This window comes from Aliikangiella maris (genome assembly GCF_040719265.1).
In the GTDB taxonomy this organism is placed as follows: domain Bacteria; phylum Pseudomonadota; class Gammaproteobacteria; order Enterobacterales; family Kangiellaceae; genus Aliikangiella; species Aliikangiella maris.
The window spans coordinates 1-57,671 of the sequence record NZ_JBFDAH010000026.1; the positions used below are offsets into that span (position 1 = coordinate 1).

Consider the following 57,671-nt stretch of genomic DNA (forward strand, 5'->3'; position numbering starts at 1 on the left):
ATCTGCTGCCATGTTCTACGGATTCTTGTTAAAACAAGACCCAACACTGCTGGCTTATAATGGCTCTATTGATGCGCAAACTGCGGCAACATTAAAGCAGGTCGCTAAGGAGGTCTTGATGGAATATAACCAAATCGTTTTTTAAAGTAACAATTGTAATAACGAAGTGATTCTTTGGCTCAAGGATGAGCTTCCCTCTCTAAACCACCGCACCTTCGGTTTCAGGTAGGAATAGCTTAAGGACAAGCTACCCACAATACCTTTCTGTTCTAATTTTATCGCTTTGGCTCTTAACTTTTTGCATTAACTCCAGTTCGATTAAAGTTTTGCCTGAAGGCCATATTGCTGCCACTGTTGGATAAAACCTGACGGATAATTAAGGATAAAAACTTGCTCAAAACCCCGCTCTAATTTTATTTGACTTAGCCAATTGCAAACCTCTGGAAAACGGTCAATGATCGAGTTAAATGACAGATGTTCTAATCTTATTAAATAAGGAATTACACAAAAGTCAGCCAGAGAAATTTGATCGCCAGCCAACCACGGCGTTATTGACAGTTGATCACGCATTGAGCAAACAAAGTGTTGATAAGTGGCAATTGCCTGGTGCAATTCAGGTAATTCAAGCCCTAGTTCAAAGGCTCGTTGTTGACGTTTTCGACGTTCAGCATCTGGAATGTTGGCAAAGTGTTGCTTTAGTGCTTCAAGTGTTTTATTTAGCATCGCCGGACGTATCGCTAAACTCCAGGAAATTACTGAACAGGCGGGATGTATTGCCGTATGAACTTGATCAAGCCACTGGTTTAGTAATACTGGATCGCACTGAGAATAATGCTCATCAAGTAAGTATGTATCGAGATAACGACAGATCTCATTTGATTCGAGCACAATTTTGTCATCATCAAGTAATACAGGGACTTGCGCGGCAGGATTGAGTTTTAAAAATACCGATTGATGTTGTTCGCCATTGCGCAGGTTGACGTCAATTTTGTTGTAGTCAAGCGCTGAGTGATTAAGCAGAAACTCAATTTTTTGTCCACAAACGGCATTAAAATTTGTATAAAGTGTAATCATCGCATAAATAAATATTTTAGGTTGATATTATCGATTAAAATGATCGATAGAAATATTGCTGTTGTATTTTATTAAATCATACCTGTTTACTGATCCAGAAACATCCTATCGCCGTATAAATTGTTATCGAAGTTTTCCACTAATTAACTGGAGTTCTGATGAAACGTTACGAAATTGAATCTATTGAAGGTGTTGGATATTTGGTTTTTGAAAAAATCAATGCCAAACAAACAAAAAGAGTGGATGGGGTTTTCTTAAATATTAAACAGGCGAGTGACTATTTAGGTATTTCATCTGAACAGTTTAGCGTTGTTCATTCTTCTCCGGCTTACAATGAGATGATAGGTATATCGGGTCATTAGTTTATAGACTTTATCCATTTTGTATGTGGCGTCAACATTGATGTGCCTTTAACTTTTAGGTACATCCCTTTCGCGGGTGAATCTATCACCCGCTTTTTTGTTTAATCAATAATTAATAACGCTTATTTTAGATGAGTATTGACAGTCAATTTAAGGGTAAATTTATTGGGGCTTCGCATAATTACAGTGAATCTAATAAATTTTGTGCTGCGGTTTCAACTGCTTTGGCTAATTCTGGGTTAGTTATTTGTTTTGTCTGTGTATCAAAATTATCATTAAATTGTGGTATAGAAATATCTGCAATCACATTTCCATCAAAATAGGATGCTGAATTTTTTGCTGCTGCAAGCACATTTTTAGCGCCACCTGCACCGGGAGATGTTGCCATTAATAGCATAGATTTATTTTGAAAGACTTTTTGATTAATACGCGATGTCCAGTCAAACAGGTTTTTATAAGCAGCGGTATAAGTGCCATTGTGTTCAGCAAATGAAATAATTAAAGCGTCGGCAGCGCCTATTTTATTAAAGAACGATTTTGCTTGTTCAGGTTGGCCCAACTCCGCTTCGCGGTCAACGCTAAATAGTGGCATTTCGTAATCATTCAAGTCAATCACTTCAATGTTAATATCAGAGTTGAGTGACGTAATTATTTGTCCGGTATAGCTAACTAACTGTTGATTGATAGATTGGCGGCTATTGCTGGCAGCAAATGCTAAAATTTTCATCTTGATATCCTGATTTTCTTATTGGTTAAAGTTATTATAATTGTTTAGATATTATTGTGTAGAGTGTAAATAAAGAAAATACTGTTTCTCAAGTAGAAACAAAATTTAAATATTGTTGATATCGATTTAACACTTAGCATTTATTATTTAGCACAAAGCACGGTGATTTATTGATATAAACTTAGGAGTTGTCGCTTGTTATATTTACCCGAAAGGCACCATCATTTTGAAAATGAGTTACAGTATAGTGTTGCATGGGATAATGCTGCTGCTCGTCACTTTATTGAAACATTACAGGCGTTTACCGAGCAGCGATTTACTCAACCAAATGGATGGGTGATCTCTGATGATCCTTGTCTTGAAAATTCGTTTTACGATGGTACTGCAGGAATAATTTGGTCACAATATTATCTTGCACATTGGGGATATGGTGAGCTGAAACACAATTATCAAGCTTACCTGGCTCAAGCTAGAGTGGTGCATCGAGAGCGATTGTCTCGGTTAATGACATCGCCTGACTATCAACATGGATTATTAATTGGAGAGCTAGGATTGATAGTTGCAGAATGTCGATTAGGTTTAACTGATAATCTGCGCGGCGAAATGAGTCAGATTATTGAAAAACTAATTCATAATCCGGTTTGTGAATTAATGTGGGGAGCACCAGGCGCTTTGTGTGTTGCCAATTTTTATCGACACCAGTTTCCGGAATTTTTAGATTTGACCAGAGCGCTTGCACTACAACTTGAAGAGGATATTACAACGGTTGAAAGATTTCAATTGAAAGTGTGGTATCAACAGTTATATGGTCATTATGTTGCACACTTGGGAGCTGTTCATGGTTTTGCGGGTAATGCTTTCAGTATTTTAAAAGCGCTCCCCGCCCTGCAAACTGTAACCGCAAACAATTGGAAAGCCGCTATTATTGATACGGTTTCAAGAACGGCATTAGTGCAAGACTCGTTTGCCAATTGGCCACAAAGTATTGCTGGCGAAAGACCCGGTCGAACGGCGTTGTTACTACAGTTTTGTCATGGCGCTCCGGGGCTGATTGCGTGCTTGTCAAATTTGTTTGGTGAAGATCAATTTTTCGATCAACTAATGATTGCTGGGGGAGAGCTAGTGTGGCAAGCAGGCCCGCTCAAAAAAGGTCAAGGACTGTGCCATGGCAATACTGGAAACGGCTTTAGCTTATTAAAACTTTTTCAAGCAACTGGCGATGAATTGTGGTTATACCGAGCTCGTCAATTCGCAGCCTTTGCTATGCAGCAAATTTTTCCCAAACTGAACGCAGGCAAAAAACTTGATCTATCGCTTTGGAATGGTGCAGCAGGGCTTGCTCATTTTGTTCACCACTGTTTGCAGCATTCCGCAGACATTCCGACAATGGATTATTTTTAATCGTTTGATTTTTATTAAGTGGTGAGTCAACATGTAAAACAAAAACGTTAGTTAGTGACATTGTTTGACTCACCAAAAAATAAAGTAAGATTCGATAACCAATAAAATATGAGGTGGAAAATTTTTATTAATTAAGACATCTTTAATGCTCGTTTATACATACCATTCCAAAAGGTTGCTCTCAAGTCGAGTGCTTTGAGCATTCCTTTACGAAGTATGGCTAAATTTTCAGGATTATTGCGTATTAAATCTTCTGCTATTTGCAGCATAATTCGACCATGTTCGTCGTCAATTTCTGCATGAATTTCAAAAAAGACATAGTCTTGTTTGGTTAAATCAGTAAACTTTTCTAAACTTTGGATCAAGTATTTATAAATGTATTTAACAATGCATTCAGTGCCTAGGCCCATAGCACCGATTGCTTGAGCAATTGAACCACTTTCAATTAAACTTTGAAATTGTTCACGCCAAATAGCCGCTTCCATGTCAACTTCACAATCTGGTTCAATTTGCATTGCTTTTTGAAAACGTTGAAACAAAATATTATGTGGAATGCCCTGTACCCACTCTTCTTTAATGCCAATACTTTCTAGTAACTGTACTTCGTGTTGATCCAGGTTGCCACTTTCTTCATTGACATTATCCAGCAGCGCTTTACGATGTTCATACTTTTCACACTTAGCAATTGTGGCCGTAAGATATCGCATAAACCAAGCGGTATAGCCTTGATATTGAGCGGCAAAATCTTTTAAAGCAAGTTGAGGATTAGGCAAGTCGCCATTGGCTAAAGCAGACAAGTACGGATGATTGATGGCATCATGTTGAATGGCTTCTTCAACTAAAGAATCAACTGAAAAATTAAATTGTTGATCTTTTTCTTTTAAAACAGCGGTAGACATATTATGCTCCTTAATAAGTATTACCTAAATTATTTTTTGTTAAACTATGGTGTAGTTACTGCAGTTTGTTTTATTAGTATTTTAAGAATTAAAAGAAAATAAAAACGAGAAAGAAATGTAAACTAACTCGGCAAAGATTAATACCATAATGAATTTATGGTTAAACTGTTCTAAGTATATCTTTTAGGATTTTTGATTGATTTTGACGGTTGGTTTTTTATTTTTTTTGCTGTTTTTAGTGTCTTAAGCCAAGAAGTAAAAATGCTTTATTAACAATTACTTTGAAAAGATAATATTAATTTTTTGTATTAAGCATAGTTAACTAAACGGTAAATTTGGTTGGCTAAAAAACGTATAAATTGGGTGTTGCTAGTCGTTTTTTTATAAAAAAATATCAGGCTTATTTTTGATCTGGATCAGTCTTGCTAAGTGCGGCAGAATAACAAATAAATAATTTGCGCTTTAATTATCTCAAAAAATAATTTTTATTTTTTGGCGTTCGCTAATTCTTTTAACTTTCTTGATAAAGTATTTCTTCCCCAACCGAGTATTTTTGATGCTTCAACTTTTTTTCCCTGGGTTATGATTAAAGCAGATTCGATTAATATTTTTTCAATTTTTTGCTGTATTTTTAGTAATATTTGAGTTTCACCTTTTTGATAGCCATTAATGATTTGGTTTGATAGCATCTGTGACCACTGTTCTGGTTCTACCTGTTGGTGCTGACTGATTAATTCTGGCGGCAAGTCTTGAGGAAAAATTTGCTGGCTATTGGCCATCACACTTAGCCAGCGACAGACATTTTCTAACTGTCTGACATTGCCTGGCCATTGATAGCGTTGCATAATCGCAATCGACTCTGGGTTGAGCTGCTTTTGAGGTTCGTTGATTTCTTTAGCAATTTGCTGCAAAAAATATTTGGCTAATAATGGAATATCATCAGGGCGCTTTCTCAGAGGAGGTAATCTTAGAGGTATTACATTAAGTCGATGATAGAGATCTTCACGAAATTCACCTAGCTCAACTTTTTTTAATAAATCTTGATGTGTTGCTGCAACAATTCTGACATTAACGCTGGTCGGTTGGGTGGAGCCAATTCGGTAAAAAGCACCTTCGGATAATACTCGGAGTAAGCGTGTTTGTGTTTCTAAAGGCATATCCCCGATTTCATCTAAAAATAATGTGCCATTATCGGCTTGTTCAAAACGTCCAAAGTAGCGATTGCTAGCGCCAGTAAAAGATCCTTTTTCATGCCCAAATAATTCAGACTCGATTAAATCTTTTGGAATAGCAGCCATGTTTAAAGCGATGAAAGGTGCATTTTTTCGCGGACTATGCTGATGCAGTGCTTTAGCGACGAGTTCTTTTCCTGTACCTGATTCGCCATGAATTAAAACCGTCACATGAGAGTTTGACAGGCGGCCAATCGCTCGGTATAAATCCTGCATAGCTGGAGATTCACCGATAATTAAAAAAGGATTGTTTTCATCAACTTGCGTCGGCGGGGAATCATTGGTCTGAGTAGATTGCAAGGCTTTTTCTATGATGGTGACGACTTCATCTAGATCGAAAGGTTTAGGTAAATATTCATAAGCTCCTTTTTGATAAGCACTGACTGCACTATCTAAATCGGAATGAGCCGTCATGATTATTAAAGGCAAATCGGGAAAGTTTTGCTGGCAGAATTCTAAAAGTTCAATGCCGCTTTTTCCTGACATGCGGACATCGGAAATCACTAAATCTATTGTGAGTTGATTGAGCTTTTCAATAGCCTCTTCGGCACAGCTAACCTGAGTTACCTGATGACCTAAATCAAGGATTAACTCATTTAAAACAAAGCGAATGCTGTTATCATCGTCGACTAATAAAATATGAAATTGCTTTTTCATGGTCATTGAATATTTAATTTAAAGTAAATGATCAGATTGTTTAATGAATGCCAGATTCCAAGGGTAAATAAATACTAAAACAAGTGTGTTCTGGCCAGGTTTCCAGTTCAATAATTCCGCCATGTCGTTGCACTAAAGATTGCGCGATACTTAATCCTAAACCACTACTGTTTTTTCCACTAATGGTTGGAAAAAAGATATCATTGATCAATTCGTCAGGAATGCCTGTACCGTTGTCAATAATATCGATTCTAATCACTTGACGATATTGAATTTTTCCAATGGTGTGTTGATGTAAAATCCTGGTTCGAATTTCGATTTTTCCTTGATCTGCTAACGCTTCTGCGGCATTTTTTAGTAAATTTAACAAGGCTTGTTGAATTTGCCCGGGCGAGAGAGTTAAGTCTGGCAAGCTCGGATCATAGTTTTTTATAACATTAATTGATTTATCGGTTTGTAGCAGTATTAACTCAAGTGCTTGTTCAATTAGTTGATGTGTATTAATACTGACTTTTTCTTCGGGTGTTGAAGGAAGTAAAAGTCGATCAACTAACTTACCTAGTCGATTGGCTTCTTGAATAATGATTTCACAATAACGAGCGGGGAAGTCTGCTGGTAATTTTCTTGCCATCAACTGCGCACTACCTTTTATACCGCCAAGTGGATTTTTAATTTCATGAGCCAGGTTTCTGATTAAATGGTTGCTCACCCGGCTTTGGTGCTGTAGTTCGATGTCTTTTCTAATTCTTGAATGATATTCGTTGGATTGCAGTTCTAGTAATAAATAATTTTGTTGATTTTCGTAATAACCCGATACCATTATATTAGTAATTAAAATACCGGTAGCTGTTTTTATTTCGATTTCTTCTAGTAGTGTAACTTGATTGACGGGCAAGTTATTAGGTGAAGACTGTGAACCAGTTAAGTAACGCTGGAGCAATGTTGGATTAATGGTGCTTTTGATTAAATCAAAAAATGTTTCTTCGCGAAGTTGTTTATTACTAAATCCCAATAGTTGTTCGGCTGAAGGATTCAAAAACTCAATATTATACGCCTGGTCCAGCAAGATAATAGCGGTACTGAGTGAATCGATTGAAAGCTTAATTGACATAATTTAAATAAGCACAACTTTTAATTTGGTGAAATAGGGTGAGCTTGTAAATATGGTTAGACTACATGAGACAACGCTTCACATGGCTGTTACTGTGATTTTAAGTACACTAGCGCATAAGTGTTATCAATGACTGACTAACCAATTCGTTTGCATGAATCATGCACTAAAGTTTAACCAATCTGTTTCATTATTGCACCATTTTGGTGCAAATAGTCAGTGTTGTACTTTTTTGTACGCTTTGGAAGTGATGATTGATGTGATAACGAGTACATTGATTCACTCGACTGAGAGTTTGATAAAGAGATTTGCCCTGAGTATTGGTTGACGATACTACAGGGCAGTAACCTTAATGGAGCATAATTCAAATTTTGCCGTTTTTCAGCAAGTGATTTTTAATAAAGTATGCGGGCCCGGATGGTTTTAGGAATTTTTTGTAACGCTTCAAATACCTGTTCACTTGATGTCTGATCAATATCGGTAACTACATAACCAACGCCACCATCTGTCTGTAAATACTGAGCTGAAATATTCACTCGATTGGCAGAGAAAATATCATTAATTTTTGCCAGTATGCCGGGCTCATTTTGGTGAATGTGACAAATCCGATGTTTACCTTCATGCGAGGGAAGGCCAACTTCAGGAAAGTTAACCGCAGAGATAGTCGAGCCATTTTGACTGTATTTTAATAGTTTTTCAGCAACTTCAATACCAATATTGGCCTGTGCTTCTTTTGTTGAGCCGCCAATGTGTGGCGTTAAAATAACATTGTCAAATTCACGCAGCGGTGAGATGAAAGTCTCTTGATTCGACTTGGGTTCAACAGGGTAAACGTCAATTGCAGCCCCGAGTATTTGTCGATTAGTCAGTGCATTGACTAAAGATTCAATATCGACAACCGTACCACGAGAAGCATTGAGCAAAATAGCGCCTTGCTTCAATTGAGAAAATGCTTCGCTATCCATCATATTTTGAGTCTGAGGTGTTTCTGGCACATGAAAGGTTACAACATCGGAAGTTTGCAGCAGAGCATGATAGCTATCGGCAGGTTTGGCATTACCAAGAGCCAGTTTGTTTTCAATATCGTAGTATTGAACATTCATACCTAGATTCTCAGCTAATATCCCAATTTGGGTTCCAATATGGCCGTAGCCGACAATGCCAAGTGTTTTGCCGCGAGTTTCATAAGAATCAGTTGCTGATTTTTGCCATTCGCCTCGATGAGCCGCGGCATTTTTAGCAGGGATACCACGTAAAAGTAATATCATCTCACCCAACACCAGTTCCGCAACACTGCGAGTATTCGCAAAAGGTGCGTTAAATACTGGAATTCCCCTTTGTTGAGTTGCCAGTAAATTGACTTGATTAGTACCAATACAAAAACAACCAATTGCTTCGAGATTGTCACAATATTCGAGTAGTTCTGGGGTAACTTGTGTTCTAGAGCGAATACCTAGGTAGTGAGCATCTTTTAATATTTGCCGCAACTCTTCTTCAGGTAAAGACTTATTGGCGGTGATAACATTAAGAAATCCATTGTCACGAAATAATTTTTCGGCACTGGCATGAATTCCTTCGAGTAAGACAATTTTTAGTTTATCTTGAGTAACTGATTCGATAGACATAAATAATTAGAGTTTTTTTAGTCGGTTCACAATGAGCGCTATAGGATAAGAGAAATAAACGCTAAATACCACTTAGTTATAACGGATTTTCTCAACTAATATTAACGTTAGAAAAATTGAACAGTGCAAATGCATAAAGTTATTGATAGAATCGCGCCAAATTGTAAGAAAGTAGTCGTTATGAATAGGTTAGATGTTTCCAATAAAATCAAACAATTATTGATCGAGACTTTATCTCTGGATCTAAGTATAGAACAGCTAGATGATGATACGCTGTTACTTGGTAATATTCCTGAGTTTGATTCGATGGCAATTGTGTCAATTCTTACCGCTCTGGAAGAGCACTTCGAGTTTACCGTTGAAGATGATGATTTATCTGCAGATGTTTTTGAGTCGATTGAAACTTTGATTAATTTTGTTGAAAAAAGAGTTTGATAGACTGTTTCTTATTGAAATATAAGAAAATTAAGATGTTATTATTATGACAAGAAGTTACAATTCTTGACTCATGTTAATGCGCGCTGTACCATCTTTCCCCCTATAAAATTTAGGGAATATGATGGTTTTACTGCATAACAGGCCAATTTTAGTTATTACTTGTTGTTTATAATAAAATTTCTTTTAACTAATTGAAATGAATTGGGTTTAATTGCCTTATATTTCATTTTCATACCCTTTTAGAATCTTTGGTTATGAATTAATTGAATATCAATTAACAAGATTACTTTAAGGAAAAACTTACAATAAAATAGGAATGCTGGTTTATGGCTACGGTCAAGTTATTCAATCATCATTTTCGAACTCCATTTTTATTTTTATTAGTTCTGGAATTCTTAATATTTTTTACCTCTGTATATGTTGGTGAATATCTCAGGTTTGGTGAATTTCTCTGGCAACCACAAATAGAGAACCTGTCAAATTTTCCGCTTAGGGCGCTTATATTCTCTATTGCATTGTTGGCTGGCATGATTGCTATGGGGCAATATCAAACCCCTGGTCCATTAGGACGTTTTTATTTGCCAGCAATTACTGTGCGGGTGTTTATCAGTTTTGCGCTGGGACTGCTAGCTCTGGTTATCTTTTATTACTTAATGCCCGATTTACTGCTTGGCCGCGGAATTTTTGCTTACTCAATATCTGTTAGTTTTGCCACAATTATTGTTGTTCGGTTGATATTTTTACATACCGTTGATGGGCGTTCATTACGGCGTAAAATTCTGGTTTATGGTGCCAGTGAGCTGGCCAGTCATTTAACGGATAAAAAAGATGCTAATCGCGCATTATCACCCAAAAATGCCAGTTACATGATTCACGGTTTTGTCCCAGTTGAAGGTGAAGAGATTTGTGTGCCGGATCAATATATTGTCAAGCCTGGCAATGATTTATCCGAATATTGTTCCGCTTATAATGTTGATGAAATTGTATTAGCTATTGCTGATAGACGTAAAAAAATGCCGGTTGATGCTTTACTTGACTGTAAGCTAGCTAATATCAACATTATTGATTTTGTCGGGTTTTGGGAAAGAGAGAAAAGCATGATTCGCTTGGATATGATGAATCCAAGCTGGTTGATTTTTGGTGATGGCACCCGTCAAGGTTCGATTTCGGCATTTTTAGCACGAACCTTTGACATTTTAATCAGTGCGTTGCTTTTAACCATGATGTTTCCTTTTTTGGTTATTACTGCAATTCTCATCTTTATAGAAAGTGGTTTTAAAGGCCCTATTTTTTATCGTCAAACCCGAGTGGGTTTAAACGGCAAGACATTTGAGTTACTCAAATTCAGAAGTATGATTGTAAATGCCGAAAAAGATGGTAGTCCACAATGGGCACAACAAAATGATATGCGCGTCACTCGCGTTGGTAAGTTTATTCGAAAAGTCAGAATTGACGAGTTACCGCAGATTTTAAATATTTTTAATGGTGATATGAGTTTGGTTGGACCTCGACCGGAGCGACCGGAGTTTGTTGCAGAACTAGAGAAAAAAATACCATTTTATAGTGCCAGACATAGTGTTAAACCAGGGTTAGCCGGTTGGGCACAACTGAAATATCCATATGGTGCAAGTGAAGAAGATACGTATAATAAGCTACAATATGACTTATATTATGTTAAGAACCACTCACTCATTATGGATGTACTGGTTTTGTTGCAAACGGTAGAAGTGATAGTATTAGGTAAAGGTGCTCGTTAGGGGGGTAATAATGCGTATATTGATTCAATTATTGTTAGTCGTGGCTCTCATAGGCTGTAATTCTGCCCCCAAAAAGCAGGAAGTAAGTGTTTTTCAGCCCAATCAGGATAAAAAACTGCTGGTTAGCCAATATTATATCGGGGTTGACGATCAGGTTCAGGTGAATGTTTGGAAAAGTCCTGATTTGTCTATCTCTGTTCCAGTGCGTCCCGATGGAATTATTTCTGTTCCGCTGATAGGTGAAGTTGTTGCTGGTGGCCGAACACCTGTCGAAGTTGCCGATGAAATTACTGAAAAACTGTCTCATTTTATTCGTGACCCTCAAGTTTCTGTGATTTTAGTCGAACTAAGAAGTCATGAGTTCTTATCTCGTGTCAGAGTGACCGGTGCAGTTAGAAATCCAATTTCCATTAACTTTCGTCAAGGCATGACCGTTCTCGATGCAGTTTTAGAAGCTGGAGGCCTGAATGAGTTTGCGTCAGCCAATAGCAGTAAGCTGTTTAGAAAAGTTGATGGTAAAGTAGAAAAATACGATGTAGACCTGTTTGATATTTTGAATGATGGGAAAATGAAAACCAATTTTGAAATGCAACCAGGTGATATCCTTTCTGTTCCAGAAAGGGTTTTTTAGTAGAGTTTAGTTATGAATATGTCAATCGGCGATGCGCTAAATCGAATCATTCGAGAAGTTTGGGAGAGAAAAGTACTGGTAACAGTACTTTTCATCGTTATAGCAATGTCCTTTTTACTGATCGCTTGGTTTATGCCCAAAGTTTACACATCATCTAGTATTATTTTGGTGGATGAGCAAAGTATTTTAAGTCCGTTAATGGAGGGCACGGCGGTTACTCAAGAAGTTGTCGACCGGGCAAAACGAGCAAAACAAATTATTTTCAGCAGTCGCTCTGTCGAGCGAATTTTAAATGCTTTTGACTGGTTTGATGGCGATGAACCAACACTTATCGAACGAGACTTAATGGTTGAAAAAATACGTAAAAAAACCAATGTGACATCTGCTGGTAAAAACCTGATAGAAATCAGTTTTAAAAACAATAATCCGGCCATTGCACAAGGTGTCACCAAATTAATGACTGTTATATTTGTTGATGACAGTTTACTTGAAAAGCAAAACGAAAGTCGTGAAGCTTACGAGTTTATTCATAAAAGAGTTGAGTCATACCAAAAGAAACTGCAAGACGCAGAAAATGCGATTAAAGAATTCCGCTCTCGAAATATTGATTCTCGTCCGGGATCGCAGTCGGCAGTTAATGAGCGAATTACCCAGCTTACTCGTCAAGTTGAAAATCTTAACTTGGAAATTCGTGGTCAGGAATCGAAGGTTTCAGAGTTGACCAAACAGCTCACGGGTGATGCTGTTGCCAGTACTGATTTAAAGAAAGAAAACATACTACGTGAGCGAGTGGCTAAGCTAAAAGCTAAACTCGACGAGTTACGCTTGAATTACCTTGATACCTATCCTGATATTGTTCAGGTAAAAAGCCAGATTGCGAGTCTGAATGAGGAAATTGAAAAGGAAATTGAGGAAAGAGAATCAGAAAAGAATAACACCAAGCGGTATAAATCGGATAGCCCTATTTTTCAGGAAATACAACGTCAGATTACAAAAGCAAGGGCTAATATATCAACATTGAAGTCTGACAAAGTTGAAACCGAAAAACTACTCAAAATCGAGCAGGATCGAATGGCGCGCATCAATGCGGTAGAAGCTGAATTAGCCGAGTTGACTCGTGACTATAAAGTGAACCAGGATATTTATCAAAAGCTGTTACGTCAGCGTGAAAATGCAAATATTTCGATGACTATCGATGCAGAAAATCAGGGGTTGACCATTAAAGTGCAGGAAGAAGCTACCTTGCCTGTTATTCCCAGCGGTCTTCGCTATATTCACTTAGTGGCAATTGGTTTGGTTCTCAGTATTTTAATACCAGCGGGCGCGGCGTTTGGTTTGTCATTTATTGACAATAAAGTTCGGGACGAAGCAATTATTACCGAAAAACTGATGTTGCCGGTATTAGCTTCGGTTTATTACATTAATACACCGGAAGAAAAGAGAAGTAACTTAAAGAAGGGAGCTCTTATGTCATTAGCCGTATTGCTGGTGTTTGCCTGCTACGTCTATGTCAGTTGGCTTCGTTTGAAAGGGTGATCGTGTGAATATAATTGAGTCGGCCTATCTTAAAGCCAAAAAAAATAGTGGTGATGAAGCGTTTACTGATGAAGATGTAAATTCTAATCGAGGCTTTGCTGCACCAGAATCACGAGAAGCTCATGAACTGGTTTCCTCACGTAAGCAAATCTCCAAAATGAAACAGGAGCCGCCATACACTAATGCCGAGCTGGCCGATAGACGTTTGATATACGCTAAAATGTCAGACACCATTTTATTAAACAGTTATCGAAACTTAAGAACCAAGCTGCTGGCGACATCTGATAGTAATAACTTTTTGACGCTGGTCACATCGGTAACGCCTACTGGAGGAAGTAGTTTGGTAGCTGCAAATCTGGCGGCTACTTTTGCATTTGATGAAGGTAAAACTTCTCTTTTGATTGACGCGAATATCCATCATCCGGTTCTAAATAAACTCTTATCGGTTAATGTTGACAAAGGTTTGATTGATTTTTTGGAGGCCGAAGACTGGGATGGCGGAGAAATTATTTATGATACCCGTATACCTCGATTACGCTTGATTCCAAGTGGTCTGGTTCGAGAAAACTCGGCAGAGTATTTTACTTCTAAAAAAATGAAAGTGTTTATTGAGCACTTGATCTCGCGTTACCCAGATCGTTATCCAATAATAGACGCACCAAGTATTGCAATTTCGGCAGATACCCGCATTCTGGTGGATCTATGTGATCGGGTATTACTCGTCGTTCCTTATGGTCAATGCACTGAAGAAGAAGTTAAACGGGCGGCAAAAGCTATAGGCCGAGAAAAGCTCGCAGGAATTGTTTTAAACCAGTTTTAAACTTTATGAAAAAATCAATAACAAAAACAATACCGGTTTTGCTGGGCCTTGGATTATTTATATCGCCAATTGTCGGGGCTATCGATTTTGGATATGGCTTTTTTTCAAGCTTAAGACAAAGTGATAACTTGAATCAATCTGATAATGGCAACTCGGGCACTGCCTATGATTTAGGTATGCGTTTTGGGATTGGTAATAATGCCAGTAATGTTATCAACTACGAAATAGATGGGGTTTTAGCTACTGCAGATTACACCAGCGATGACCTAGACCGAGAATACTACCGTTCACTTGATGGGCGCTTTCAATATCAAGCGGTTGATTCCAATTTTGGCTTTATTGCACTGGAGCAATTAACTCAAGTACCCGCAAACCGTTTTGCAACGCAAGAAACCAACAATTTACGTGATATTAATGTGTATGCTGCAAGACCGACTTATTATATTCGCTTATCCGGTGAAGATAAGATTAATTTGTATGCAACTTATATCGACTTTTCTGCGGGAGAAAATACGCTGGATGCAACCAATAATTCTAAAAATGAAACGATGTTTTCTATGGATTATGCTCATCGACTAAATCCCATCACGACGATTACTTTGGTTGCAGAAAAGTCAGAAACTGACTTTGATGAAGCGTTTAATGAGTTAACTCGCACCGCTGACGATTTTTCGCAAAATGATATTTTTATGCGTTGGGAAACGCGTGGTAAAACTACTAGTTTACGTGCAAATCTTGGGCAATCAGAAGTAACAACTGATTCGGGTGAAAAATTTGATGCGGATTTACTCGATATTAATTTGTCGAGAGTCATCAATCGCACACAGTCGATTAATCTGGGGTTTCGTAAAGGATTTGATAGCTTGTTGGGATTTAATTTGGATGCTAATCAAATTAACATTAATAGTCAGTCAGTGAATTTTAATACGGCACTGGAAACCAAGCAGCATTCATTAACCTATGAATATCGAGATATCAGTTTTTCTTCATCATTAAGAATTTTTTCTGCTGAGCTAAGCTCAGTACAAGTCCAAAATAATGAAACCCGTAAAGGTGCAGAGTTTAATATTTCTTATTCATTATCTCATTTACTGAAAAATCCACTGGAATCAAATATTCAGTTTCAATATTCACGTACCGATAGCGAGTTTAGTACGCAAGATGTGGTTTCGTTGAATAATCTGGTTGAAAATTTTGAGATTCGATTTAATTATTCGATTAATCGAAAATTGGATTTATACGCTCGCGTAGAAAAGCGGGTATCTGAAAGCCAAAATGTTGGTGAAGCTATGGTTGATTCCAGTGCCAACAATTTTGTTTTAGGGGTGACCTATACGCCTGTTAAAAGGCGTAAAGCGTTGTGATGTGATCTAAGCAGATTTTTTACAGTTAAAGCAGGCCAATGGCCTGCTTTAATTCTAGTAAGCGATCTGTTTTATAAGTCATGGATTAAAATATCAATGTTGGAAGTTGTTCAGCCATCAGATTTTTATCTTGATAGCGAAAACTTAACTTGGGTAGATAATGCATTTTATAGTCAGTCGCCATACTGGATTCGCAGTGTGGGAACTGCTGAACAGCAGTGCTATGTAACAAAAGAAGCCGGCGAGATAATCGCTTATTCATTTGTGGGATTTAAGCATTTTCCTTTGGGGATTGGTAAAGTTGCAGTAATCGAAAGAGGCCCTGTTGCGCGTGATTTAAGATCGCTGGAAAAACATATTCAGGCCCTTGCTCAGCAAAAGCGTTGGATTCAGGTGGAAATTAGTCCTTATAACACTCACTTGGATAGGCAAGCGGTTCAGTCTGTTTTACATAAAAATGGCTGGTTAGCGAGAGACTTTCAGCGAGTAATCTATTTGCATACGGTAATTGTCGATTTATTGCCAGAAATTGATGAAATTAAGCGAAACTTAAGGCGCTCATTAAAAACACAAATTAATAAAGCGACAAAGTCTGACATTGAAATACGTGTAAACCTGCATGCTGATGAGGCAATTGAATTTCATAATGAATTTGCGCTACATCAGGGTATTGCGCCAATTAGTGAGCAAGAACATCGGCTAATTAATACTGCTATCGAACAAAAAAAGAAATACTGTCAGGTCTTGACTGCTTGGCAGGATGAGAAGTTGATTGGCGCTATTATCTTACTGGGTATGGGAGAGACCATTTTATACCAGTGGGGGGTTAGCCACCGAGATGAAGCCTATCGAAAATTGCCAATAACCCATTTGTTGCATTGGGAAGCTATTTGTTTGGCAAAAAAACTGGGATTTCGACGCTATGACTTTGGTGGTTACTGGATGGAAAAAGGTGATGATAATCCTATCAATCGTTTTAAAACTGGATTTAGTAAACAAATAGATGCTTTGATTGGCGAATACTTTTATCGAACCAGCCCTCTGAGAAGCAAGTTATATGAATTAATTATCAAGAGAAATGCTTAAGATGGATACACCTGTTTTTATGTATCACGCTATTTATCACTCTGTCGAGTCCTTAAAAGGGGCTGACCCAGTATATGCTGTCAGTTTTGCTACTTTCGATGAGCATATACGCTTGTGTGAAATGCAACAGCGAAAAATTTGTTCGGTAACTGAGTTTGTTAAAGCCAACCCCGTTAATCAGGGGCAGTATTGTTTATTTACTTTTGATGATGGACATATCTCCAATTATGAGGCAAGTTTGCGCCTAATCGAAAAAGGTTATTCTGCTGATTTATTTGTCAATAGTGCTTTTATTAATACCGAAAATTACATGACTGAACAACAGCTTAAAGAGGTCTCTGACGCGGGTATTGCGATTCAGTCACATGGGCATGAGCATCCCTATTTTAGTGATTTGCCCGCTGAAGAAGTACGTCATCAGCTGGTACAATCTAAACAGATAATCGAAAATATAACGGGTAAAACGGTAAATGTATTTGCACCTCCTGGTGGTCGTATCAATGCGCAGGTTGTGCAAATTGCCAAAGAGGTTGGATATACTTGCATCGCAAATTCTAAACCTGGTGTCATAAAGTCTCGGTATGATCACTTTGATATTCCCCGTCTGCCGATTCAACAACATACGAGTTCGCAAACGGTACAAGATTGGTTGATGCCATCTGCCAAAGGCGTTTTTAATTTACAGCTTAAATATGGCGTTACTAAAGTGGCTAAAACATTGTTAGGTAATAAGCGCTATGAAGCGCTGCGAGGTAAGGTTTTAAATTAAAATGATAGTCTTGTTCTGGCTTTGCTTATTCTTGATTCTATACACCTATGTTGGTTATCCACTGCTGTTATTGGTTGCAACTAAGTTGTTTCCTAACAAAGTAAATAAGCAGTCTTTTCAACCGGAAATTACCGTTTTGATTTCTGCTTTTAATGAGCAAGGCCGAATTCAACAAAAAATTGAAAATTGTCTGTCTGCCGATTATCCACCAGAGAAAATGAAGATATTAGTGGTTTCTGATGGCTCGACGGATGCAACCAATCAAATTGTTGAACAGTTCGGCGGCAATGTCTCTTTATTATCATTTGATTCACAGCGAGGTAAAGCGGCTTGTTTAAATGATGCGATGCAAGTCATTACCACCGATTATGTTGTGCTGACTGACAGTCGTCAAGATTTTGAGAAAAATGCCATTGCCGAGCTGATTAATAACTTCCATGATGAAACAGTCGGTGCTGTTAGTGGAGAGCTGTTGTTTTATAGTGAAAATGAAAATACCTTTTCACAGGGCGTTGATACTTATTGGCGATATGAAAAATTTATTCGTTCCAGTGAGAGTAAAATTGGTTCAGTCGTCGGGGTAACCGGTGCTATCTATGCGCTTAAACGCGAATATTTTCAGCCAATTCCGGTAAATACCGTGCTTGATGATGTACTTATCCCGATGCAGGTTGTATTGCAGGGGGGAAGGGTATTATTTGAACCTAATGCCATCGCTTATGATATTCCCTCTAGTGATAAAGTTCGTGAAAAGAAACGTAAAACGCGAACCATCGCAGGTAATTATCAATTAATTGAATTAAAACCAGAATTACTCAATCCCACTAAAAACCGTTTATTGTTACAGCTGGTTTCACATAAGTTGTTAAGATTGGTCATGCCAATTTGCCTGCTGTTATTATTGCTCAGCAATTGCTTTTTACTCGACTATGGCTGGTTTTACGGCTTGAGTCTGCTTGGACAGATTGGTGTATATACTGCTGTTATTTTGTCTTCGTATTTTGAGCGGTTAAATCAAATTAAATTAATTAAAATTGCTAATGCCTTTATTACGCTGAACCTTTATGCCGTGTATGGACTAAAAGAGTTTCTATTTAACAAAAATATACATATTTGGAAGTAATCCCATGAAGATCGCTTATATCGTTTCTTTATTTCCCTGCTGGTCTGAAACATTTATTGTTAGAGAAATTACTAATTTGAAGAAAAACGGCCATGAGGTTGATATTGTTTCTTTAAAGCATCCAAGTGAAGATTTAGTACAATCAGATGCCAAAGCGTTGATCGATAGTGTGATTTATCCTGCCAAAGGATTGTCACTGTTGTTTAATATCTTAGCGCAATTGATATTACATCCTTTTAAAAGTTTGCATATGTTTTGGCTGCTATTCAGTCGATTTATTGGTAAGCCCGAAGCATTATTAAAGTCGCTAGCGACTTTTTTTGTTACGCTGAGTGTTCTCAACAAGATTAAAAAGCTCGAGTTAGAACACATTCATGCCCATTGGGCGACTTATCCGTCTACGGCGGCATTTATTATTCATAAATATTTAGGTATTCCTTACACCTTTACTTTCCACGCGCATGATATTTTTCTCGAAGACCATATGTTGGTTGATAAATTTGAGTCCTGCGCCTTTGGGGTAACAATCTCAGATTTTAATATCAACTTTATCCGTGATTTACTTAATCGAGATTATCGTTCCAAAATAAAAATTGTGCATTGTGGTGTCGACTTAACAGCACAAAAATATAATGTTGAAAATCGTGCTGAAAATACCGTATTTACTATTGGGCGCTTGGATGAAATAAAAGGGTTTAAATACCTGGTTGAAGCTTGCAGCCTGCTAAAACAAAAGTCTGTTGACTTTAAATGTGTCATTGTTGGAGATGGGCCCTTAAAGCCAGCGCTTTTAGCACAAAGAAAATCTTTAGGGCTGGATGAGGATATTGAGTTTTTAGGTGCTATGCCGCAGGAAAAAATCCGTGAATTTTTGGGCAATGTAACATTATTTGTTTTGCCTTCTGTAAAAACTAAAGAAGGTAATATGGATGGTGTACCGGTTGCGCTGATGGAAGCAATGGCATCCGGAACTCCGGTCATTTCGACCTATATTTCAGGCATTCCTGAGCTGATTAAAAATGAGCACAACGGACTATTGGTTAATCCCAATAATCCAGAGGAACTGGCCAATGCCATCGCCACCTTATTGGCTGATAATGCGGTAAGATTAAAATATGCTCAACAAGCTAATCAGACCATTCAAGAGTCATTTTGTGCTGAGAAAGAGGCAATAAAACTAGGCAGTTATATAGCGCAGTATCATGCGGAAAGAACAAAATGAAGAAAAAGGTGTTAATTATTACCGACGAAATGGAAGTCGGCGGCAGTCAACGTCAAATTGTTCGATTAATCAAGAACTTAAATCATGATGAGTTTTCTGTTGAATTAGGCTATTTTACTAACCCGTCATTTTTATTAGATGAGATTAAACCTTATTGCGATAAAATATGGTACTTGGACAAGCGCAAAACACTCGATTTTGCCTTTATTGCTCAATTAATTAAATTGTGTCGCAGAAATGAGGTTGATATCATTCACTGCTTTGCATTTAGTGCCGAAATTTGGGTGACTTTTGCAAAAATAATCGGATTTAGTCGAAACAAGCTGATCACTTCAATTAGAGGTCGGTATGAGTGGTATGGTAAAATCCATTGGGTTTTAAAATCAATTGCGAGCTTCTTTTCAACCCGAATTATTTCAAACTCACTATCTGGTGCTGAGTATGCGTTAGAAAAAATGTGGGGGGGCAGTGATAAGAAAGTCAGCATTATATATAACGGTATCGAGCAAAATGAATCGAGCGAACCACTAGAATTAGAATCTTCGTGGCTTGCTCAAAATACCATTTTGTTTGTTGGACGATTAGTTGAAGATAAAAATATACCCTGTTTGTTAAAAGCGGTGAGTTTGTTGAAAGATTGTCCTTACCAGTTAAAGTTGGTAGGTGATGGTCCATTGAGAGATTCACTCGAAGAGTTAGCTAATAACCTCAATATTAATGTTGAGTTTTTAGGTGAAAGGTTCGATGTTGATCGTTTGATGTGCTCTGCCAAAGTTGTAGTATTGCCATCGTTTCGAGAAGGCGTATCAAATACCATTATTGAAGCGATGCTTAATAAAACTGCAGTTGTTGCATCAAGCGTTGGTGGTACACCTGAAATTATTACTCACGAAAAAGACGGGATGTTATTTGAGTCAGATAACTCGGCACAATTAGCCAATGAATTGATACGTGTATTGAGTGATGATGGATTGCGCCAATCATTGGCTGATAAAGCTTTTGAAACCGTTACTGATAAATTTGCAATCGAACGTATGATTCGAGAATTTGAGAATGTTTATTCTCAAGAAATTAATAACAAAGGATAATTTACAGCCATGAGTTTAGGTGATTTTATTATTGTATTTGACAAAGCTAGTCAATCAAATACGACATATGCTTTTGAACAGCTCAGTTGGCCAGAAATAGGCAACCAGCAACCCGTGGTATCAGTCAATAAAGTTGATGATAATGTGGTTGTCGCGAGCACCGAAGAAGTTGCAACTGTCGAGCGTGAAGATGGGTTTCTGGTTTGTTTGGCGCAATCGCCCGCGAGCTTTGCTTCTCAGGACTGTGATTTAGACGCCTTATTTCGTGGTTTGCTCAATCAAGCGCACACAATACAGGAATTAACCCATTTTAGCGGAAAATTTGTTGCTGCGTTTTGGAATCCACAAACAAAACAGCTTTCAATTGTTACTGATCCGGTACGTACATATCCGCTATATTTATTTGAGTCGGAGCAACAGGTTATTGCTGCCACTGATTTGCGCTTAATCAAAGGCCTTGTTCCTGGATTGCAGGTCAATCGAAAGTCGATTTACCATCATCTAAACTTTTCGTATATTCCAACACCTTTTACGATTTATCAGGATGTTTCTAAAATTCCACCAGGCACCAGAGTTGATCTGTCAGCTGACCAAAATCAGGCAATGCGCTATTGGAAACCGGAATACCCAGAAGATTTAGAGGGTGATGAAGATAAACTGGCTCAATCATTGGAAGAACAAATTATTACCGCAGTACTCAAAACGCGACCAGATGATAATCAATGGGGAGCATTTTTAAGTGGTGGTACTGATAGTTCTTCAATAAGTGGAGTATTGGCTAAAAATGCCAAGGCGGGAGAAAAAGTTAAAACTTTTTCCATTGGTTTTAATGAAAAGGGTTACGATGAATTAGAGTTTTCCGATATTGCTTCAAATGCGTTTGGTACGTTATCTCATAAACAAAGTGTCGGCGCGGAAGATACGCTTGATGCAATTCCGCATCTGATCAAAGCGTTTGATGAACCATTTGGTAACGCATCAGCAGTACCAACTTTTTATTGCGCTAAACTGGCAAAAGATAACGGACTAAAAACCTTATTAGGCGGCGATGGCGGCGATGAAATTTATGGTGGAAATGAGCGTTATGCCAAAGATAAAATTTTTCAACGATATTACACACTGCCGGGAGTTGTTAAGTTTTTTGGTCGTGTCGTAGCCAAAATACTTGGGCCTATTGATATTCGGTTTTTTAACCGGGTTAAGAATTTTATTAACCGTGCATCTTTACCTAACCCCGATCGTTTTTATTTAGATGATTCTTTCGCATCAGAATTTTATGATGAACTATTAAGTGATTCGTTTAAATCGAGCGTTGGAGTTGATGATTCTTTGGATGTTATTCGTGATGTTTATCGCGATGCAAGTGCTCAGGCTGAACTTCATAAACTAATGTATGTCGATATGCAAATGGCCATATCCGATAATGATTTGAGTAAAGTTAATCGAAGCGCCAAACAAGCCGGCATCTCTGTTATGTATCCGTATCTAAATCCTACGCTCATTCAATATACTGGTCGAATATCAGCTGAACTTAAAGTGAAGGATTTGAATAAACGTTATTTGTTTAAAAAAGCGGTAAAAAATATTTTACCAAAAGAAATTTTAACAAAAAAGAAGCAAGGATTCGGTTTACCTATTAGCGTATGGTTTCGATCAAACCCTAAGTTTATCGCCTTGATCGACGATGTATTACTATCTGACCGAGCTTTAGATCGAGGTTATTTTAATCCTGAATTTATTAAGCGAATGGTATCTCGGCATCAAAAAGGTGTATGGGACTATAGTGCAGAAATATGGATGTTATTGATGTTGGAGTTATGGCATAGAGAATATGTTGATGTCTAATACAAGTGAATCCTCTTATACAGGAGTCAATAGCATTCTTCATGTATTGGAGAGTGGCTTTCCTGCCGTGGGAGGTGCAGAAAAACAGGTAGCAACGTTATCCCATTATTTAAATACAAAAGGGATTGCATGTACTGTTGTCGGCCCAATGGTTGATATGGATTTTTCCTCCGATAAGGAGTTTGACTCTCTTGGTGAAATTAAAATTCGTCGAATCAAATATCCCAAGATACCCCTGCTTGGCAGTGTTTTTTTATTACTTAAGCTAATTTTTTATATTGTTCTAAACCGCAAAAAGTATGATGCCATTCATATTCACATTGCTAACAATATGGCGGCAATAACCTGTCTGGTTGCTGCATTTTTAAATAAGACCACAGTCGTAAAATTTACTGGTTGGCAGGAAATCGAAAATGGCGTGTTAAATCGTAATATTCAAAGTGTGAGGATCCGTTTTTTGCGCTGGTGTTTGTATAAAGCGAACTTTTATCATGCGATTAGTAGCACGATTGAAGAAAAGTTGAACGATAACCATTTTGCTAAAGACAAGATAGTTCGCTTACCTAACGCGGTTGATACTGAGCGCTTTGTTCATGTTTCTGCAAGCGTAGAACAATTAAAAGATCAATATAATCTGCATAACAAACTCATTGGCGTCTATGTTGGTCGGTTCGAAAAAGTTAAAGCGGTCGATAGCTTAATTGATGCTTGGAAACAGCACTTTGGTAACCGTGAAGATGTTTGCTTGCTCTTGTTAGGCAATGGTGTTTTAGAAAACGAACTAAGAGCGTTAGTTAAAAAGTACGGACTAGAAAAGTCGATTTTATTTATCGGTTTTAAAAAAGATGTTGAAAACTATTTGGCACTGGCCGACTTTGGTGTATTGCCATCTGAACATGAAGGTCTCTCTAATACCTTGCTCGAATATTTTTCTGCGTCATTGCCGGTAATTGGTTCTCGAGTTAGCGGTACTGAAGATATTGTCACTCATCAAAAAACTGGCTGGCTATTTGAACCGCGTAATATTCCAGAGTTGGTGGATCGACTAAAGCAGGTAGATGAACTAGAACGAGAAAAACTGCATCAGATGGGTGATGATGCACTGGCCTGGATAAACCAATATGCCGGATTGGACTCTGTGTGTTCGCGTTTGGTTAAACTTTATAAAAATAAAGCTGGAGAAACCGTTTAATGTGTGGGATTGCTGGTGCTGTAACTTTTAATGGCGATGGTTTTCCGTCGCCAGAAGTTGCTGATCAAATGTGTAAAGTAATTGAACATCGAGGCCCCGACCATCAGGGAAAGTATTACTCGCAACCTGCATTTCTAGGAATGCGTCGCCTTAGTATTATTGATTTATCAACTGGTGAGCAACCGATTCATAATGAAGATGGTTCTATCCAGCTAGTTTTTAACGGTGAAATTTATAACTATAAAGCTTTGCGCGAAGAGCTTTCAGCAAAAGGTTATCAGTTCTACACTAGTGGTGATACTGAGACAATTTTGCGATGCTATCAAGAGTATGGCGAAGACTGTTTTAAGCACTTGCGTGGAATGTTTGGAATTGCTATTTGGGATAGCAATTTGCAAAAGTTAATTTTAGGTAGGGACCCGCTTGGTAAAAAGCCTCTATTTTATTCGCATACAGATGGTACGGTTTATTTTGGTTCAGAGCTTAAATCACTATTAGTTAATAAAAATATTAGCCGTAATATTGAGCATTTATCTGTTTATGAATATTTGCTTTATGGCTATGTGCCGACACCACGCTCAATATTTTCAGATGTCAATAAGTTACCGCCTGGTCATTACCTCACTTTTCAAAATGGAAAGGTGGATGTTAAGCAATATTGGAAACTCGATTATTCTCAAAAATTGAATTTGTCTGACGCAGCGCTGAAAGAAAAGGTCTTTGAAACATTGGATGAATCAGTTGCTCTGCGGTTAAGCAGTGATGTGCCGTTTGGTGCTTTTTTAAGTGGTGGTTTGGATTCCAGTGTTGTTGTTGCTTTAATGGCAAAACATTTAGAGCAGCCGGTAAAAACCTTTTCAATTGGTTTTAAAGAAAACCAGTTCAATGAATTGGGGGATGCGCGTTTAATTGCTGAACATGTCGGCTCGGAGCATCATGAGTTTATTGTTGAAGCCAATGCGGTAGATATGCTTGAACGACTAATTTGGCATTTCGATGAACCCTTTGCCGATTCTTCCGCGATTCCTACTTATTTAGTTTCAGAAATGGCAGCAAAGCATGTCAAGATGGTATTGTCTGGTGATGGTGGTGATGAAGCATTTGGCGGCTATGAGCGCTATTTTAAATATCTTTCACTGCATGATATGAATCGATATTCTTTAGGTTTAGCTTCGCCGGCAGCTAAAGTTGCTGGTCATCTATTAGGTGATAAAGGAAAAAGGTTGCAGTGGGTATCAAAGCGCTTGGCACAAAAATACCCTGAAAATTATTTATCTGGTGTAGGTTTGGCAACACCAGAATTTGCCAATCAAATGTTAACTCAGTCAATTGATAGCAATGTAGGGTATGGCAGAGTGGCTCAACTTTTTAACCAGTACCAATACCCAGAAATGCTCGATCGTATTAAAGCAGGTGATATTGGGAGCTATTTATTAGATGATGTTTTAGTTAAAGTTGATCGTATGTCAATGGCATGTTCACTTGAAGTTCGCTCTCCATTACTGGATGTACGTTTGATTGAACTTTCTGCGCAATTGCCTTTATCGATGAATGTCAAACAAAATAAAGGTAAACAAGTACTGCGGCAAATAGCTGAGGACTTGTTACCTTTAGAAAGTCTGAATAAGAAGAAACAAGGATTTGCCATTCCTTTGGCAGAATGGTTTAGGACTTCACTGAAAGATATGATGCTTGATTTGTGCCGTAGTTCGAGCTTTATTAATCGCGGAATTTTTGATGCGCAATTTATTGAAGATTTAACAATAAGGCACGTTAAAGGTGAGCATGATTATAGTGAAAACTTGTGGCAGGTTCTGTGCTATGAACTTTGGGCTAGAAAGTTTTTGGATAGTTAAATGTGTTCGACGCCTGTTGTGGTAAAGTAAATGATTAAGCCGGCAATCAAAGAATTGATAAGTAAAACCTTGGATTACACTGGAATTTCATCCAGAAAAATTCATGGAATGCTTAATCGATATCCAAATTGGCTGGTATTAATGTATCATCGAATTGTCACCGACCGTAAACAATATGATCCGTTTTCGCTAGGAATGTGTGTCGAGGCAAATGTGTTTGATATGCAACTGCGTTATTTAAAGAAACACTTTACCGTTTTGCCTGTTTCTGAAGTTATGCGAAAAATAACTCAACATGAACCACTCCCGCCGAATGTTGTTAGTATTACTTTTGATGATGGGTATAAAGACAATTTGTTAAATGCTGCTCCAATTTTGCAGCAACACCAAGTTAACGCGTCGGTTTATATTGCGACAAACATACTTTATGGTGAAGTTTTCTGGTGGGATCGAGTTATTCAAATCTTTGCAGAAAGCCAGTGTGCTGATTTTGAAATTGAAATTGAGTCTACTACTTATCATGTTAGACGAGATAGAAGTGGAGTCGAGTGGCTATTGGCTTATTTATGGCAGCTTAATAGTGAAATCAAAGAACAAATTATCAATCAGTTACTTGCCGGAAAAAACATTGTAAAGGATCTGAGTCTGCTTTATTTAAATGAGCAAGAGTTGCAGCAAATCACACAATATAATTTTGAAGTTGGCGCTCATACTTGTTCGCATCCTAATTTGTCACTTATGAAGCAGAGTGATATTGAAAGTGAATTAATCGGCTCTAAGCAAACATTAGAACGAATACTTCAAACGGAAATTAATGGATTTGCTTATCCTGGTGGTTACATTGGTGATCAAACTATTGATGTAATTAAAAAGCTGAACTTTGAATATGCACTGACCACTATAACCGGGGTGAATAGCTTTGAGCAAAATCCTTATTTAATTAAGCGAATGGGGATGCCTGATTCATCATTAAGTGATTTTAAACGTTGTTTGAGTAATGTATTAGGCTCAAGAGAACACTGAATTGTTATTTAACTGATTGAATATCTTATAATCTATTATTATCTTTAGCCAAAACTGGTTTCACAGTACAATAGATAGCCAATAGTAACGTCATTCAGACAATACCAGCAGATAATCTTTAGATTCGACCAAGAGATATGAACGCGTGAGTTTTTTTGTAAAAGTATTAGCCGTAATTTTGGTATATATACCAAACCAGTTGCATTTTCCGGCAAGTCTTGGATTGCCAGGTTTAAATGTACTGAATGTATTGGTTATTTATGCTTACTTTCTATATCGTTCGCAAAAGCTTGAACCCTCTGAGCCTGATCAAATCAAAGGTTTTTTATTTTTCTATTTCTTCATGCTGACCTCTTCGTTCGTCGTTGCACAGATGCGAATTTCGCTCGATTTGGTTACAGATGTGACTAATCTTAAAACATTGATTTTTTATCCTTGTATTTATTTTTTATATTACCACGCAGTTAGAACCTATGATGATGCTTCAAAGCTTTATCTGGTTATCCTGTTTGTTGCTTTTGTCGCTGGGCTTGAAGCGATCCGAGAAGCAATTGATTATGGGATTGGAAATTATCATGAGAGTAAACGGGCATCTGGACCGTTTGGCGTAAACTTTTATTCAGCCAACCGGGCTGGTGTGTTTTATTCAATGTTTCTACCTTATTTTCTAGCAATAGTTTTTTTCTGGAAAGGTAATGTTTTATTAAAATATGCCGGAATTATTGGTTCTGTTACGCTGGTTGCTGCGATATTTTTTACTTATTCCCGACAATCTTATTTTATCGCTGTTTTGGCTATTGCTTATATGATTTTTAAACGGCGTGGTTTTGTTTCTATTTTAATGATTATTGTACTTGCACTTGGCCCTCTTTGGGTGCCTGAGTCCGCCATGCAACGTATCGAAGGAACCGAGCAGGTTTCTGATACAGGTGAAGAAAAGTATGATGAAAGTACGGAAAGTCGATTTATATTATGGGCTGCTGCAATGGATATGGTGGCAGAATACCCGCAAGGAATTGGTTTGAACCGATTTAAACAAGAGATTGGAAATTTTTCGATTTACTCAGGAAAAGATGCCCATAACTTTTATGTTTTGACAATCGCCGAAAGTAATATAATTGGGTTATTGGCCTTGTTATTATTAATATTCAGCTTGTGGCGATTAGGGAGACGGGTTATCAAGCTCGATAAAAGCTTTACGACCAAAGTGGTTGGTCATGGATATACCTGCTCGGTTATTTGTATGGCGTTAGGTAATATTTATGGGAGTCCTTTTGCCAGCGGTGAAGTAATGGGGTGTTTCTGGGCGATGACTGCTTTAACAGCACGTTATTATTGGTTGCAAAGCAAGCAGCTGATAAAAGATGAACGTGCAATGCCTGAACACGAAGAAATAATAAAAAAGAAGCATCCGGTATTTGATTGATGTCGCATCTTGTCGTTTTAGTTATCAGCTTTTTAGGTAAAATTGTTGGCGTTGGTAAAAGTTTGTTTATTGCAGCACTATTTGGTACTGCAATGGAGCTAGATGCTTTTTATATTGCTTATATGCTACCGTTTTTATTACCTGACGTACTAAAAGGCATTGTCTCAAACGCGTTTATTCCGCAGTTTATGCGCTCTGTTCAAGGACAACCTGATAAAGCTGATTGGACTGGCATCAATACATTGTTTACTACAATGATCATCTTTTTAGTTTTATTAAGTAGTGTTTTATACATTTCTGCATCGCAAGTTGTCTTTTTCCTAGCGCCGGGCGCTGATAGTGAAACACAAAAGTTAGCGGGTGAATTGCTACAGGTTATGGCTTTTATCATGCCTGTGTTAGGGATTAATGCCATTTTGACGACACTGGCAAATTGCTTTAATCGATTTACCGTAGCTTCTACTGAGAGCTTGGTAACTAATATAATTATTATTAGTGGTATTGTCTTTTTACATCTATCACTAGGTATTTATGCGCTAGTTTATAGTTTAATGGCAGGCTTTGTCGTTTATTCTCTGGTGTTGATTTATTCGAATTTTTATTTAATTAAAAGTTATCTGAAGACTAGTTTTGCTTTTTCTCATGCAGATTTTATTGCGCCTGCCAAACAAATGTTACCTTTAACTGTTGGTTATATTGGGGCAATTACAATGGGCATTGTCGATACTCAATTTGTTTCGTTATTGAGTAGTGGGGCTATCTCTGCGTTAAATTATGCTTTGATGATTGCTTCATTACCGCTTGAAACCTTTACCCAATCCGTTATTGTCACACACTACCCAAGAATTAGTCAGTATATTGCCTCGGGTAACCGAGAACAACTTGAAGCGATTCAAATTTCTGGACTTAAAGCGATTTTATTTTTTGTTGTGCCATCGAGTGCCGTGTTGTTCTTTTATAGCGAGCAAATCATTTCGCTACTCTTGCAACGCGGCAATTTTGATGAAAGCTCAGTGGTATTAACTTCAAGTGCACTGACCTTTTTCTCATTATCTGTGCTGGCTCGATCGATTTGTTATTTTAATTATCGCTTTTTGCACGCGGCTAATTTGTCATGGCATCAGGTTTCTGTAGGGTTACTTGGTGTCGTAACCAATATAGTTTTTAACTTTTTACTTTATAAGCCAATGGGGCTCGCGGGAATAGCTTTAGCGACCGCAATAGCGATTACTCAAAACCTTATCTTATCGGGTATTATCATACAAAAAAAACTACAATTATTTTTCTTAAAAAATGTATTACAACAAATTGGCTTGTTTATACCAGCAACAGCCGCTATGTTATTAACCATAACTTTAGTTTTTAATTCAATGCAGCATTTATTATCTCATCTAAATTTATCGGTTTTGATGATTCAGCATCTATCAATTGCAATGGGCTTTATATTGGGAGGGAGTATTTTTCTCATCATAACCACTTACCAAAAAGTGCCTGAAGCCGTAGCAATCAGTAATAAACTAAAGCAACTATTTAATAAGTTTTTATTTTGGAAAATTCCGGGGTAACTGGAGGAACAGGTGAAAATCATTAAAGCAATATCAATTTTGGGATGTCTGCTAGCCAGTCAATTAATAGTTGATAATTTGCTGGCAGCTAATCAAACCTGTTCTGAAGACCATAATCATCAAGTCATTTTGCAAGAAGGGAAACTCGATTATCTAACGCCGAATACTTTGACCTTGGAAAAAGGAAAGTTTCATTTAGATGTACAAACTGGATTGTGTATTAAACGGTTTTCTGATCATCAAAACGAGCCACCGCAAACCTTTGCCCGAGTTGATTATTCTCGTCGGCAGGCTTATAACGCAGATAACTCTATCATTCTGGTCTATTCAATGACTGGTTTTTGGCATATTTATGATGCGAAATCGGGACGCTATATCAAACAGCTTAAAGGCCCAGCATCAGATGCAGAATTAATCTGGGATCCTGTCGATCCTAGTGTAATTTATTATTCTCCAGTAAATGGTGGTTTAGCAATTTACTCGCTGAACGTTAAGTCCGAAGAGCGCAAAATAGCCGGCAACTTTAAAAATCGTTTGCCTTGGATGGAAGCGGCGCGAATCTGGACAAAATCTGAAGGAACGCCTTCGGCAGATGGTCGATATTGGGGGTTTCAAGTTGAAACTAAAGATTTTAAACCTTTAGGCTTGATTATTTGGGATAAACTTGAAGATAAAGTCATCGCATCTTGGGAGTTTGCAAAATATGGTGTGGGGCGTCCTGATCACACCACAATGAGTCCTTCGGGAGAATACATTGTTGCTTCATGGGATGGTAATGAATATGGTACAACCGCATTTTCCAGAGACTTTAGGAAGAAAATAAAATTACACCATAAGTCTGAACATTCTGATCTTGCACTGTTACCTAATGAACATGATGCATATATTTCAGTCGATTATCAGGCTCCTCAGGGGCCCGTATATATGGTTGAACTTCAGACAGGTGAAAGAACTCATTTATTTAACTCTTATATCAAAGGGACGGTTTCATCATTTCACTTTTCTGGCAAAGCTTATAAACAGCCGGGTTGGGTACTTGTCTCTACATATGGCGCTTATCAAGATAAACCTAAGTATTGGTTACATGATAAAATTTTCGCAATAGAGCTTAAAGCATCACCAAGAATCTTTACATTGGCCTATCATCATTCAATTGATCAAGGGTATTGGACTGAGCCTCATGCAACGGTAAATACCGATTTTTCAAAAGTATTATTTAATTCAAATTGGGGGAAAGAATCTAAATCAAATGTTGATATTTATCAAATTGATTTGCCTGATTTTACTTCTTTAAAGCGAACTGCTGCGAATGTGACAAAAGCCAGCAATGAAAATACTCAAATAGTTACACCACAAAATACAATAGAAAATTCAGCAAAAAAAGTCGTCAACAGTACAAAAAACGATATGGTTGAACCGACTTTTATAAATGCCAAGTTTCCGAAGTTAAATCAGGCAAAGCCGCTGAATAAAATTCTATTTGTTGGTAATAGTTTAACGCAGTATCACAATATACCAGAAATGTTAAAGGTAATGGCGCATGAAAAGGGGGCTAAGGTAGAAGTCGATTTAATTGCTAAAGGAGGTGCTGTATTTGCTGATCATATTAAACAAGAAAAGCTAAAGAATAAGCTTAAAACAACGCAATATGACGTGGTCGTCCTTCAAGCTGGCAGTTATGAATCAATTTATAACGTAGAAAATTTTATTAAAAATGGTTCCATTTTGGCTGAATTAGTCCGTGAACATAAGGCAACTCCAATATTTTATATGACCTGGCATCATCGTGATGCATTTAAAGTTGAAGCTAAAAAAATCTATCAAAGTTTTATGCAGTTGTCGGCTAACACGAGTGTACCAATTGTTCCTGTTGGTATTGGTTTTGCACAAGTTGCTCAAAAATATCCAGATATCGAATTGTTTTCTGATGGTACACATCAGAGTAAGTTGGGTGCATACTTTTCAGCATTAACTTTTTATAGTTTTCTTTTTAATAGTGCAGCTCAACCTGTTAACTATAATCCTGAGTTGAACAGCAATATGCTTAATACTTTAAAGTCAATTGTTGATGGTTTATATATTAATAATTAACTACTTACCATTATAAAGAAATCTTAATAATTTAAACTTTAGTATGAGTTTTTGATGGATTTGGTAAGATAGGAAAAAAGTTAAACAAATTAATAAAGGAAACGCTAATACTGCAGGCATCGTGGAGTTTATTAATAGTATACCAATTGAAATAACTAGAATATGGTGAAATAAATAGATGCTGTAAGATGCTTGAGAGAAATTTTCCCAGATTTTAGAATAGCTATTCACAAAATTATAAAAGATCGCAAAACAGATTAAAATTAATACCCAGCTAATCAATGAGTCGAGGTAGCTGATAGTTAGCTGTTTAATCATAGGAGAGCTTATGCTTGTAAGTTGAGTTGAGGCTAACCAGAGAAAAATTACTACAGCACTTAAAACTAGGATGTTTTGAGATGAAAATCGATTTAAATAGTTCTTATTAAGTCCCAGCAAAATACCAAATATAAAAAATGGAATAAACTTTAAAATAACATATAGGGAAGTGATACCATAAAACTCTTCGTATAGTGGAACGCCTGCTTTATTTATTGCTAAAACACTAATTGAAAATATTGGTAGGAATAAGATGATTATAAATAATGGCATGGAGAAAATTTTATTGATTAACCACTTCAAGCTAGTTTTGAGTTTTTCTGGAAGTACAACCAAAGTTACTGCTAACACAATAAAGTAAATTAATAAATTGATTAAAAACCATAGATGTGAAACCCACTCACCCTCATTAATCAAAATAGATAAGTCGATATTGCTCCACCCAGCGGTATTAAGAATATAGACTTGCAATAAGTTTAGGGTCAATGCGGTTGCTATCAAAGGAATTAACACGCGGTTGACCCTGACCTTTAGAAAACGCTTGAAATCATATTTTCTAAATGTGATTATAAAAAACACACCTGATATTACAAAAAAAGCCGGCATCCTGAAAGCATGAATAAACTCGACTAGATATTGAGCTAAGCTTAAGGATTCATTATGGTATAGCCTCCAACCTCTTTCAGGGTTAAATAGTTGTGAAGAATGAAGTACGATACCCAAAGCCATCAAAACTGACCTCATTGAGTCCATGTAATAAAGTCGATTATTATTCATCTTTAATTTATTTTTGTAGGTTAATCAGTATTTGCGTGGGTAAAAGTAAAAACTATTTTTGAATAATGGCCAGATTGAGAAAATGATAAAACGATTATTTAAGTTCCATTTATTAATATCATATTTATTAATATTACACCTAGTAATAATTTATGGCGCTATTCACTTAATCAATCAAAGCGAGTTTCAACGTCATTATTTTCGGATGCTAGAGTATCATAAAAGTCTTGAACTGAACACACCCTCTGAAAGCATATTATATTTTGGTGATAGTCATATTCAAGGATTGTTAGTTCAAGCAATAAATCCCGCAAGTGTCAATTTTGGTATTGGGACCGATACAACCGAAGGTTTGCTTCGTCGTTTGCCAACATATAAATCTATAAAAAATGCAAAAGCTATTGTCATTTTGATAGGCGCTAATGATTTGGACTATCGTGATGCTCAACAAGTGATAGCGAATTATCAAAAAATTGTTTATTTACTGAAACAGCAAATTGGTGAGGAAACACCATTAATTTTCAACGGAATTTTTCCCGTTGATGAGAGTATTTCAAATGAGACAGGAAGAAATGAAAGGGCATTATTTATTAATCGGTGGCTAGAAAATTATGCTCGAACTAACGCAGGTGTTTATTTTGTTGATATTTATGACAAATTAATTGATGAGCGTAACTCTCTGAATTTTAACTATCATGTTGGAGATGGTGTACATTTAAATAGTCGAGCAAATGCTATTTGGATTGAAGTGCTAAAGCAAAAACTAATATTGCTCGGTAATTAATGTTGATTGAAAATAGTTTGTTTTAAAAAAGAAAAGTTATTAATAGATGTATCAGCTAGCAGAAGTTTGTTTATTTGTCTGCTAGCTGAGTGTGGTTCGAGAAAGGCAATAATTCGAGATTAAAATTGAATACCGTTGAATTCAATGAGTGTTTCTTTGGCAACTGATTTTAATACATCTGCCGTAGCGCTATCTAACTCTCCGGTGAATGCCAAAAGAGTTGGGTCTTCTTGAAGAAGGAAGCTATAGAACATAACTGCTGATAAATAAGCTCCTGCATAACTTTGGTGAGTATTATCAGAATACAAACTAATATTGCTATGATTTCTCGCAACTTTTTCAAATGCATATCCTACGGGGTTTACTGTTTGTCCCTTGGTGTTTGCTAATTGAAGATAATTTGCTTTAATCAATTTAGCTTCTGTTTCTAAATCTTCTTGATGATGCCAAGTCATATAATAAACTGGGGTTTTTCCTGATTCGACAACTAAGTCGCTCAATAGTCCACCAAAACTAAAGAACTTATCAAGATGGTAAATTGGACCATATGAAGAACCCTGTAAGACAACCGTATCAAAGCTACCGTTTTGAATTTTCTCTCTGGTTTGCGCTCTGAAGTAGTGATCTTCGAAGGAGTTTCCGCCGTAGATTTCTGTATCAACGACCAGATTATAACCTTTTTCTTCAGTCATCTTTTTAAATAGCGTTGGAATTTCAAAGTGACCCGTCAAGCTGTTACCAACAAAGAGAATGTTGGTGGGCTGATTTTCCAGTGTCTTATTAATTAGCTCTGTCGTTGGCACTGGTTTAGGATCTTCGCTACTTCCTTCTCCGTCCAGGGCATCAGCTGGAATTCTAACTTGATAGATATCAATATCATTAGCTGAGTCAACCTCCCAGTTTGAGTTAAAGGCAACACGAGTAAAGTCACGATTAACGGTGGCATGAGGTTCTGTCCAATAACCGTTAGCTACTGAATGATGATGAGCTAAATGAAAGAATTTTGGATTGGCTTTCAGCTCAACTGCAAACACTTTATCGTGCATCCAAACCTTAGAACCATCAGAAGTGCTTGTACCGCCATAGGTTGAAACTAATGCCCAGCCCGGTTTATCAAAGGCTTTTCCTGAAAAGTGGAAAGCAGTTGCTGAACCTTTAACATAAGAATCAAATAGCTTGGTTCGAATACCGGTTTGAATTTCAACCATAAATACTTCACCAGAATTTGACTGATAGTCCACTGCGACATAAGCATCGTTACCATTTGGCAGTAGTGCCAAATCTGAGTGCTCTGATTTAGTATGTAGTTTCACCTGCTTGCTGAAATCTCTTGAAAATGCGGTTGTACCGTAACTGTTGCCGTCCCAAGAGGCAACAATATATTCCCCAGATGGACTCATTGATGTATGGTCAGGACGTCCCACACCGTGCTTTTCAAAATCCCATGTGCCAACAATAGTGTCTGTTTGTGAATCCCAAACCATTAGGCCTAGTGGGTTGAACTTGGCATCTTCAACTTGTAGTCCTAGGTATCGGCCATCTGCTGAGCTAGTACCCTCGGCTTTAGTCCAAGCACTGACTGCATTGCTCCAAGGAAGACGATTATTAAAGTCTCCAACCACTCGACTCTCATTGGTTTTTACATTCAGTTCGTTGACTTTTAAACCAATTCCATAAATACCTGTGTAGTATATCAGGTCAGGGTTAGTGGCATGCCATCTGACTTCGGAATCAGACGCAGGACCTTCCAGTTTAATTTGATACTCTCCTGTGTTGGCATCATAAGTATGCCAATGCCCGTCATAGGCCAGCGCCAAAATGCGAGTGTTGTTGGCATTGAAAGCCTGTTTGCGCGAATATTCTGCACGTGCAAATCCAGAAGAAGGCTCATTTTTATGATCCGTCATTCGAACAATACAAGTATTAAATGTTGGGTCTTTAATTTCAACACCTTTAGCTGGTTTGCTGCTGTAGGTTTTTTCTGTTGCATTTAGCCCACTAACCAGCTGAAAGTTTTCTTCATAAAAGTTGGCACAAATACCTGCTTCCGAAACCGTAACAAACTTCCAAGAAAATTCATTGACTGCTTTTTGAGAGCCTGAAGCATCATCAACCCGTACGCTAACTTCTGTTCCAAAAGCGAGGTTATTCGTTGGTTTGAAAATCAGTTTGTTATCAGTAATTTGGGTTTGCCCACTAACGCGGTTGCTCCCTTGATTAACGATGATTTGTAAATTGATACCAGATGAACTGTCTACAACGGTATCAAACTCCACGGTAATTGAAGTGTCAATTGCAATACTGCTTGAAGAGGGCGCTGGGACCGTTTTTGTTACCGAAACGGTTGTATTTTCAATCGTAGTGAAGTGAATGTTGGCCGTTTGCAGTGGCTTGTCAAGAATTGAGCCGGTAACTTCGATATCATATGCTGTGCCCGCATTTAAAGCATTATGTGGGTAAAAACGCAGAGTATCACTTTCAACCTGGTAAGTTCCTTCAACAGTTTGATCACCAGCTTTCATGATAAATGTAATGTCGAGATCGTTACTGTTGATCGCTTTATCATACTTGATACTTATCGGAGTATTAATTTTAACATCTAAAGCATTGTTTGATGGAATTGACTCGAGGACTTTTATCGAAGTGATTACGTCTTTGGTCACTTCATCTGTGACTTCTTCAGCGATGTTATTCGACTCAACATCTTCATCGTCTTTATAACAGCCTGAAACCATAATTAACATCGATAAGCCTACCGCAGTGCAAGCATGCTTAAGATTTGAGCGTATGAGTTTATGCATGATTTGGTTTTCTCGTTAATACTGGTTTATTGTGATAATAAGTTAATAGTACTTGCTAAGAGCATTTATATCGGTTACAAAGCCAAAAATTAAATCATTAAATCAGAAATTTGAGAATTGCATCTCACTTTCTTTTCACTCCGCCCAGATTAAAAATTGTATTTAGTGTTTTTGAGATACCGTTGGTATTTTAGATACAGTATTTAATGAAGTAGACAGGGAGTCGTTGATCCTGATCACGCTTTATCTTTTATGGCTTATTTCTCTCTAACTTATTAATATTTAATCATTATTGAGAAAGATGTTACCCGATATTGATTAAGGAGTCGATACCTAAAATGCTGACAAATTCACTTTTTGAATAATCTAATTTACCTTTTTCTTATCAAAAGGTGAATTTATTCGCTTTTATTCAACAGGTATTAATTCGACACCTAATTAATTGCATTTTGCTATAAATAAATTGCTTTTTAATATCTGCCTGTTTCTAGAATGAGTAGCTTTAAATCAAATTTTGTTATTTTTTACGGCTAGACTGAATAGTTTTAACACAATAAATCTTATCAGCTAGATGAGGTATATTATTATTTGATGAATCGAATATTTTAAGTGATTTTAACCTCGCTATAAGGTCATGATATCTGGTATTTGGGGCAATCAGTATAAATCGGCGGCTGATTCTATTAGAATTGGCCACTGGATAAATTTAGCAAGTTGAAATATCAAGTTTAAGCGAGACACCAAAATTAAGTTCAAGTGATGACTATCAGTTATCCCGTATCTGAAACTGTTGTTTAATCAGTGATTAATTCAGTTAGTTGATTGTTTGTATCTGATCGATGGAGCAAATTAACCGTATTAAAAGGGGTTGTACTGCTGAGTACAGAAAAGTTGAAAATATGCAAAATATAAAAATTACAACAATAAAAAAGGTCAGCTCGGTTGACTTTGTAAAACAGGTATTTGAATGCTATCGACGAAAGGAAGTCTTTGCAATTACAAATGAATCAAGTGAAAGGCTTGCAGAATTATTAGGACCAATCCATAAACAGATCACGCCTGAAAGTGGCGGAGGTTGGGGAAGTTTTGAATTGACAGATTGTCATGATAATACGCCGGCTCAGATTATTTTTTCTTCCGGTACAGAAGGTCTTCCAAAAGCTATCGTAATTTCTCATCGCGCACTTTCCGATGTGACTGCTCGTTTAAACAATATGATGAAACCTGACTCAACCATTCGAGAATACATTGGCGTGCCAGTGACTTACTCCTTTGGTTTAGGACGATGCCGTGCAGTTGCCCAAGCTGGAGGCCAGTTTTATATTCCCGAAAATGGCTTCAATTTAAGCGAAATTACCCGCATGTTAGCTACAGATGAAATAAATGCGATATCTGCAGTGCCGAGTTTATGGCGAATTTTATTGTCTCAAGATGAGCAGATTAAACCTTTCGCACACAAAGTACGCTGGATTGAAATTGGTAGCCAATGGATGAGTGCTGAAGAAAAGTTGCGAATGAAACAACTTTTTACTAATGCCTGTATTGTCCAGCATTATGGTTTAACCGAAGCATCTCGTTCAACTTTATTGAATATTTCCGAAGTCGCTGACGAAAAATTGGGCTCTGTTGGCAAAGCTGTCGGTAATGTTGAAGTCAAGATTAATCAAGATGCGAATATTTGCCTTCGCGGTGATCATTTGGCATTAGGACAAATGCAAGATGGTCATTTAGTTCCGTTGGTTGATAATAATGGCTGGTTGGCCACTAATGATACAGGACATTTTGAAGAGGACTTTCTATATTTTGATGGTCGTTCTGATGATTTGATCAACTGTAGTGGAGTTAAGGTTTCTCCGGAACTGATAGAACAAGCGGTAAATAAAGTCATTGATGGCAGACCCGTGACGATTGTCGGAATTAAGGATGAGCAACGCGGTGAAGGCTTTCTTGTTGTGAAATCTCAGCAAGAGCAGTCTGATGAATCGTTGATTGCAGCAGTTCATGACACTTTATTGTCGCAGGGGATCAACGCGCGCGCTTCAATTAAGGTGCAATTTTTAGCCGAATTACCAAAAACTGAAACTGGCAAAATCAAGCGTAAGGTTATCGCCCAGTCGTACACTCCAAAGCGGGTCAAGCGCAAATCTTCGTTGACGAGTGTGATGAATATTTATCAAGATCTCTTTTCTGGTCAGTCGGTCACTCACGACAGTACGTTCAAATCGTTGGGCGGAGATTCGCTGAATTTTGTTCAGGCTTCGGTATTGCTGGAGAAGTATTTGGGGGTTTTGCCGCAACATTGGGAATTATTAACTGTCGCAGAATTGGAAAAAGCCAAAACTCAAAAGAGTGGATTTTGGACTTCACTAGAAATGAGTATCTTTTTGCGAGCATTGGCCATTATCAGTGTTGTACTAGTTCATGCAGGAGTTGAAATATTAAGTGGGCCTACTTTCTTACTCATTTTCTTAGTCGGCTTTAATATGGCTCGTTTTCGATTGGAAGATTTTAAAGAACAGGGAGCATGGTTATCTTTTGCCAGATATGCATCAAGTTTGCTGGTCCCTTATTATTTATTGACGCTGGTATATTTTGCTTGGAATCGTGCTGTCGAGCTGGATGTGCTCTTGCTGTATGCGAATTTAATCAGTGCAAAAATTACTGTCATATTCCCTTTTTGGTTTGTTCAAATATTGGCACAGTGCTTCATCATTATTGGTATTTTATTTAGTTTTAAAAGTATCAGGCAGTTAATGCGAGAAAATGCCTGGTTCTATTCTTATTTATTGCTAGTGGGCTTTATTGGAATTCGAACGGTTTATCCGTTTGTCTGGGAAACTGCGCATTTAAACGATTTAGTGCCTATTCGGTTTATTGCCCATATTTGGCTGGGTTGGTGTATTTATCTGGCTGATTCCACTGCTAAGCGCATATTAATGGCGGTAACCGGAACCGTTTTTGCTTTTATTGATACCTACGTTTTAACTTTGGCAATGGGTAATGATTTAGAGTTTAAAGCAAAAGCGCTTTGGATTGTTTTGGGGTCAGTGACTTTACCTTTTGTCCGCTCAATTATGATTCCTCGTGTCTTTAAAGCCTTATTAAATATGATTGCTGAAGCAACGTTTTATATTTTTATCTTTAACGGCATTTTGATCTATATGTTTATTCATATCTTTAAAGTTGATTCAATTGTGCTGGCATTCTTCGCTGGGATGGTTGGCTCGATGGTCAGTTGGTGGATATTGGAAAAACTACGCTTACCGGTTTTAATCTGGCGAAGTATTTTTGGACGTAAACAGGCTAAAAATCATTAGATGTTGTGTTCAAATAGTTGGTAGAGAGCTGTGTGAAGGGCGTGATGTGTCCTTTTCAGTATGAGTATGTAGAGCCAAAAAAACGCTAGTTTTTGGCTTAGTTTAACTGACTCTAACCAGTTTTTAAAAGCAAGATGCTACTTGGTTTGACTTTATCTGCGAGTGTTATTTGAGTCTTAATTTGCGACTTTAAATTGCTGGTGGCTGAAAATTGTTTTGTTGAAGTTTTTTAATGAGGTGCTGCTGGTGTAGTAGGTGATTTAATTTTGTGATACCAGTTAATGGCACTTCTAAAAAATTTGGCCCCGTTAAAATACAACTTGCTCATTGGATTTAACGCAAAAGTATAAGTCTCAACCACTTTAGTACTAGGTTTCCAAGGGGCTAACCACCCTGGTCCAGTGACAAAGCTGATTTTAGTTACTTTTCCTTCGAGTTGTGCATTTTCCATGGCTTTGTAAATGAGTACATGACCAGGAGAAAGGTTTGAAAATTCTTGACGATAGCAAACTTTCGCCAAAGAAATTGTTCCCCCATTAATAAAGCAAAAATGTGCGGCCAGTAGTTGGCCGTCCAGATGATAACAATTGAGTTGAATATTCTTCTTACTATTGTTAAATAGTGAATGATAAAAACCGATTAAATCTTTATTTAGACTAATTGCTGAACACGAACCTTGTTTACCTTTCCAGCCTGACGCTTCTAAATCGAGGAATTCTTTTATTTGTTCAGGCGTAATATCTTCACCTTTGATAAAGGAGTATTTTACATCACCAATATTTTCAGCTTTGCGAATGAGTCGATTAACATTTTTTAAATGTCTTTTAGGTAATATTTCGATTAAAGGTGTTTGTTGAAATTCAATAAACTTTGACTCAGATGTTTGCCAGTGAAAAGTGTCAATCGCATTTTGGTTAATCAAAAGCTGACTTAAGCTGCTATCTTGGCGAAGTTTTGGCAGACTAAATAGACAAATTGCAGGAGTCTGTGACTTCAGCATTGTTATTGCTTGCAATATTAAGGTACTTTTATTATCAACAAACAAAGCGTCATTAAGATCGACATGAGGATGTGACAAGGTGCCTATTTGATAGACCCCCAATCCTACCGAGCGCTTTTCCCAAGGGAGTATGCCTATCAGGTTCTCACCCTCATAGATTAAAACTAAAAAAGGGGTTATGTCTGGGTGCTTTAGATGTTTAAAATAAGCCCGATAAAAATAAAAATCATTATAAAATTTAATTTGTGTTTCTTGCTTGAAATTTAACCAAAATGCTTTGACTTCTGCAAATTTTTTACGGTCCGTGATGATTTTCAACTGTAGACTTTTTGAATAATCCATAATGATCTTATTTTTACCGCTTAAATTTTCCAACTTTTGTTATATTAATTAGCATAGATCGGTCAGAATCGTTGAAGTAATTTAATTTATTTGCCTAAGTTACTGTAGTATATAGTAATATCTATATTAAAAGAAGACGATAAATTGAAATGCCTACATTATTTTTAAGGCCATTTCTATAAAGCAGTTCTCATCTTCAATATAATATTCAGTGATCCCCTAATAATACACGGGTCAACACCCGAATCAAATATTAGTTAAAGCTAATTAAAATAAAATGAATTTTGTAAAGATTATGAGAATAATTGGCCTTGATGTGTCACAAACTGTGTCATAAATAGACTATTTTCGCTTGTCATATAGTTATTTCAAGGTTCGTCAAATATGACATTTTTTTAACAACCCACTGTATTTAATATGAATTGTCATAATTTTGTCATGATTAGCAGGAAAAATAGCGCCTAGTGATTTAAACGTGACCGTATTGTTAAATTTACATGCCAAGCCTGCTTGATGACAGAATTTAATAATTGGTTTAACTCTTATTACAGACTCATTACTAACGAGTGGATAAATAAATGCCAAAGCAAATCTTATTAGTCGAAGATGAACAACCCATCAGAGAGATGTTGCGCTATGCACTAGAACGTGACGGTTATGTCATTCAAGAGGCTGATAATGCCGCGGCTGCTCGAGAAATTCTGGCTAGAAATCGTCCAGATTTATTAATTGTAGATTGGATGATGCCTGGCGAAAGCGGTATCGATTTCATTAAACGGCTACGCAAAGATGAAATATTAGCCGATTTGCCAGTTATCATGTTGACCGCTAGAGTAGAAGAAATGGATAAAGTCAAAGGGCTTGATTGTGGTGCTGATGACTACTTGACTAAGCCTGTTGGTATCAAAGAATTAATGGCAAGAATCAAAGCTCTGTTGCGCCGTACTTCACAAGCCAATGAAGATGACATGATTATTTCAGAGGGGCTGGAGTTGAATCTGGCTACCAATCAGCTCTCAATTGATAATGTGGATGTACATATTGGTCATACCGAATTTTCTTTATTACAGTTTTTTATCGAACACAAGAATCGAGTATACTCTCGCGCCCAGCTATTGGATTTTGTCTGGGGGCAAGCGGTTTATATCGAAGAGAGAACAGTGGATGTTCATGTGCTACGATTAAGAAAAATTCTTAAGCCGTTTGGTAAAGATTCGCTCATCAAAACGGTGCGCGGTATGGGATATATGTTTACTCAAAAGAAACCAGCTTAAGCAGTGGGAATTAGCTCAATGAGCAACGCGTGGACTATCGAAATTTCTCGTATATTCGTCTTGGCGGTTATAGCGATATTATTCGGTCTGATTTCCGGTTATTGGGGATTGGCAATTTTTTTAAGCAGTCTGGTTTATGTAACCTGGATGCTAGTACAGATACGAGCGCTAGAACGGTGGATAAGGCTGGGCGCAAAAAATCAGTTTGCACTGGATACCAGTGGTATATGGCAGCTTATCGTACAGCACATTGTCTATGCACAGCGTAAAAACAAAGAGCGCAAGCGGCGTTTAAGTTATATGGCAAGACGCTTTGAAGCAACTATTGCAGCATTGCCTGAAGCCACGGTTGTAATAAACTCTCACCGCGAAATCGAACTGACTAATCAGGCTTCGGAAGAAATATTAGGTATCGAAAAACGGCGTGATTTAGGGCAGCGTATCGACAACTTGATTCGCGATCCAAAATTACAGGAATTAATTGAGTCTGAAGAGTCGCCAGCCAGACTGGAAATGGAGTCCCCCATTGATCAACGTAAAACCTTATCGGTGACTTGTGTTGACTTTGGCGAAGAGCAAAAGTTGATTACCGCCAGAGACATTAGCCAGCGAATCGCTGTGCATAAATTGCGTAAAGCCTTTATTGCGAATGCCTCACATGAACTTCGCACACCATTAACGGTGATTACTGGTTATCTTGAGTTGCTTGAAAGTGAGCCAGATATGTCAGATATGGTGCGTAAGCAAATCGGCAATGCCAGCCGTCAGGCGTCTCGAATGCAGAAAATTCTTGATGATTTGCTGACTTTATCTAAGCTCGAAGAGAAGGGCTACGATCGTGAGTCTGGGGTGATGATTGATATGCCCGGATTAATTCAGAAATTGGTCACCGATTTTAAAAAGACCAAGGCAAAAGGTACCCATCAAATTGAAGTAGACATCGATCCGACGCTGCAAATTAAAGCGGTAGAAAGTGAACTGTATAGTTTATGCCAAAACCTGTTGAGTAATGCTGTTAAGTATTCTCCCGAAGGCTCAACTATTACTGTTCGCTGGCAACGCAAAGAAGATGGCTATACCTATTTTAGTGTTACGGATAACGGCGAAGGCGTGGCGCCTGAACATATTTCTCGATTAACTGAGCGTTTTTATCGAGTCAATGTCAATCGTTCGCGCCAGATAGGTGGTACGGGCTTAGGGCTATCAATTGTAAAGCACATTTTGGAAAACTATGGTGGATTTTTAGATATCCAAAGTGAATTAGGTAAAGGTTCGACATTCACCGCTTATTTTCCAAAATATCGAACTATCGAATATGAAAAACTCGCCAGTTAATCAACTGGCGATGTTGTATTAGTCGTTTGAATCTATTGCCGTGCTTTTTCTTCCGTTAACTCTTTTATTTAGACAGTCATAATAGTTTGTATTGGTAAGGATATTTGGCAAAACAATGATGAGACTAATGTTGCTGCGTACCCTGGATTACCTGTTTTGCATATCCCAAAAAATTTAGTTCATTTTACTATTTGAAATCAGACCCACTAATGGTAGGCTCACCAAGTCAAAGATTCATGCATTTGCCCTCATTCCGCCGACTTCCGAGTGATTGTATTTTCAAAGTCACTTGTGAAGTGTAGCCTTGGTAATCGGGATTTAATGCGGTTTTATAGTATAAATCGATGCTTTAAAACTTTAAATTGATGAGTCTGTTGTATCGAAAGTTTAATTAAAAGTGCTCTAATAACAATAAATTAGTGCTATTGTGGAGAATAAAATGCAGTCAAATCTAGCTCAACTCAATAATAAAGACCATAAAAATACCAAGTTGAAGGTCAATCAAAACTTCAATCATTTGGCTAATCACCATATTGCGCCAGTGATTATGCATGAAATTCCAAATGCGGCTTCTGATTTACCGGTTGTTTTTGTTAAAAACTCAGAAAATGACGATTTTTTATGTGTAGCATTACTGGGATTGAAAGAAGGTGAAAACCTTTTAGTTAAAGAGGGCGTTTGGCAAGGACCATTTATTCCTGCCGGCTATACGCATTATCCTTTAGCACTAGTGCCTCATCCAGAAGATCAAAATAAGTATTCGATTACGATTGTTACAGATAGCGAAGCTGTGAGTGAATCGGAAGGTGAAGCGCTGTATGATGAGGAAGGTAAAGAAACCGAATATTTATCCAAGCGCCGTCGTACGCTGGAAAATTATTATCAGTGTGCAGTGTTGACTCGCAATTTCATTAAGATGTTACAAGATCTGGAGTTGCTTGAAGAGCAAGGTTTCTCGTTTGAAGTTGGTGAAGATAAGCGAAATATTACTGGCGTTTATGTGGTCAACGAGAAAAAACTTAACGAGCTGTCTGATGAACAATTTCTGGATCTACGTCAAAAAGGTTTATTAGCCCCCATTTATGCCCACCTGATTTCACTTAAACAAACTCAGCGTTTAGTTGGTCGAATCGCCACCAAATAAATTACAAATTGTCATAAAGATGCCAAATTTACCCGTTAAATTTGGCATTAAAAGTGACAATAATGTTGTATCTGGTTATTAGATAGTCGGTATAGATGTAATTTTTTAATTACATCATGTTCATTTGTAATATAACCGTCACATTTCATTCATATAATCGTCACAATATCTCAATAACATGATTGCGCTTATTAAATATGTCCATACTATGGGGAAACTAATGAAACTATTACCAATGGCTTTAATCTTAGCGGCAGCTTCAAGTAGTCTGCTTGCTGCTGGACGCGATACAATCAGTGTTGTTGGATCATCAACGGTATATCCTTTTTCAACCGTTGTTGCCGAGCGTTTCGGTAAAAGTACCGAATTCAAAACGCCTAAAATCGAATCAACAGGAACTGGTGGCGGAATGAAATTGTTCTGCTCAGGAACTGGTATCGATACGCCTGACATGTCAAACGCTTCTCGTCGCATGAAAAAGAGCGAATTTGAAATGTGCCAAAAGAATGGTGTTACCAGTATTACCGAAGTATTGGTTGGTTATGATGGAATCGTCATTGCTAATTCAAAAGAAGCCAATCAACTACAAATTACTCGTAAAGAATTATTTTTGGCTTTAGCTAAGAGAGTACCTGCACAAGATGGCAGCGAAAAATTAGTTGAAAACCCCTATAAAACTTGGAATGAAATCAATCCAAAATTACCTGCACATAAAATTGAAGTTTTAGGTCCTCCGCCGACTTCTGGTACTCGTGATGCATTCGCTGAGCTGGTTTTAGAAGGTGGTTGTAAATCTTACAGCTGGATTAAAGCTATCAAAAAGAAAAATAAGAAAGAATACAAAGAAATTTGTCATTCAGTTCGTGAAGATCATGTTTATATTGAAGCGGGTGAGAACGACAACCTGATTGTTCAAAAATTAAGTGCTAATCCTAAAGCTTTAGGTATTTTTGGATTTAGTTTCTTGGATCAAAATTCAGACAAGTTACAAGGATCAATTGTTGACGGTAAAGCACCTTCATTTGAAGCTATCGCAGACGGTTCTTATCCAGTATCTCGTCCACTTTACTTCTACGTTAAAAATGCACACGTTGGTAAAGTTCCAGGTATTAAAGAGTTTTTAACCGAGTACACTAGCGAAGCGGCAATGGGTGATGAAGGATACCTGTCAGATAAAGGATTAATTCCGCTGGGTGGTGATACTTTAAAAGAAATTAGAAAGAACGTTTTATCTTTAAAAGAGCTTTCACTTTAATATTAGCTCTAAAAAATAAAAATAAATTTGGGATGGCTTCATGAGATGCTGTCTCAAATTTTTTTGGGATTGATTTATGACATCATCGACTTTGATATTTGCTGTATTGTTCCTTGCTCTGTTAAGTTATTGGTACGGGATGCACCGCGCAATTCAGGTTGCCGGAGGAATAACCAAAGTAAAAAAACTGGTGTCATTACCACGTCAATTTGGTTTGCTCACTGCATTATGGTGTGGTGTTCCAGCATTAATCACATTGGTGATTTGGAGTTCTTTCGAAAGCAACGTTATTAACTGGCTATTGGTTAATCAGCTACCACAAAGTATTCAAGAGCTCTCCCGTGCAGAACTCAGTCTGTATTTAAATGATATAAAAATTCTCTCACAAGATTCTCAACTGGCAGAAACTTTTGCAGGTAACGTAACTGATCCTAAATTCATTGCCGCGCAGCACATGCAGCAACTGGTTACCAATGCAAGCTGGATGAAAAGTGCGATGATTTTTCTCATATGTATTACTGCGGTGTTGTATATTGTCAGTCGCTACAATACTGAATTTCAAGCCCGGGTTGCCATTGAAAAAATCGTTTTACGCATTTTAGTTGGCTGTTCTGTTATCGCCATACTGACCACACTTGGTATTGTATTGTCAGTACTTTTTGAATCCATCGTTTTTTTTAGTGCGGTTCCTCCTTGGGAGTTCTTATTTGGTCTTGAGTGGAGCCCGCAAACTGCTATGCGTGCGGATCAGGTTGGGTCTTCAGGGGCATTTGGTGCCATTCCTTTATTTGCTGGCACAATGCTGATTACTTTGGTTGCCATGTTGATGGCTGTGCCTGTTGGCCTGATGACCGCAATATACTTGTCACAATATGCCTCAGAAAGGTTACGCTCTTTTGCTAAACCCATGCTGGAAATTTTAGCGGGTATTCCAACAGTTGTTTACGGTTTCTTCGCGGCGTTAACAGTTGCTCCCTTTGTGCGAGATGCCGGAGAGTACTTTGGGTTAAATGTTGCTTCAGAAAGTGCGCTAGCTGCGGGGTTGGTCATGGGGGTTATGATTATCCCGTTTGTTTCCTCTTTGTCAGATGACGCCATTAATGCTGTTCCCAAGGAATTAAAAGAAGGTTCCCTTGGCATGGGCGCAACCATGTCAGAAACGATCAAAAAAGTTCTGCTGCCCGCGGCTTTACCAGGTATTGTTGGTGCTTTTCTACTAGCTATCTCGCGAGCGATTGGTGAAACCATGATTGTTGTAATGGCGGCTGGGATGGCAGCTAATTTAACCGCTAATCCGCTCGACTCAGTGACTACTGTAACGGTGCAAATTGTTGCCTTACTCACCGGGGATCAAGAGTTTGACAGTCCAAAAACATTGGCAGCTTTTGCACTGGGGCTGATGCTATTTGTCACGACTTTGGCACTGAATGTTATCGCACTGAAAATTGTAAGAAAATACCGAGAGCAGTATGACTAATTCCGCTAACCAACAAAATAGCTCACAAGCGAGTAGCTCTATGAATCGTTCAGCGACTACCGAAAAAGTAAAACGAAGTCTGACGCGTCGTCATCGCAATGAAACCATTTTTAAAACGGCGGGATTACTTTCGGTTAGTTTAGGTTTTTTACTCGTTTTCAGTTTAATTTCCGATATTGTGGTGAAAGCGCTTCCGGCATTTCATCAACACTGGGTAAAGTTAGAGATAGACTATCGTGCTGACTGGTTAAATCTGGAATCTTTAGATATTGAAGCATTAAAAAGTGCGGATTATCGTAAAGTGCTCAAAGAGTCATTGAAAGTAATGAATCCCGAGGTTTCTGGCCGACGGGATAAACGCGAATTTGCCAAAATGGTTAGCACAAATGCCGAATTTAGAATTAAAGATGCGTTAATTGCGTCGCCAGAGTTACTTGGAAAAAAAGCACAAGTCTGGGTTAAGCTCGATGATGATATCGATAGTTACTTAAAAGAAGTTGGTGTTAGCGGCGAAGCTGGCGTTAGAGTTAGTGAAAAGCAGGCTAACTGGGTAAAGGGGTGGTATGACGCGGGGCTAATCGAAAAGCGCTGGAATACTGACTTTTTCTCAACGGGAGTGTCGCGAGAACCAGAGCTGGCAGGTGTACAAGGTGCATTAATGGGAACTTTGCTCACCATGATGGTTACTTTACTGCTATCTTTTCCCTTAGGTGTCGCTGCTGCTATTTATCTGGAAGAGTTTGCACCGCAAAATCGCTGGACTGATTTTATTGAAGTCAATATTAACAACTTGGCGGCTGTACCTTCAATTGTATTTGGTTTACTCGGCCTTGCCGTCATAATTAATCTATTTGGATTACCCCGCTCAACCCCGTTAGTTGGGGGAATTGTACTGACCTTAATGACATTGCCCACAATTATTATTGCCAGTCGAGCGTCAATAAAAGCAGTGCCTCCGTCAATCAGAGAAGCCGCTTTAGGACTTGGTGCATCGAAAATGCAAGTTGCGTTTTCCCATGTCTTGCCAATGGCAATGCCGGGAATTATTACCGGTACTATCATTGGTATGGCTCAAGCGCTTGGAGAAACAGCCCCGCTATTGATGATCGGTATGGTTGCCTTTATAGTAGATGTACCTGGCGGTGTGTTGGATCCTGCTACGGTAATGCCTGTGCAGATATTTTTATGGGCGGATAGCCCCGAAAGAGCATTTGTTGCAAAAACTTCTGCAGCAATACTAGTGCTTTTAGGATTTTTAATGATTATGAACTCTTCCGCAGCGTTTCTGCGCAAGAAATTTGAAAAGCGCGTGTAGGTTAGCATGATGAAAGATATAGCTTTTTCCGACAATCTCATCTCTCAGGATATCGAGGTGGGTGAAACAGTAGGTAATGTGTTTGCTGAAGATGCCAAAATGTCGATGCGAAATGTCAACGTTTATTATGGTGAAAAACAAGCAATCAATAATGTCAGTCTCGATTTAGCCAGAAACCAGGTAACCGCTTTGATAGGCCCGTCTGGATGTGGTAAGTCGACTTTTTTGCGTTGTTTAAATCGTATGAATGATACGATTCCAATTTGTCGAGTAACCGGCGACTTGTTACTTGAAAGCGAAGATATTTACGCAAAAAATCTTGATCCGGTTTTACTGAGAGCGAGAGTTGGGATGGTTTTTCAAAAGCCAAATCCATTTCCGAAATCAATTTATGAAAATGTTGCTTACGGTCCCAAAATTCACGGATTAGCGGCCAATAAAGCAGAATTAGATGAAATTGTTATTAACAGTTTGCAGCGCGCAGGTTTGTTTCAAGAGGTTAAAGACCGATTGGATGCACCTGGAACCGGACTTTCGGGTGGTCAGCAACAACGACTTTGTATCGCTCGAACCATTGCTGTTAGTCCTGAAATTATTTTGATGGACGAACCCGCATCTGCATTGGACCCAATAGCGACTGCGGTTATTGAAGAGTTAATTGATGAGCTGAAAGAAAAATATACCATTGCTATCGTTACCCACTCTATGCAGCAAGCTGCAAGGGTTTCGCAAACAACGGCTTATTTCCACATGGGACAACTGGTTGAAATGGGCAAAACTGAACAAATATTTACCAATCCTCAGCACACCTTGACAGAAAACTATATCACTGGCCGTTTTGGGTAAGGAGGTTTAAGTGGAAAACGATTTACATTTAACACAACATATTTCTAAGCGATTTAACGAAGAGCTTGAAGAAGTCCGTAACCAGGTACTTAAAATGGGCGGCCTGGTCGAGCAGCAGGTTCGACAAGGGCTTACCAGTCTTCTCAACTCTGATCTGACGCTGGCACAACATGTGGTCGATGACGATGTTAGAGTCAATCAAATGGAAGTTGATATTGACGAAGCCTGTACTCAGATTTTGGCCAGACGCCAACCTGCCGCGAGTGATTTGCGCTTGATGGTGAGTATTATTAAAACCATTACTGATTTAGAAAGAATTGGTGATGAAGCGGTAAAACTTGGTAAGAATGCGCGTAAGTTATCCGATGATGGAAGAAATGCCCGTCAATATATTGAGTTAAGACATCTGGGTGAGCATGTCATTGAAATCCTTAATAAAGCTTTAACCGCTTATGCTCGAATGGATGTTGCTGCGGCTTTGGAAATTATTAAAAGTGATCGAGTAATTGACGAAGAGTTTGATAACATTTCACGCTTACTGATTACAAAAATGATGGAAGATCCCAGAGAAATCAAAAACGCACTTCGAATTTCCTGGTGTGCCAGAGCTCTTGAGCGTGTTGGTGATCATACAAAGAATATTTGTGAATATATTGTATATTTGGTAAAAGGCAAAGATGTTCGACATACTAGTGTCGAAGAAATTCATCGTAAAATTACCGACTTTAGTTAAGTTGCATTCCAGGTTTATGCTATCAGTTTTGATAGGTTAAACTTGAAACTTGCTAATTAAATAGATTGGCAAATAAAACTTAAAGCAGCGTAGAATGCGATTCTACGCTGCTTTTTTTGTGGTTTTAATTGCGTCTTAATATTTGAAGAAATGCGTCTTGAACAGCCTGCTTATTCAGTTTGATGACAACAGCATGAAAAAAATGATTGTTTAAATAAATGATGATGATTTATTTAAACCTGCTTTATCTCGTCTTAGTATAGTTGCTGGGCATTATTTATTGACTTGTATAAACTGCCCCGCAGTCGAATCAAGGAAATAATTGAGCATGTCAAAAACGGAATCATCCTGCAGCAAAATATTGTTTTGTACAATCGCTGCTTTTATTATTTTGGGATTGTACAGCCCTATTGGTAAAACTCACTCTTCGGTTATGCCGAATTTTGACTATAAGACAACTTATCCACTTTTTAATTATACGGATTCATTGACTATTCAGTCTGAGAAAGCAGAAAAATATCAGCAAGTGGTTTCTTATCAAGCGCAATCAAATCCATTGGCAGTTGAAAAGTTAAAACATCGTATCACGTTGCTATTTAAAAAATATCAAGACAAAATTTATCGATTCGAAGATCGTAGCAGCTACTTTACGATTGATCCTCGGTTACGAGTAAAGTTGGGTGTTGATTTGAACTTTAGTGGAATAATTATTCCATCATCAGAAACACGCATTGTCAATGTGAGCAGACGTTATATTGGCGAAATTGTTGAGGGTGGTAATATCAATGTTAGCTCAGATAGCCAGGTTTTTTATCGAGATTTCTTGGTTAGTATTCAATTTGAAACAACAGAGTTTGTCGAGACTAAACGAATAGTTAAGCGACATTCTCTAGCATTGGGTAAATCATTAAAGCTAAATTTTTATCGTGATAATATTTTTTATAATGTAAAACGCGAGTCGGTATTGGTCGAGGGGCTCGCGGAGACCTTTGCTAACTATCGTATTTATCAAGCTGAATTGTTGGATAACACACTGCGCAAACGAAATTCATTTCGTAGCGCAGTCAATCAAAAGTAACATAGTGATTTATAAGTCGTGTAGTTAATCAAAAATAGGGGTTTAATTTAGCGCAAGTCGTTTAAATATCCTGTGCATTATCAATCACGATAGTAAGTTTGCTGAAACCGCTGACAGTATTTAACTAATCCCTGGTGTTGTTTGGCTAAGCTATTAAAAGAATTATCCAGCTCAGCTAAAATAAATTCGGCAAGGAATGCATAAACAGTGGCATCTAAAGAGCAAGGTTTATCACCAAAGATAAAAGGTTTTTCGCCAATTAAATCTGCTAGAGCCTGAAATGAACGTGCCGTAATATGTTCGATTTCATTGCGTGAATGGCGTGAAATCCCCTGATTGTGTAAGGTTTTTAAAACACCTTTACGTGCAACATTCGGTAAGATTTGTTTAATGGGAAATGGAAACTTACCAAAAAATGCTTGCTTAACCTGGGGCCAGGTTTTTTCACAATACCAGCGAGAATACACCAAAATAAAATATAAGTTTTCATCAAGAGACTTAGTGATTAAATAAGCCGTAGCTTTTTGCTCATCAGTCAGATGGGCATCTAACTGTACATCATAATAAGATTCGAGGTACTCAAGAATAAACTGCGAATCTGCAACCGTTTTATTATTGTCTTTAATGAAAGGCAATTTACCTTTGGGCGCACGTCTGGAATTAGTTAATGCCGGTTTTACCGCGAATTCAATATTGGCTAAACGCAAATAGGCATCGACCTTTAAAACAAAAGGACTGGGATCAGGCATACCCAGATACGAACCAAAAGTATAGAGTGTTAACATAAATACTCCTTGAGCATAAAGCTGGACCAAATTTTAGGTGCTAGTGTAATACGCCTGACAATAATATGTCAGGTGTAAAGCGTTGAATTAGTGTTAAATGCTTTATTTAAATTTTACCCGTATTTGTCTGCTCTAACCGCTAGTGATGAGTTGTATTACTATTAACCTGCTGGCTTGCTTTTTGATGGGCTTTAATTTCAAATTCGCTAAACTGAAATTGATCCAGACAAAACTCACATTTAATTTCGATAAACCCTTCTTCACTTAAAATTTCGTTTATTTCACTTTTGGGCAGAAGATTCAACGAGTCGAGCATCTTTTGCTGACTACAACTACACACAAAATGCACCTCGTTTACCGATAAGTACTGAACGCTCTCTTGATGAAATAGGCGATGAAATAATGTCGCAGCACTTTCGCTGAGTGCTTCAGCTTGGCTTAAAGTTGAGGCCAAATAACCCAAGTGCTCAAAAGATTTTTCGTCCTGCATATCCGGTAAGGCTTGTAATAGCAAACCACATGTTTGCGTTTCATTGGTAAATATCCATATACGAGTTGCCAACTGTTCTGATTGCATAAAATAATTTTCGACACATTGAGTAAGCGTTTCTCCATCAAGAGGTACAATACCCTGATAGCGTTTACCTTGAGTGGGTTCAATCGTAATGGCCAGGTGACCTTGTGAAACGATATCTTTAAAACAAAAGTCGGTGAAATCTGTTTCTTCATCAAAACGAGCCAACCCTCGATAGTCGAGTTCGTGTGTTGTTTGCACAATGAGCATTTTTAATGGACCCGAAGACTGAAGCTGAAGTGACACTCGCCCTTCAAATTTTAAACTTGTCGCTAATAGCGCATTGATAGTTGCTGCCTGAAATAAAAGGTCGGCAATAAAAGGGGGATATTGATGGCCGTTAATTAGTCTTTGGGCCGACTCTTCGAGCTTGACCAGTTGACCTCGAATACCATCATTATCAAATAAAAATCGGTGAATTGTATCGCTCATAAGGTTAGATAAATTTCAAATTTAAGGTGGAGTAGTGGGTGCGTTAAGCTTTGGTGGAGCATTATAGCGGTGTCTGTCGGGTTGACCAACTGTAAAATCTATCTAACCTTAACTGATTTAGAATGCTAGGCTATTCTATTAGGATTATTAATCCTAACATAGAGTAAATGAATATAAGGCAGTAAATATAAGCTAAATCAATATAAGTAAAGAATAATAAGTCAAATAGTTAATACAGGTGCGCTGATGCGTTTTAGTTGGAAACAGGGCGCTTTAAGTTGCCAGTGCCCTGTATAGCAAATTTAAGCGGCTTTGCTGTCAGTACTTTCAAAAATTTTATCTGCAGATGAAGCGATAAATCCCTTAAAAATTTCGCCGTTCGCCATCTTGTGCCGTTGTGCAAATTCATAGAAACAACTGGGTATTTGTTTTTTGCAATCACTGAAGGTTACCTCAACCGAATTAGCCATGGTTGATGACTGCTCCAGAAAAGAGGCGGGTGTCCCTTTAATTTCACCACCAGAAGTATTCAATGCAAATCCATTGTCCTTTAAAAATTGATTAACAGCTGAAATGTTCTCAAACTGTGTCAAATGATTGATTGAAACTGTAAAATGATTTGGTCTGAATCCAAAGGCCGCAACCCAAGCTGCATATTCACTTTCGGCTAACAGTTTTTGATAGGTTTCGTAGCTAATTTCCCAGTGACGTCCGGAGTATAAGAAGTCTGGTTGCGCGATAACAGACATATCCATTTGTGAAACTAACTCTGCAATTATTGATTGGACTGTTGCCGAAAACTCTTCAACTTTGAGTTCACTGATAAAAACCAGTGGCATATCGGGGTGAGTAAAGTGTTGGGCACGTAGTTTCTTTTGAGCAAAATCATATTCACCTGCAGACTGGTATCCTGCGTTAATTAATGGTTTAGCAATTTCTTCTACGGTTAGTCCCGGTACACCATAAGTTCTCAAGGCAACGTGATCATTAACAACCGTATCTTTTTGCTCAAATAATTGGAATATTTTTAATGCATCTGGATTGAGTGCCAAGTAATCTTGCCACATATTTTCAAAAAGCTGTTCAATATTTTGTTGATTTGCCATAGTCGGTTATCTCTGAAAAATGTCTTTAAAAACAACTGTAAACTTGAATTTGCGGTGCACTATAGCTATTTTTTAGCTAAAGGAATATTATTGTTTTCTGATATTAGATATAGGTTTTTGTTATGGATTTGCGTGAGCTTAGGTATTTTGAAGCGGTTTATGAACAGGAAAGCATTAGTGCCGCTGCTAAACATAGTTTTGTATCGCAGCCATCGATTTCTGCAGCAATTCAAAGTCTGGAACAATATTTGGGCGAAGCGCTGTTTATAAGGCATGCTCGAGGGGTCAGTGCAACTGAGGCAGGGCACCGTTTGTATCCTTTATCGAAGCAGTTAACTGGACAGGCCAAGTCAATTAAACAAATCTTTCAGCAAAAAGCGGCAATACGACCTTTCCGTCTAGGTGTCGTTGCTGCTCTAGGTGCATCTCGAATGAGTCATCTAATCAAAGAAATTATAGATTCTGTCGACGGGTTAGAGCTGACCTTGGTTGACCCCGAAAAACGCTCATGTGATGCTCGTATCATCGCTGCTAATATGCTCCGCCCTCAAGAAACCTTTTTACCTTTTTGGCAAGATGAGTTTCTAATGGCGTTACCTCCGGGGCATCCGCTTAGTTATCAGAGCGAATTGGCGTTATCAGATCTGGATGGACTAAATTTTATTTTTAGAAGCCCTAGTCTGGTGACTCGAGATTTAATGCGGGCGATTGAGCCGATGGGAATAAAAATGAATATTCGCGCTAGAATTCGGACCGTTGAATATGCGGTAGAATTGGTCGGAGCGGGCGTTGGCGCGGCATTAGTTCCGAATCATCCGAGTTTTTATCATTCGCAGCAACTTAAGCTGTTACCCGTCGCGGGTATGACGTTCTTACGTACAATCGGGCTGGCTTATGTGGCTAATGACACGGTTCAACGGCGAGGACCTACTGATGTCTGCGCTGATAGCCTGGGTGAAATTAAAGGTGAGATGCTCAATGAAACAAAATATGAAGTACTTGATTCAATTATCAATATTTGCAAGATAAATCGACAAATTGATTAGTGGTTGCGGGATGTTTTTATTTGGCTACTACTGAAACCGGGCTGATTTTTTTGGGGCTAACAACACTATCAATTATGCGTACTTGCTAATAAAAAATACCCCTGGTACGCAATGACTCAGGGGTATTTATCGAAGTGAAATAATCTTAATTAAAGATTATTTCTTCGCATTTCTTTCTTTTGCTTCTGCAATTACGGCTTCAGCAACACTGTTTGGACAAGGCAGGTAGTGTGAGAATTCCATTGAGAATTGACCACGACCAGAAGTCATTGTACGTAAGTGCCCAATGTAACCGAACATTTCAGCCAGTGGAACATCTGCTTTAATACGTACGCCAGTTACACCTGCTTCTTGTGATTTAATCATGCCTCGACGACGGTTTAAGTCACCAATAACATCACCAACATGATCTTCTGGTGTGAACACGTCGACTTTCATAATTGGTTCAATTAATTGTGGTCCCGCTTTTGGCATTGATTGGCGGAATGCACTTTTGGCTGCAATTTCGAAAGCAATCGCACTTGAGTCAACTGCGTGGAATCCACCGTCAAATAATTCAACTTCAACATCTTGAACTGGGAATCCAGCCAAAACACCTTCGTTCATCATTAATTGGAAGCCTTTCTCAACAGCAGGCCAGTATTCACGAGGAACGTTACCACCAACAACTTTAGATTCAAATTTGAATCCAGTGCCTGGCTCGGCAGGTCTGATTCGATAATCGATTTTACCAAACTGACCAGAACCACCAGATTGTTTCTTATGTGTATAGCTATCTTCAATCATTTGCGTGATTGTTTCGCGATAAGCAACTTGAGGTTGACCAACTTCTAGCTCAACGCCGTAAGTACGCTTTAAAATATCAACTTTGATATCGAGGTGAAGTTCACCCATTCCTTTTAAGATGGTATCACCGGTTTCTTCATCAGTTTCAACCTGGAAGGTTGGATCTTCTGCAACCATTTTACCAATTGCAATCCCCATCTTCTCGCTGCCACCTTTATCTTTTGGTTTAACTGCAATTGAGATTACTGGTTCAGGGAAAACCATTGGCTCTAGTGTACATGGTTTATTGGAATCACACAGTGTATGTCCAGTTTGAACGTTTTTCATACCAACTACGGCAATGATATCACCTGCCTGGGCTTTATCCAGTTCGGTTCGCTCATTAGCATGCATTTCAACCATACGGCCAATACGCTCAGTTTTACCCGTGAATGAGTTAAGGATTGTGTCACCTTTCTTCATAACACCAGAGTAAATACGGATAAAGGTTAAGGCACCAAAACGGTCGTCCATTATTTTAAAAGCCAATGCTCTTAACGGCTCGTCAGCAGAAACGGTAGCAACTTCACCTGTTTCATTACCTTCTTCGTCGGTTAATGGCTGTGGTTCAACTTCAGTTGGTGAAGGCAAGTAATCAACAACTGCGTCCAAAACTAATTGAACCCCTTTGTTCTTAAACGCACTACCACAGTAAGTTGGGAAAAATGCCAAGTCACGTGTTCCTTTACGAATACAACGCTTAATATCTTCTATTGAAGGCTCTTCACCTTCCAGATATTTTTCCATCAATTCGTCGTCTTGTTCAACCGCAGTTTCAATTAACATTTCACGATATTCAGCCGCTTTTTCTTTCATGTCGTCCGGAATATCTTGTACTTCGTAGTTTTCAGGTAAACCGGTATTATCCCAAACGAATGCTTTTTGGCTCAATAGATCAACAACACCAACAAAGTCGTCTTCAATTCCGATTGGCAGTGTCATGACCAGAGGATTTGCCCCAAGTACATTTTCAACTTGTTTTACCACACGGTAGAAGTCTGCACCCATACGGTCAAGTTTGTTGACGAAGATAATGCGTGCAACTTCTGAATCGTTAGCATAACGCCAGTTGGTCTCAGATTGAGGTTCTACACCACCACTACCACAAAATACACCGATACCACCGTCCAATACTTTTAATGAACGGTACACTTCAACTGTAAAGTCAACGTGTCCAGGGGTGTCGA

The 57,671-nt window shown here is 38.0% G+C and carries 45 protein-coding genes (1 of these 45 running past the window's edge); 32 read left to right on the forward strand and 13 right to left on the reverse strand.

Features of this window, described 5'->3' with window-relative positions; translation table 11 throughout:
- Positions 1-318 precede the first annotated feature (318 nt).
- Positions 319-1,074, reverse strand: a complete 756-nt coding sequence (locus tag ABVT42_RS18210; RefSeq protein WP_353897362.1) for a glutathione S-transferase family protein — start codon at positions 1,072-1,074, stop codon at positions 319-321.
- Between the two features lie 158 nt (positions 1,075-1,232).
- Between ABVT42_RS18210 and ABVT42_RS18215 the strand changes: the two genes are divergently transcribed.
- The gene (locus ABVT42_RS18215; protein WP_353897361.1) at positions 1,233-1,436 is read left to right on the forward strand and encodes a hypothetical protein; all 204 of its coding nucleotides are present in this window, start codon (positions 1,233-1,235) and stop codon (positions 1,434-1,436) included.
- Positions 1,437-1,617: 181 nt separating this feature from the next.
- Here the strand turns inward: ABVT42_RS18215 and ABVT42_RS18220 are convergent, their stop codons facing one another.
- Positions 1,618-2,163: an NADPH-dependent FMN reductase gene (locus tag ABVT42_RS18220; protein WP_353897360.1), complete on the reverse strand. Its 546-nt coding sequence runs from the start codon at positions 2,161-2,163 to the stop codon at positions 1,618-1,620.
- A 195-nt stretch (positions 2,164-2,358) separates the two neighbouring features.
- Between ABVT42_RS18220 and ABVT42_RS18225 the strand changes: the two genes are divergently transcribed.
- Positions 2,359-3,564, forward strand: a complete 1,206-nt coding sequence (locus ABVT42_RS18225) for a lanthionine synthetase C family protein (RefSeq protein ID WP_353897359.1) — start codon at positions 2,359-2,361, stop codon at positions 3,562-3,564.
- 131 nt (positions 3,565-3,695) lie between these two features.
- On the opposite strand, the gene ABVT42_RS18230 is transcribed toward ABVT42_RS18225, so the two are convergent.
- From ABVT42_RS18230 to serA, 4 genes are all read right to left on the reverse strand, one after another.
- Entirely contained in the window at positions 3,696-4,463 is a 768-nt protein-coding gene (locus ABVT42_RS18230) for a TenA family transcriptional regulator (RefSeq protein WP_353897358.1), read from the reverse strand.
- A 485-nt stretch (positions 4,464-4,948) separates the two neighbouring features.
- Positions 4,949-6,352 carry a nitrogen regulation protein NR(I) gene (gene ntrC / locus ABVT42_RS18235; RefSeq protein WP_353897357.1) on the reverse strand — a complete coding sequence of 468 codons (1,404 nt, stop codon included), beginning with the start codon at positions 6,350-6,352 and terminating at the stop codon, positions 4,949-4,951.
- Between the two features lie 40 nt (positions 6,353-6,392).
- Positions 6,393-7,463: a nitrogen regulation protein NR(II) gene (gene glnL / locus ABVT42_RS18240; protein ID WP_353897356.1), complete on the reverse strand. Its 1,071-nt coding sequence runs from the start codon at positions 7,461-7,463 to the stop codon at positions 6,393-6,395.
- Between the two features lie 395 nt (positions 7,464-7,858).
- Positions 7,859-9,088 carry a phosphoglycerate dehydrogenase gene (gene serA, locus ABVT42_RS18245; RefSeq protein ID WP_353897355.1) on the reverse strand — a complete coding sequence of 410 codons (1,230 nt, stop codon included), beginning with the start codon at positions 9,086-9,088 and terminating at the stop codon, positions 7,859-7,861.
- 180 nt (positions 9,089-9,268) lie between these two features.
- Between serA and ABVT42_RS18250 the strand changes: the two genes are divergently transcribed.
- The 18 genes from ABVT42_RS18250 (at position 9,269) to ABVT42_RS18335 (ending at position 31,920) form a co-directional block, all read left to right on the forward strand.
- Positions 9,269-9,523: an acyl carrier protein gene (locus ABVT42_RS18250; RefSeq protein WP_353897354.1), complete on the forward strand. Its 255-nt coding sequence runs from the start codon at positions 9,269-9,271 to the stop codon at positions 9,521-9,523.
- 329 nt (positions 9,524-9,852) lie between these two features.
- Complete coding sequence (locus ABVT42_RS18255; protein ID WP_353897353.1) at positions 9,853-11,283, forward strand: TIGR03013 family XrtA/PEP-CTERM system glycosyltransferase; 1,431 nt, start codon at positions 9,853-9,855, stop codon at positions 11,281-11,283.
- 10 nt (positions 11,284-11,293) lie between these two features.
- The gene (locus tag ABVT42_RS18260) at positions 11,294-11,914 is read left to right on the forward strand and encodes an XrtA/PEP-CTERM system exopolysaccharide export protein (protein ID WP_353897352.1); all 621 of its coding nucleotides are present in this window, start codon (positions 11,294-11,296) and stop codon (positions 11,912-11,914) included.
- Positions 11,915-11,926: 12 nt separating this feature from the next.
- Positions 11,927-13,450, forward strand: a complete 1,524-nt coding sequence (locus tag ABVT42_RS18265) for an XrtA system polysaccharide chain length determinant (protein WP_353897351.1) — start codon at positions 11,927-11,929, stop codon at positions 13,448-13,450.
- 4 nt (positions 13,451-13,454) lie between these two features.
- Positions 13,455-14,270, forward strand: a complete 816-nt coding sequence (locus ABVT42_RS18270) for a P-loop NTPase family protein (RefSeq protein ID WP_353897350.1) — start codon at positions 13,455-13,457, stop codon at positions 14,268-14,270.
- Between the two features lie 5 nt (positions 14,271-14,275).
- Entirely contained in the window at positions 14,276-15,634 is a 1,359-nt protein-coding gene (locus tag ABVT42_RS18275; RefSeq protein WP_353897349.1) for a hypothetical protein, read from the forward strand.
- Positions 15,635-15,730: 96 nt separating this feature from the next.
- Entirely contained in the window at positions 15,731-16,720 is a 990-nt protein-coding gene (locus ABVT42_RS18280) for a lipid II:glycine glycyltransferase FemX (protein WP_353897348.1), read from the forward strand.
- A 1-nt stretch (position 16,721) separates the two neighbouring features.
- A complete protein-coding gene (locus ABVT42_RS18285; protein ID WP_353897347.1) occupies positions 16,722-17,489 on the forward strand; it encodes a polysaccharide deacetylase family protein in 768 nt (255 codons plus the stop codon).
- Positions 17,490-17,520: 31 nt separating this feature from the next.
- Positions 17,521-18,612, forward strand: coding sequence for a glycosyltransferase family 2 protein (locus tag ABVT42_RS18290; protein ID WP_353897346.1), 1,092 nt, complete (start codon positions 17,521-17,523; stop codon positions 18,610-18,612).
- A 4-nt stretch (positions 18,613-18,616) separates the two neighbouring features.
- Positions 18,617-19,834 (forward strand): glycosyltransferase family 4 protein, encoded by a 1,218-nt coding sequence (locus tag ABVT42_RS18295; RefSeq protein WP_353897345.1) that lies wholly within the window; start codon positions 18,617-18,619, stop codon positions 19,832-19,834.
- A complete protein-coding gene (locus ABVT42_RS18300; protein WP_353897344.1) occupies positions 19,831-20,922 on the forward strand; it encodes a glycosyltransferase family 4 protein in 1,092 nt (363 codons plus the stop codon). Before ABVT42_RS18295 ends, ABVT42_RS18300 begins: the two co-directional genes overlap by 4 nt.
- A 9-nt stretch (positions 20,923-20,931) precedes the next feature.
- On the forward strand, positions 20,932-22,767 hold the full coding sequence (locus tag ABVT42_RS18305) for an asparagine synthetase B family protein (protein WP_353897343.1): 1,836 nt from the start codon (positions 20,932-20,934) through the stop codon (positions 22,765-22,767).
- The gene (locus tag ABVT42_RS18310; protein WP_353897342.1) at positions 22,760-23,959 is read left to right on the forward strand and encodes a glycosyltransferase; all 1,200 of its coding nucleotides are present in this window, start codon (positions 22,760-22,762) and stop codon (positions 23,957-23,959) included. The genes ABVT42_RS18305 and ABVT42_RS18310 overlap by 8 nt, the downstream gene beginning before the upstream one ends.
- Complete coding sequence (gene asnB, locus ABVT42_RS18315) at positions 23,959-25,815, forward strand: asparagine synthase (glutamine-hydrolyzing) (RefSeq protein WP_353897341.1); 1,857 nt, start codon at positions 23,959-23,961, stop codon at positions 25,813-25,815. The genes ABVT42_RS18310 and asnB overlap by 1 nt, the downstream gene beginning before the upstream one ends.
- Positions 25,816-25,845: 30 nt before the next feature.
- Positions 25,846-26,838 (forward strand): polysaccharide deacetylase family protein, encoded by a 993-nt coding sequence (locus tag ABVT42_RS18320; RefSeq protein WP_353897340.1) that lies wholly within the window; start codon positions 25,846-25,848, stop codon positions 26,836-26,838.
- A 145-nt stretch (positions 26,839-26,983) separates the two neighbouring features.
- Positions 26,984-28,264 (forward strand): O-antigen ligase family protein, encoded by a 1,281-nt coding sequence (locus tag ABVT42_RS18325; protein ID WP_353897339.1) that lies wholly within the window; start codon positions 26,984-26,986, stop codon positions 28,262-28,264.
- Positions 28,264-29,829, forward strand: coding sequence for a murein biosynthesis integral membrane protein MurJ (murJ, locus tag ABVT42_RS18330; protein ID WP_353897338.1), 1,566 nt, complete (start codon positions 28,264-28,266; stop codon positions 29,827-29,829). The genes ABVT42_RS18325 and murJ overlap by 1 nt, the downstream gene beginning before the upstream one ends.
- 12 nt (positions 29,830-29,841) lie before the next feature.
- On the forward strand, positions 29,842-31,920 hold the full coding sequence (locus ABVT42_RS18335; RefSeq protein ID WP_353897337.1) for an SGNH/GDSL hydrolase family protein: 2,079 nt from the start codon (positions 29,842-29,844) through the stop codon (positions 31,918-31,920).
- On the opposite strand, the gene ABVT42_RS18340 is transcribed toward ABVT42_RS18335, so the two are convergent.
- Positions 31,921-33,015, reverse strand: a complete 1,095-nt coding sequence (locus ABVT42_RS18340) for an acyltransferase family protein (RefSeq protein WP_367024203.1) — start codon at positions 33,013-33,015, stop codon at positions 31,921-31,923. It lies immediately after the preceding gene.
- A gap of 205 nt (positions 33,016-33,220) precedes the next feature.
- Here ABVT42_RS18340 and ABVT42_RS18345 point away from each other — a divergent pair, with 205 nt between their 5' ends.
- Positions 33,221-33,799, forward strand: a complete 579-nt coding sequence (locus ABVT42_RS18345; RefSeq protein WP_353897336.1) for a GDSL-type esterase/lipase family protein — start codon at positions 33,221-33,223, stop codon at positions 33,797-33,799.
- A gap of 119 nt (positions 33,800-33,918) precedes the next feature.
- Here ABVT42_RS18345 and ABVT42_RS18350 read toward each other — a convergent pair whose 3' ends face one another.
- Positions 33,919-36,600 (reverse strand): Ig-like domain-containing protein, encoded by a 2,682-nt coding sequence (locus ABVT42_RS18350; RefSeq protein ID WP_353897335.1) that lies wholly within the window; start codon positions 36,598-36,600, stop codon positions 33,919-33,921.
- Between the two features lie 899 nt (positions 36,601-37,499).
- On the opposite strand from ABVT42_RS18350, the gene ABVT42_RS18355 reads away from it, so the two are divergent.
- Entirely contained in the window at positions 37,500-39,917 is a 2,418-nt protein-coding gene (locus tag ABVT42_RS18355) for an AMP-binding protein (RefSeq protein WP_353897334.1), read from the forward strand.
- A gap of 229 nt (positions 39,918-40,146) precedes the next feature.
- On the opposite strand, the gene ABVT42_RS18360 is transcribed toward ABVT42_RS18355, so the two are convergent.
- Positions 40,147-41,259 (reverse strand): GNAT family N-acetyltransferase, encoded by a 1,113-nt coding sequence (locus tag ABVT42_RS18360; protein ID WP_353897333.1) that lies wholly within the window; start codon positions 41,257-41,259, stop codon positions 40,147-40,149.
- A 578-nt stretch (positions 41,260-41,837) separates the two neighbouring features.
- Here ABVT42_RS18360 and phoB point away from each other — a divergent pair.
- The 9 genes from phoB to ABVT42_RS18405 all read left to right on the forward strand — a co-directional run bounded on the left by phoB (position 41,838) and on the right by ABVT42_RS18405 (position 51,716).
- On the forward strand, positions 41,838-42,533 hold the full coding sequence (phoB, locus tag ABVT42_RS18365) for a phosphate regulon transcriptional regulator PhoB (protein ID WP_353897332.1): 696 nt from the start codon (positions 41,838-41,840) through the stop codon (positions 42,531-42,533).
- 18 nt (positions 42,534-42,551) lie between these two features.
- Entirely contained in the window at positions 42,552-43,868 is a 1,317-nt protein-coding gene (gene phoR, locus ABVT42_RS18370) for a phosphate regulon sensor histidine kinase PhoR (protein ID WP_353897331.1), read from the forward strand.
- 439 nt (positions 43,869-44,307) lie between these two features.
- A complete protein-coding gene (locus tag ABVT42_RS18375) occupies positions 44,308-45,012 on the forward strand; it encodes a SapC family protein (protein WP_353897330.1) in 705 nt (234 codons plus the stop codon).
- Between the two features lie 220 nt (positions 45,013-45,232).
- Positions 45,233-46,267, forward strand: coding sequence for a PstS family phosphate ABC transporter substrate-binding protein (locus tag ABVT42_RS18380; RefSeq protein ID WP_353897329.1), 1,035 nt, complete (start codon positions 45,233-45,235; stop codon positions 46,265-46,267).
- A 76-nt stretch (positions 46,268-46,343) separates the two neighbouring features.
- A complete protein-coding gene (gene pstC, locus ABVT42_RS18385) occupies positions 46,344-47,744 on the forward strand; it encodes a phosphate ABC transporter permease subunit PstC (protein ID WP_353897328.1) in 1,401 nt (466 codons plus the stop codon).
- Positions 47,737-49,059: a phosphate ABC transporter permease PstA gene (gene pstA, locus ABVT42_RS18390; RefSeq protein WP_353897327.1), complete on the forward strand. Its 1,323-nt coding sequence runs from the start codon at positions 47,737-47,739 to the stop codon at positions 49,057-49,059. Before pstC ends, pstA begins: the two co-directional genes overlap by 8 nt.
- Positions 49,060-49,065: 6 nt before the next feature.
- Positions 49,066-49,905, forward strand: coding sequence for a phosphate ABC transporter ATP-binding protein PstB (gene pstB / locus ABVT42_RS18395; RefSeq protein WP_353897326.1), 840 nt, complete (start codon positions 49,066-49,068; stop codon positions 49,903-49,905).
- A 10-nt stretch (positions 49,906-49,915) separates the two neighbouring features.
- The gene (phoU, locus tag ABVT42_RS18400; RefSeq protein WP_353897325.1) at positions 49,916-50,638 is read left to right on the forward strand and encodes a phosphate signaling complex protein PhoU; all 723 of its coding nucleotides are present in this window, start codon (positions 49,916-49,918) and stop codon (positions 50,636-50,638) included.
- Positions 50,639-50,966: 328 nt separating this feature from the next.
- The gene (locus ABVT42_RS18405; RefSeq protein ID WP_353897324.1) at positions 50,967-51,716 is read left to right on the forward strand and encodes a hypothetical protein; all 750 of its coding nucleotides are present in this window, start codon (positions 50,967-50,969) and stop codon (positions 51,714-51,716) included.
- Positions 51,717-51,796: 80 nt separating this feature from the next.
- Here ABVT42_RS18405 and ABVT42_RS18410 read toward each other — a convergent pair whose 3' ends face one another.
- The 3 genes from ABVT42_RS18410 to ABVT42_RS18420 all read right to left on the reverse strand — a co-directional run bounded on the left by ABVT42_RS18410 (position 51,797) and on the right by ABVT42_RS18420 (position 54,613).
- Positions 51,797-52,501 (reverse strand): glutathione S-transferase family protein, encoded by a 705-nt coding sequence (locus ABVT42_RS18410; RefSeq protein WP_353897323.1) that lies wholly within the window; start codon positions 52,499-52,501, stop codon positions 51,797-51,799.
- Between the two features lie 139 nt (positions 52,502-52,640).
- On the reverse strand, positions 52,641-53,507 hold the full coding sequence (gene hslO / locus ABVT42_RS18415; RefSeq protein WP_353897322.1) for an Hsp33 family molecular chaperone HslO: 867 nt from the start codon (positions 53,505-53,507) through the stop codon (positions 52,641-52,643).
- Between the two features lie 302 nt (positions 53,508-53,809).
- Positions 53,810-54,613 (reverse strand): DUF1338 domain-containing protein, encoded by an 804-nt coding sequence (locus ABVT42_RS18420; RefSeq protein ID WP_353897321.1) that lies wholly within the window; start codon positions 54,611-54,613, stop codon positions 53,810-53,812.
- Positions 54,614-54,735: 122 nt separating this feature from the next.
- Here ABVT42_RS18420 and ABVT42_RS18425 point away from each other — a divergent pair, with 122 nt between their 5' ends.
- Complete coding sequence (locus tag ABVT42_RS18425) at positions 54,736-55,659, forward strand: LysR family transcriptional regulator (protein ID WP_353897320.1); 924 nt, start codon at positions 54,736-54,738, stop codon at positions 55,657-55,659.
- Positions 55,660-55,815: 156 nt separating this feature from the next.
- Here the strand turns inward: ABVT42_RS18425 and fusA are convergent, their stop codons facing one another.
- Positions 55,816-57,671: the 3' portion of an elongation factor G gene (fusA, locus tag ABVT42_RS18430; protein ID WP_353897319.1), read on the reverse strand. Its footprint extends 229 nt past the window's final position; the window shows 1,856 of its 2,085 coding nt (coding positions 230-2,085); the start codon falls outside the window, past its right edge — the gene reads right to left on this strand; it ends in the stop codon at positions 55,816-55,818.

What these genes read in the sequence shown, in the direction of transcription:
- ABVT42_RS18300 (WP_353897344.1), top strand. Translation starts at nt 19,831, where the DNA reads ATGAAGAAAAAGGTGTTAATTATTACCGACGAAATGGAAGTCGGCGGC.
- phoB (WP_353897332.1), top strand. Translation starts at nt 41,838, where the DNA reads ATGCCAAAGCAAATCTTATTAGTCGAAGATGAACAACCCATCAGAGAG.
- ABVT42_RS18285 (WP_353897347.1), top strand. Translation starts at nt 16,722, where the DNA reads ATGGATACACCTGTTTTTATGTATCACGCTATTTATCACTCTGTCGAG.
- ABVT42_RS18380 (WP_353897329.1), top strand. Translation starts at nt 45,233, where the DNA reads ATGAAACTATTACCAATGGCTTTAATCTTAGCGGCAGCTTCAAGTAGT.
- hslO (WP_353897322.1), bottom strand. Translation starts at nt 53,507, where the DNA reads ATGAGCGATACAATTCACCGATTTTTATTTGATAATGATGGTATTCGA.
- ABVT42_RS18375 (WP_353897330.1), top strand. Translation starts at nt 44,308, where the DNA reads ATGCAGTCAAATCTAGCTCAACTCAATAATAAAGACCATAAAAATACC.
- ABVT42_RS18405 (WP_353897324.1), top strand. Translation starts at nt 50,967, where the DNA reads ATGTCAAAAACGGAATCATCCTGCAGCAAAATATTGTTTTGTACAATC.
- ABVT42_RS18265 (WP_353897351.1), top strand. Translation starts at nt 11,927, where the DNA reads ATGAATATGTCAATCGGCGATGCGCTAAATCGAATCATTCGAGAAGTT.
- ABVT42_RS18425 (WP_353897320.1), top strand. Translation starts at nt 54,736, where the DNA reads ATGGATTTGCGTGAGCTTAGGTATTTTGAAGCGGTTTATGAACAGGAA.
- phoR (WP_353897331.1), top strand. Translation starts at nt 42,552, where the DNA reads ATGAGCAACGCGTGGACTATCGAAATTTCTCGTATATTCGTCTTGGCG.
- ABVT42_RS18250 (WP_353897354.1), top strand. Translation starts at nt 9,269, where the DNA reads ATGAATAGGTTAGATGTTTCCAATAAAATCAAACAATTATTGATCGAG.
- ABVT42_RS18230 (WP_353897358.1), bottom strand. Translation starts at nt 4,463, where the DNA reads ATGTCTACCGCTGTTTTAAAAGAAAAAGATCAACAATTTAATTTTTCA.
- ABVT42_RS18305 (WP_353897343.1), top strand. Translation starts at nt 20,932, where the DNA reads ATGAGTTTAGGTGATTTTATTATTGTATTTGACAAAGCTAGTCAATCA.
- ABVT42_RS18215 (WP_353897361.1), top strand. Translation starts at nt 1,233, where the DNA reads ATGAAACGTTACGAAATTGAATCTATTGAAGGTGTTGGATATTTGGTT.
- pstB (WP_353897326.1), top strand. Translation starts at nt 49,066, where the DNA reads ATGATGAAAGATATAGCTTTTTCCGACAATCTCATCTCTCAGGATATC.
- ABVT42_RS18410 (WP_353897323.1), bottom strand. Translation starts at nt 52,501, where the DNA reads ATGTTAACACTCTATACTTTTGGTTCGTATCTGGGTATGCCTGATCCC.
- glnL (WP_353897356.1), bottom strand. Translation starts at nt 7,463, where the DNA reads ATGTCAATTAAGCTTTCAATCGATTCACTCAGTACCGCTATTATCTTG.
- ABVT42_RS18255 (WP_353897353.1), top strand. Translation starts at nt 9,853, where the DNA reads ATGGCTACGGTCAAGTTATTCAATCATCATTTTCGAACTCCATTTTTA.
- pstA (WP_353897327.1), top strand. Translation starts at nt 47,737, where the DNA reads ATGACTAATTCCGCTAACCAACAAAATAGCTCACAAGCGAGTAGCTCT.
- ABVT42_RS18345 (WP_353897336.1), top strand. Translation starts at nt 33,221, where the DNA reads ATGCTAGAGTATCATAAAAGTCTTGAACTGAACACACCCTCTGAAAGC.
- ABVT42_RS18295 (WP_353897345.1), top strand. Translation starts at nt 18,617, where the DNA reads ATGAAGATCGCTTATATCGTTTCTTTATTTCCCTGCTGGTCTGAAACA.
- ABVT42_RS18320 (WP_353897340.1), top strand. Translation starts at nt 25,846, where the DNA reads ATGATTAAGCCGGCAATCAAAGAATTGATAAGTAAAACCTTGGATTAC.
- ntrC (WP_353897357.1), bottom strand. Translation starts at nt 6,352, where the DNA reads ATGAAAAAGCAATTTCATATTTTATTAGTCGACGATGATAACAGCATT.
- asnB (WP_353897341.1), top strand. Translation starts at nt 23,959, where the DNA reads ATGTGTGGGATTGCTGGTGCTGTAACTTTTAATGGCGATGGTTTTCCG.
- ABVT42_RS18340 (WP_367024203.1), bottom strand. Translation starts at nt 33,015, where the DNA reads ATGAATAATAATCGACTTTATTACATGGACTCAATGAGGTCAGTTTTG.
- serA (WP_353897355.1), bottom strand. Translation starts at nt 9,088, where the DNA reads ATGTCTATCGAATCAGTTACTCAAGATAAACTAAAAATTGTCTTACTC.
- ABVT42_RS18310 (WP_353897342.1), top strand. Translation starts at nt 22,760, where the DNA reads ATGTCTAATACAAGTGAATCCTCTTATACAGGAGTCAATAGCATTCTT.
- pstC (WP_353897328.1), top strand. Translation starts at nt 46,344, where the DNA reads ATGACATCATCGACTTTGATATTTGCTGTATTGTTCCTTGCTCTGTTA.
- ABVT42_RS18275 (WP_353897349.1), top strand. Translation starts at nt 14,276, where the DNA reads ATGAAAAAATCAATAACAAAAACAATACCGGTTTTGCTGGGCCTTGGA.
- ABVT42_RS18210 (WP_353897362.1), bottom strand. Translation starts at nt 1,074, where the DNA reads ATGATTACACTTTATACAAATTTTAATGCCGTTTGTGGACAAAAAATT.
- ABVT42_RS18350 (WP_353897335.1), bottom strand. Translation starts at nt 36,600, where the DNA reads ATGCATAAACTCATACGCTCAAATCTTAAGCATGCTTGCACTGCGGTA.
- ABVT42_RS18220 (WP_353897360.1), bottom strand. Translation starts at nt 2,163, where the DNA reads ATGAAAATTTTAGCATTTGCTGCCAGCAATAGCCGCCAATCTATCAAT.
- ABVT42_RS18360 (WP_353897333.1), bottom strand. Translation starts at nt 41,259, where the DNA reads ATGGATTATTCAAAAAGTCTACAGTTGAAAATCATCACGGACCGTAAA.
- ABVT42_RS18260 (WP_353897352.1), top strand. Translation starts at nt 11,294, where the DNA reads ATGCGTATATTGATTCAATTATTGTTAGTCGTGGCTCTCATAGGCTGT.
- ABVT42_RS18355 (WP_353897334.1), top strand. Translation starts at nt 37,500, where the DNA reads ATGCAAAATATAAAAATTACAACAATAAAAAAGGTCAGCTCGGTTGAC.
- ABVT42_RS18280 (WP_353897348.1), top strand. Translation starts at nt 15,731, where the DNA reads ATGTTGGAAGTTGTTCAGCCATCAGATTTTTATCTTGATAGCGAAAAC.
- ABVT42_RS18420 (WP_353897321.1), bottom strand. Translation starts at nt 54,613, where the DNA reads ATGGCAAATCAACAAAATATTGAACAGCTTTTTGAAAATATGTGGCAA.
- murJ (WP_353897338.1), top strand. Translation starts at nt 28,264, where the DNA reads ATGTCGCATCTTGTCGTTTTAGTTATCAGCTTTTTAGGTAAAATTGTT.